The sequence below is a fragment of the Micromonospora sp. NPDC007220 genome (assembly GCF_040634035.1).
GTDB lineage: Bacteria > Actinomycetota > Actinomycetes > Mycobacteriales > Micromonosporaceae > Micromonospora > Micromonospora reichwaldensis.
Genome location: NZ_JBEYEU010000036.1, coordinates 1 through 42,340 on the forward strand (window position 1 = coordinate 1; position 42,340 = coordinate 42,340).

Consider the following 42,340-nt stretch of genomic DNA (forward strand, 5'->3'; position numbering starts at 1 on the left):
AGGTTCATCCACCCCCGCGTCGAACCCGAAGTGGCGTTCCTGCTCGACCGTCTCCCCGAACCGGGCGAGCCGGTCGGGGACTTCACCGACGCCGTACGCGCGGTCGCCCCCGCCATCGAGGTCATCGACTCGCGGTACGCCAACTTCACGTTCTCCCTGCCGGACGTTGTCGCCGACAACACCTCCGCCGCCGCCTTCACCATCGGCGCCTGGTCGCCGGTGCCCGACGGCCTGGACAACCTGGGGGTGTTGCTGGAGATCGACGGACGGGTGGCGCAGGTCGGCTCGACCGCCGCGATCCTCGGCGACCCCCGCCGCGCCCTCGACGAAGGCATCCGCCTCGCCGGACGCCACGGCGTACGGCTGCGCGAGGGCTGGGTGTTCCTCGCCGGCGCCGCCACCGCCGCCGTGCCCCTGAAACCCGGCGCCCACGTCCGCGCCGTCGTCGAACACCTCGGCACCACCTCCCTGAGAGCAGCGGCATGACCCCGAACCAGGGCACGCCCGCAAGCCACAGCATGTCCGCGAACCAGGGCACGGGCGTGCGGGCGCACGTCGTGGCCGGCAAGGCCGTACCCCGTGGCGCGTTCCCGCACGTCAAGGTCGCCGGTGGGTTCGTCTTCGTCTCCGGCACCTCCAGCCGCCGCCCCGACAACACCTTCGCCGGCGTGCAGGTCGACGAGCTGGGCACGACGAACCTGGACATCCGCGCGCAGACCAGGGCCGTCATCGACAACATCCAAGATCTGCTGAAGACGGTCGGCGCCGACCTGACCGACCTCGTGCAGGTCACCACCTACCTCGTCAACATGAACGACTTCGGCGGCTACAACCAGGTCTGGGCCGAGTACTTCGACGCCACCGGCCCCACCCGCACCACCGTCGCCGTCCACCAGCTACCCCACCCGCACCTGCTCATCGAGATTCAGGCCGTGGCCGTACTGCCCTGACGGAGGGTGGACAAGGGGCCTCACGTGCGACCGTCGCGAGCAGCGCTTCAGTGCGATCCGAAGCCTCCGGCGGACGACGTGGCTTCGTAGACCGTCTCCAAACCCCGTTTCACGCGGACCAACGAAGTCAGCCACTCCCGCGTCTCCGGGTCGGTCGAATAGAGCAGCGTGCCACGCATGCCCCGGGTCATCAGCACCTTGTAGGTGTTGCGGATCAGCCGGTCCGCCTCGACATCACTGAGCGTCTTGCGGCTGCGGAACGCCGGGTCCTTCGACTCGGAACGTCGGGTGACCAACTTTCCGTCGCGGGCGACCAAATCCGGGCCGATGATGACGCCCGACCACTCGTACTCGAAGCCCTGGGCGGTGTAGACGCAGCCCACCTGGCCGAATCCATGGGGGTCGGTGGCCCAGAACGCGCTGCCCGGCGCCTCGCCGACGCTGCGGTCGCTCTTGACGTTCCACGGCCGGGCCCAACTGCCCACCTGCACATCAGGAACGAGGGTGTCATCCGGTCGCGGATCGCTCCACGGCCAGCAGTATCCCGCCGACATTCGTGCCGTTTCCCCGGCGGCCTGTTTCCCGGCGAGGAACGCCTCCAACTCCTCCGGCGAGTCAGCGAGCCGAAGGTCGAAGCGGCCGTCGCCGGTCCAGACCGTCGGCTCGCCACCCTCGAGGCCCAGGAGGTCAAGCACCCACTTCTCGTACGCCTCGCTGCCGCCGCAGCGGAACTGGTCGTGAAGCGAGACCACCTCGACCTCCAAGCCAAGTTGCTCGGCATATCGGGAGATGACGTCGACGCTGCCGAGTTCTCCTGGCTTCACGACCTGGTGCTCATCGAGCAGGAACACCGGCACCCGTGCGGCGGCGATCAGTTCGTCGACCTGCGGACGGGCCTTGTCGCGCTTTGCCTTGGGCGTGAACCTGTTGACCGACGTCTCCCGGATCCGGTGCGCCTCGTCGCAGATCAGCACGTCGAACCCATTGCGTTCCGCTGTCATGAAGCTGTTGAAGTAGGCGAACAGATTCTTGATTCGGGTTGATCCCTTGCCGGCGTACCGGCGCAGCGTCTGGGTGAACGACCGTGAGCCGGTGGCGTGCATGACTGATCGGTTCTGTCGGGCCAGTTCGCCGAGCACCGACAGGGCGATCACGCTCTTGCCGCTGCCCGGCCCCCCGGCGACGACCACGACCGACTTGCGCTCCGCCGACCGGGCCCGCTCCACCGCGTGCAGGACCAACTCGTACGCCAAGCGCTGGCGGTCCAACAACGTGAAGTGCGACCGTTCCTTCAGCTCCTGGGCCGCGTACGACAGAAGGTGCCTGCTGGGTCGGACGGAGCTGGTGAGGAAACGGTCCGCTGCGGCCGCGCCCGGAGCGGGTGCGAGGTGCATGCGGAGGTAGTCGAGGAACTGGCCGCGACGTTGTTTGGTGAAGATCCGGCTCTGCTCTGTGGGACGGCGCGCGAACAGATCGTTGACGTCGCGGTCGACGGCGTTGTGCAGGTACGCGGCACCCCGCACAGGATTGCGCCGGTCGGCGAGGACACCGAGAAAGTCCGTGAGGTACTCGCAGTAGTCGCCGACCTGCACGCCCGGGTGTAGGCGCGGGCCTCGGGCGTGCTCGACCAGGACGAGTCGGTCCGAGCCCTCGTAGGACTCGGCCTGGGACCACTGCTTCAGCTCCACCACCACGTAGGAGTCCTCGGCGGTCCCCGGATCGACGCCGGCGAGTACGACGTCCACACGCTTGCTCGTCAGCGGAAGCTGGTACTCGACCAGGACCTCGACCTGCCCCAACCCCGCGTCGGCGAGATCCTGACCGAGCACCAGGAGGCTGCGCGACCAGGAGCGCCGTTCACTCGGGCTCACGTGGTGACGGAGGCTCTCGGCGATCCGGTCGGCCAAAGTGCCGTTGGTGGCCAGTCGGAGCAGACCATCGGCGGAGGTACGGAACGCTGACAACACTTGCCCCCGGGCAGCACGAAATGATCGTGCGCATGGGGGGCGTGTCTGGCCACAGCCGGAAGCCCGTCGTTACGCGCCTGTATGAGGGGACTGTAGCGAAGAGATCAACTCATCGCCACAATCAGGACTGAGGCTTCGCGACCGAGCCCTTCGCCCGCTCCACCGGATAGCGGACAGCCACCTCGTCGAGCTTGGTCATGGCAGCTTCGACGAGGTCGATATCGAGCACGTCGGCCAGTCGTGTCAGATAGACCATGACGTCGCCGATCTCGGCCTTGACCCGGGCACCGGCCTCCGGTTCGGACATGACCTCAGCGGCCTGCTCGGGCGTCAGCCACTGGAACTCGGCGAGCAGTTCACCCACCTCGCCGGCAAGCGCCATGGCCAGGTTCTTGGGCGTGTGGAACTGTTGCCAATCGCGCTCGTCCGCGAACGCACGTAAGCGTGCCGTCAGGAGATCCATTCGCGTGATCCTTCCATGCCAGGCGTGACTCGTCATACGTCGTGGCGCCGGGCAGCCCATGGGAAAGTCGATCAGGTCGGCGGCGACGACGAACGCAGAACGGTCAGGTCCGTAAACCACGGGACCTGACCGATCTGTCACAGGCTGACTACCGCGTCCTCGGCGAGTGTGAAGAGTCCCGCATCGAAGGTGATGGTCTTCAACTTCGTGCCCTTGGGCACGTCGAAGAAGACGTTGGCGCGTACGGAGTTGCCAGGGTTGATCTCGTCGAGAAAACCGCGGGCATCGTCGTTGCCGTACATCCCGGCTGTGCCGTCGGCGTCGTACTCGCGGCCAGCGGCATCTTGAACGGTCACCGTGCCGTCGGCGTGGAAGAGGTGAGCCGACTTGGTGACGTTCTTGACGGAAATGCTCACGCGACAGTACGTGCCCTGGGCCTTACGGTTGAGGAAGGAGTCGCCCACCTGCGAGATGCCGCACTTGACGCTGTTGACGGTGAACTCGAAGTCGCCGCCGCGAACCTTGTCACCAACGCGGTACACCTTCGGGCCGGTCGGCTTCGCCGGGCTCGGCTTCGCCGGAGCCGCGGCCGGCGGGGTCGCGGCGGCCGACGGTGCGGGCGCCGACTTGGCCGGGGAGGCGTCAGCCGCTGCGGCGGTCGGCTCCGCGCTCGACGACACGCTTGCCGGCTCGGAGTCGCCGAGGATCGCTCCGACCATGCCGACGCCGCAGCACAGCGCAACCATGGCGCCGAGGCCGATGAGCGTGGGAATCAGCCAGGACGGCCGCTTCCGTCGAGCCGGCGCGGCCGGATACGCCGCAGTCGGCGGCGGGCCGTAGGGCGGGGGCCCGTTGTCGGGCTGGCCTGCATACGGCTGGTTCTGGCTCGGGTGGCCAGGATCGGTCATGCTTCTGTCCCCACAGGTAGTCCGCGCGGCACCCACCGCGCGAGTCCTGTGAACGGTACTGAGGTAGCCGTGACGAATTCGATCACTGTCGGGTCGACGACAACGCCGTGGGTCCAAAGTGGCTGACTGGCCCACTGGCGACCGATCAGGGTGGACGGGCGGCTACCGAATAGAGGTAGCGACCCTCTGATCGGGGAAGGCCGCCGCGACGAATGCATCGGGCTGCCGCCAAAGTGAGGAGGCGTTGCCCTCCGTCAGATCAGTCTCGTTGCTCCTTGTCGAAGCCGATGCGCGTCACCGTCACGAACCTCGCCCAGGCGGCCGGTGCGAACGTCAGGACAGCACCGCGCTCGTCCTTGGAGTCGCGCACGGCGACGAGGTGGCGGAGGTTGGTCGCCACCTCGACGCAGGCGCCGCAAGCTACTGATCGAGTTGAGCACCCATGACTACCGAGCCGCCGATGCTCCGCCGGAGCACCGCCTCCGACACCAGGTGTATCAAGTCGAGGAGCCGCCGGCAATTGTCGAACGAGTAGGGACTGCCGCTGAAGTCGGACCTGGACTACCTGCTCGTGCTCCTCGTCACTCAGCCTTCCGCCGAGACGGTAGAGAGCGTGGGTGTACTCCTTGGTCTCAAGGATTCCGGAATCAACGACTCGTGCCGGCGGAGGTGGGCGGTGCCGGATCCCAGGCCGGCGTACAGCTCGAACCAGCTCGGCGCCGCGCGCGGAGCTGTCGGCCGCTAGGGCGTTCGCCTTGCTTGATTCCTGCCTCACGGGAGGGTTCACCTCGAGCGGTCAGTCGTCCACATAAAGATGCTGATTGGCGGCTGGCCCGGCCTGTTCGGAGGAGGACCTCATGCAAGATCCTCATCATGGTGGTATCCGGCCGACGCGTGTCGCAATACCGACAGAAAGATCATGAGTCAACGCTTCGGTCCCCGCCTATTGTGGGCTGCTCCGCCCGTTGTGGATTGCACGTGTTGGCGGGTCGGAAACGGTGGAGAGACGAGGAGCCGGTTGCATGGTTGCGGCACACGAGACAACGCTGCGGGAGCTACTCGAGGGCGCGAAGCAGTATCGGGTGCCGCTGTACCAGCGGACATACTCGTGGACAGACTCCCAGCTCAAGCGCCTCTGGGAAGACATCCGCAAGCTGGCCGAGGAGCGGGCCGAGAATCCTAACCTCACGCACTTCATAGGCTCCCTGGTGCTCGCCCCCAGCCCCACGCATGGACCCTCGGTCTCCGAGTTCCTGGTGGTGGACGGCCAGCAGCGGCTGACCACCCTGTCGATCCTACTCTGCGCCATTCGCGACCACCGGGCCAAGCACGAGGACCCGGACCATCGGGACCGGATAGATCAGGAGTACCTGATCAACAAGTACAAGCCGGCTCATCGGTTGAAGCTCGTCCCCACCCAGGCCGATCGCGCCGCCTACGAGGCGTGTCTGGAAGCGACGCCGCAGGCCGGCGGGAGTGACCAAGTGGGCGCGGCGTATCGGTTCTTCGCGGCCCAGCTCGTCGCGGTCGATGACCCGGACGACCCGATGGACATCGAACGCGTCGAGGACGCCGTCATCTCGGGGATGGCGCTGGTCTCGGTGGTGGCACAGGCCGGCGACAACGTCTATCGGATCTTCGAGTCACTCAACAACACGGGCCTCAAGCTCACTCAGGCCGACCTGCTGCGCAACTATCTGTTCATGCGTCTGCCGAACCGCGGCGAGGCGGTCTACGACTCGCTGTGGTTCCCGCTGCAGAAGCAGCTGGACGCCGGGGAACTGGAGCAGTTGTTCTGGCTCGACCTGGTGCACCGCAACCCCGAGGTGAAGCAGACAGACACTTACGTCGGCCAGCAGGCACGGCTCAACGGCCTGCACACTGAAGCGGAAATCGAGGCTGAGGTCCGCCGGTTCTGCCGTCTCGGTGCTCTCCTGCGGATCATCCTGCACCCCGAGGAGGAGCAGGACCCACAGGTGCGGCGACGTCTGGCCCGACTCAACGCGTGGGACACGACTACCGTGTTGCCGCTGCTGCTGCATTTGCTGGACCGCCGCAAGCAGGGGACGGCAACCTCCGACCAGATCGCCTCGGCGATGCTGTGCGTCGAGAGCTACTTCGTCCGGCGCCTGCTGATCGGCCGCGCCACCGCGAGTATCAACCGGGTCCTGCTGCGCATCGTCACCGACATGCGTAAGGACCTGCCGGTTGACGAGGCGGTGCGGGCGTATCTGTCGGTCGGCCGGAAGTATTACGCCACCGACACCAGCCTCCGAGAGTCGGTGCGGTCCATCCGTTCTACCTCAACGGCCGCGCGACCCAGCGCAAGCTCGTCCTTCAGTGGTTGGAGGAGGCGCACGGCAGTAAGGAACCGGTCTCGCCAGCATCGCTGACCATCGAACATGTCATGCCGCAGAGCCCGACTGCGGAATGGCGGCAGATGCTGAGCGAGGACCTGCAGGGGGAGGAGAGCTTCGCCGAGGTACACGAGGCTCTGGTTCACACGTTGGGCAACCTGACCCTGACCGGCTACAACGCGGAACTGAGCAACAGCTCCTTCCTGGTCAAGCGGGCCCAACTGGGCAAGAGCGGGATCGCGCTCAACCGGGAGATCGCCGACCAGAAGCGCTGGGGACGTCCCGAGATCCACGCCCGTGCCGATGCGCTCGCCGAACGGATCATCGCCACCTGGCCCGGGCCTACCGAGGAGGCGGGCAACAAATCCGAGGTGCCCTGGGACGTCATGAACACGGCGCTCGCCGCGCTGCCCGCCGGCTCCTGGACCGCATACGGTGATTTGGCTGCGCTGATCGGCAGTCACCCTGTCTCCGTCGGCTCTCGCCTGGCCAACCACCCGGCGCCGAACGCGCACCGAGTGCTCCAGGCTGAGGGTGCGATAGCGCCGAACTTCCGCTGGCTCGACCCATCCCGCACCGACTCCCCGCACGATTTGCTGCGGGATGAGGGTGTCGAGTTCGACAAGTACGGTCGGGCCAGCCAGGCGCAGCGCATTGGTGTCGAGGAACTGGCGCAACTCGCTGGGATGCCGCAGCAGGACGGGCCCGACCAGCTTCTCCGACCGCGGTCCCGGCGCAACAGTTCGCTGGACGACCGGTTCCTCGAGCAGTTGACGGACCTTCAGGACGCGCAGGTCGCGCACGGCACGGTTGCGGTGCTCGAAGCCTGGGCAGGTATGGGCGGCATGCTGCTCTACGGTTCCGGCGGTGAGACCTCGTGCTTCATGATGGCGCGCGGAAAGGACCACGAGCGCGGCAACCTCTGGCCTGCGACGATCTATCCGAGCGGCAAATGCGAGATCGTGTTCCAGCACCTCAGCACCCGGGCCCCGTTCGACGACATAGCATTGCGGGAGCAGTTCCGTCAGCGGCTGAACGAGCTGCCCGGCGTGAAGATCGCGGCCGCGAAGTTGGCGCTCCGTCCCGGCTTCCTCCTCAGCGTCCTCGTTGACCTCAAGGTGCGCGAGGCACTGATCGAGCATCTCCGCTGGTTTTACGGGCAGGCCACGCAGACCGAGGTCTGACGCCCTGCCCTGCCCTGCCCCTCGCTCTCGCCCCTGCCACCGTTTCACCCGTTGGGCGATCGTCGGGCAGACACCCTGCCCAAGGAAGACTGGAGCATGACGTGACGGCCGACAACACTGTCCCCGACCTACCGGATCGCCTCCGGGAACTGTTCGTCAGCTGGAACGCCGCTGGACGTCCACCGCAAGGCGCAATGAGATGGAACCGGTCCACATGGCAGGCGACCTTGCCGGATCACCACGATCTTCTCGCCGAACTTCCAGACCAGATTGACCGCGCCGGCGTGGCACAGCGAGGGCGCCACGCCGCCGACAGCGATGCCGAGGCGGTCCAGGCGTTCGTCACCGCGATGGTGTGGGGATACGGGCCGATCGGATACGGCGCGTTCCGGGCGGCCCGCGTACTGCGGGAGAACCCCGGTGCGCCAGCCGTGCTCCGTGAGGCGGCTCTGCGAGTACGCGGAGGCGGCGGGGCTGAAGCCTTCGCCTGGCTGAAGGACAACCGGCTGCGCTACCTCGGCGTCGCCTTCGCGACCAAGTATCTCTATTTCTGCAGCCGGGCTGCGGCACCGGCGTTGGTGCTCGATCGTCTGGTGCAGCGCTGGCTGTGGCGGCATGCGGCCTTTGCAGTGAGTCTGAACTGGCAGGTAGAGCACTACCGCCGATATCTGGCGCTGCTGAGCGGATGGGCTGACGAGCTGGGTGTTACGCCGGAACAGGTCGAGCAGCTCATCTTCGCGGACGCCGCCTCCCAGCAGCCGGGCAGTCCGTGGGGATCCCCGCTGGCGACCGCGGACGACAAGGCAGACGCTGCCTGTGCCGAGAGTGCCGTTCTGGACGCACTCGACGAAGCCTTGGCTGCCTATGCCGAACTGAACGAAGGCGTCGGGCCGAGCGACATTGAGGACTTCGAATTCGGCGTACGCCAGTTGCGCCGAATCGTGCTGGCCCGCAGGTTAACGCATCGCGGTTTGTCGAACTGACAATGCTGCGGGTGGACGACGCCTCCAGGGACGGGCAGCGACTCGGCGACCAGCGGACTGATGAACGATAGGGAAGTGCGACGGGTGCAACGCGAGCAAACTTGGTCGGCGCTGTGGCAGCTACTGGCGGAGCGGCCCTCTATGCCAGAGGCACCTCGGAGGATCCCGAGATGGGCGCGCATGTGGACTTCCGCGAGCAGCTCACTGCCGTTGCCCAGGATTTGAAGTACTTCCATTCGCGCACGACCCTCACGGATCTCTTGCAGTGGTACAGCGAGGGCAGGTCCATGAGCTGATGCGGATGGTCGATGCACCACGAGTAACCTATGACGGGCCGAGCGAGAAGCGATCAGAATTGTCGGTCATCAGGCCGCCTCTTGGCGGCGGCCGTGAACGCGGACCACGCTGCCGGTTCGAAGGTCAACTCCGGTCCGGCGGGGTTCTTGGAGTCGCGGACGACAACGACGCCAGGAAGGTTGGTGGCGACCTCGACGCAGTCGCCGCCGTTGTCTCCGCTGCGGGTGCTCTTGCGCCAGACGGCGCCGGTCAGGTCAGTCATGTCGCATCTCCCCGATGAGCCGCTTGATCATGTCTCTCGATTCTGCCTCGCCGAGGGCGAGCGCATCCAGGCCCCTCCAAACGCGGTCGTAGGCGGCCAGCTCTTCTGGCTTGTCGAGGTAGAGCGCTCCGGTCAGGGACTCGCTGTATACGACCGATGGTTCCGGGGCGGCGCGGCCCTGTTTAGTCGGTGGAAAGTCGAGGACGACGAAGGACCCGGCCACCGCGCCAGGCTGAGGGCCCGCTCCCAACGGCAGCACCCTGACTGACACGTTGGGAAGGTCCGAGAGCTTGATGAGCTGGTCGAGTTGGAGGCTCATCACCTCGGGGCCACCGAGGACCCGTCGGAGCACCGCCTCCGACAGCACGGCATCAAGTCGGGGTGCCGCCGGTAGCCGTCGGATAAGAAGTGCCTGTCGCTGAAGTCGAACCTGCACCGCCCGCTCGCGTTCCTCGCCGCTCAACCGCCCGCTAAGACCGTAGAGCGCGTGGGCGTACTCCTTGGTCTGAAGGATTCCGGGGATCAGCGATTCGTCGTAGCGGCGGAGGTGGGCGGCGGCGGATTCCAAGCCCACGTACAGCTCGAACCAGCTCGGGACCGCGTCCCCATACGCGTGCCACCAGCCCTTGGACTTCGTCTCCGTGGCGAGCCCGCGCATCGCCTCGGTCATCTCGGCGGACACCCCGTACAGCTCGCACATGGCCTTGACGTCGAGCACCCGGACCGGGCCCATGCCGCACTCGATCCGCCAGATCTTCTGCCGGCTGTATTCGAGGGCCTCGGCGGCGGCGTCGAGGGTGACCCCCGCCTCGGTGCGGTACTGGCGTAGCAGCCGGCCGAGTTGCCGGCGCGGCACGGTCGATCCGACATCCTCGGTCACCCGGACACTCCCTGATTCCACCGCGCAACGCTGCGTCACCTTGCCATGTAACAGCTATCGGTGGCGGCAAAGAAAGTCAATACTTCTGGGGAGAATTCTGGTGTGGAACGTTGCTTCGATGCTGCGCACCGTCACAGGATGACCACAGGCCCTGGTGTCGTACCGCTGATCGAAGCTGCGGCGGCAGGGCGGGGTGGCCCGTGCGTGCGGGGAGGATGGACGGGCCACCCCTTCCATTCCACGAGGGAGAGGCAGGCAGCAGATGAGCGTCCGCAACCAGCGACCGGGAGCGACCTACCGCTCCTCGGCGTACACCAGTCTGCTGCCGTGGCAGGTGCGCGAGCGCCGCTTCAAGCCGGTCGGGCTCGGACGCCGCGGCCTGGAACCGGCCGACGTCTACGACTTCCTCGACCGCGTCGCCGGCGACATGGCCAACGTCTACGCCGCCCTGGCCGCCAGCCGCCGGGAGACCGCCGTCATCAAGGACGCGCTGCGCCGCTGGCAGTCCGAGCAGGCCCGCGCCCGCACCGACCGGGGACACGAGGCATGACCCAGCGGTACGTCATTCACCTGCCCGTCGCCGCCGCCGACCTGCCGGCCGCGCAGCGGCTGGCTCGGGTGATCAGCCGTTGGCTGCTGGTGCTGCCGCAGGCCGACCCGGGGGAGATCACCGTTTCGGAAGAGGACAACCAGCACGTGCGTCACCGGGTCTTTTGCGACCTGCGGATGCCTGGTGGTCGGCGCTGCCTGCTCCGCGCCGACCACGACGGCCCCTGCTCCCGCCGCCTGCCCCGGTGAGCCAATAGGCCAGTGTCCGGTGAAGTGCCGCCCCCGGTCACTCGCTGACCTGTGTTGTGAGCGTCATCGGAGTTCACCCTGAGTCGAAATCGCTAGCTGACCACGCGGTAGTTGGGGATGGTGGGTCGACGCGTTTCCGGCGCATCAGCGAGGGAGCGCGCGACGACTCCCTCTGGGACCGGCACCCGCGAGAGATGAATTCCTTCCAGGCAGGCGTCGCACCAGAAGGACGCATAGCCGTACCCAGACCCGGGCGGCCCGGTGAAAACAAGCCGAAGAGCCTGCCGGCGGCAGTTCGGGCACGGCTGGTCCGACGCGGCGGGCAGGGCTCGGTAGACGATTTCGTAGGCGTCGAGCCACTGCTCAAAGGTGGCCATCAGTCGGTTCCCTCCGGCCTGACCGGGTGGCTGTTCCACCACTGCTCTTCGTGAGCATAGGCGCGATCCTCGAAAGCCTCGAAGTCGTGCTCCTTCGTGGGATAGGGACGGCCCTCTCGAAGCTCGGAGACGTGGAAGCGCTCGTGGGCAAGCGTGCGCGCGAGGTCCTCTTCGCTGCGGAATGCCTCCCGGCAGAGCATCACCGAGAGATCCGCGCGGGTGACACCGCATAGACCTGAGAGGCGGTTGTTGATCGTCAGCCGTACGCCGGACAGGTCGATGCCGTACTTCGCGGCGATGGCGTGCACTGACTCCATCGTCATGGGCATTCGCGGCCCGGACCCCCTCCGACGTACCCGATTCAGGGCGTCTGGTTCGGCCCCCGACCGTCCAAGTCGGCCCAGCGCCTGTTTCAGCTTCTCGATCAGGTCACCGAGCCGCCGGATCTCCGGCATCAACCGACGCAGGCTCGCCAGCAGCCCTCGCAGCAGCCGCGCGATCCGCGCCGCCCACGACGCCACCAACGTCGTCACCTGCTCCACCACCAGTGGCGCGGCGAACCCGCCGGTGACGACCAGTTCGCCGGCGTACACGATGAGCCGGGAGACGCAGGTGGCGATGGCGTCGCGGACCAGCAGCCGGACGGCGGCGACCAGGCCGGCCGCGCCCTCGGTGATGGCGGCGAGGGTGTCGGCGCCCTGGGCCAGCCCGCCGATGGCCTGCTGCTGCTCGGCGGCCCAGGCCCGGTAGGCGGGGCCGGCGCCGCCACCCCAGCTCGCGACGTCGGTGCGGACGGCGGCGCCCAGGTCGGCGGCTTCCTTGCGCAGCGACGCGGCGACGTTGCGCCAGGTCCGGGCGTGGGCGGTGATCTGCGCCGGGTCGCCGGCGAGCCAGTCCAGTGCCTCGCTGAGCGGCTTGACGTGCTCGATCAGCCAGGCGATGCCGTACTGGAGCAGCGCGCCGACCGGATCGGAGACGAAGGCGAGGGCGTCCAGTCCGGCGCTGACGACGCCGAGGGTGCCGTCGATCCAGCTGCCGTTGCGGACGCCCTGGGCGATGAGCTCGATGTCTTCGCAGATCCAGATGCCGGCCCAGGCGCTGGGTGGGGTCTCGGCGGCCGTGGCGAGGAGCGGGTTGGTGGTCACTCCTTGTACCGTGTCCGCTGTAGCGACCGCTCGGCCCGAGTGTCGGCGGCACGGTAGCGGTCGGCGCCGGTCCGCAGTCTGTCGGCCGTGTCGCGCACCGAGCCGGCCGCGGTGCCGATGCCCTGGACCAGGGTCTGCTGGAGGCCGTCGAGCAGCGCCGGCATGATCGCGCAGAGCCGCCCGTACGCCTCGGCTCCCAACCGGACGTGCTGGCCGGCCTGGCGGGCGGTGTCGAGGCTGTCGGCGCGGCGGTCGAGGCGCGCGGCGTGGCGGGTCAGGTCGTCGGGGTCGACCTGGATGCCCTCAGCGCCGGGCATCCGGTGTGTCCCGGTCGGGAGCCAGCCGGCGGCGGTACGACTCGACAAGCGCCACCGCTGTCGGATCCTCGGCACCGAGGACGCCCGTGGTCGCCTCAGTGATTCTGCTCAGGAGGTCGGCGTGAGCGGCTCGGGTGGTCGCCAGGATCTGCCGGGCGGTGTGCGCCGCGGAGTGCTGTCGGGTGCGTTCGTCCAGCCGCAGGTCGACCAGCAGGCCCGACGAGTCGACGGTGACCTCGATCGTCCGATCGGGGCTGGTCGCCGTGCCCCTCATCGCCTGCACCCGCGGAGCCAACTCCTTGGCCCGGGCCGCCCGGTCCGCGATGGACGCTTCCCAGTCGTCGAGCCGGCGCGTTGCCGCGTCCAGCGCGGCTTCGTCCGCCCACATGCCTGACCCTCCCCAGGGCATCGACGCCGACCGGTCGGTGTCGCCGTCACGCTACCAATCGGTGGCGCTGCGTGGTGTTCCGCTGAGGTTGTCCTGCTGCGGCATCTGCCGTGGTGCTCGACGGTCCTGCAATGGCGGGGCATCTTCCGACTCATGGCGGATCCGGCCGTGCCCCTTTCGGTGACCGCCGCCTTGCTTTCCTTTCGGGAATTGGCTGAATTGCAATCCTGGTCAGCGTAGCGAGCAATCCACTGTAGACAGACGGCTGAGGCCTGAAGTGTGGACGATCGATAGGTTGGGGGCATGGCATACGGGAGCTACACCGCCGACGGCAGCTACTGGACGGTGCGCAAGCACGGCTCGACCTTCTGGGTCGTACGTATCAGGAATGAGAACGGGACCTATCGGCGGTTGGAGTGGTGGGGTGGCTACCGGCATGCAGGTCACGCGGCGCGTGCAGCTGCGCAGCTGGCCTATCGGCAGGCCCGGGAGGACGTGGTGAAGGAACTGCGCGGCAGCCTGCACAAGGAGTTGGAACGTGTCGGCCTCGGTGCCCTGCCCACGCCCGCCCCGCTGCGCCCGGATGTGTCGGTGCTGCCGCCCGACGAGGAATCGTCCGACGCCGAGGAGTGACGGCTGGCTGCGTGCGCGGGCTCCGCGTACATCTCGGGGTGTTGCCGGCGGCGTGCTCAGCGCCGCCGTTCGGCGGCGCGGACGACGAGGATGGTGCCGTCGCGGCCCACGGTCGACGGGCGTACGGCTGTGGGCTTCTTCGCGAATCCGTCGGCCAGCCAGGACGCGGCCTACCGGGACGGCAGCGGTGCGGCCGGGCGGACCGCGGTGAACTGGGAGTGCTCGTACCGGGTGGCAGAGAGCAGCAGTAGCCACTCGTCGCAGCCCTGCCACGGGTGGAGGTCGGCGGCGCCGCCGCGTACGACGCGGGGCCCGTCGCCGGTGCGTGGCCGGGTATCCGCCGGCGCGTCCACGAAGCCAGGGATCCACACGTCGGCGCAGATCTCGCCAGCCGAGCCCATCGCCGCCAGACCGAAGGCGTTCTCCCCGCCGGCCGTGCGCTCCTCGTCGCTGAAGTCGTCGAGGATCTGGTCCTCGTCGGGCTTGTCGTCGCCGCGGAACGTCAGCGTGGTGGTGCCGGCGCGGGCCGCGTACTCCCACTCGGCCTCGCTGGGCAGCCGGAACGGCAGGGCCTCAAGCAGGTCGTCGAGGTCGCCCTCGAGGCGGGCTGTCGTGGTGTCCTCGTCGGCGTAGTCGTCCTCGTAGTCGGGCAGCCAGTGCCGGACCTGCGTGACCGTCAGCGGGTGCCGGGCGATCAGGAACGGTGCGACCCGCACCTCCCGCACGGGCTGGGCGTCCGTGGCTGCGGCGAAGAAGGGCTCGACCGTGTCTTCGACTTCACCGCTGCGCTCGATGGCGCGTACGGCCTCCAGTTCCGCGTCGGACAGACCCATGCGGAACGTGCCGCCGGGCACCTCACGGAACACCACGCCCGACGCGGTGTGCCGCCAGGCCGGACGCCCGGCCACGATCTCCTCCGTCCACATGGCGCCGAACGCTAGCAGCCGAGGCGTTGTGCCGGGGCAGGGTTGAGGAGTCAGGCAAGGCGATCTGAACCACGAGTAGGACGTTTCGCAACATGGTGCGAGCCGGTCCTGCAATTCGTGAGTGGTTCGCAAGAACATCGATTGCACCGGTTGCTGGGCAGCTACCTCTCTGGGCGCTGTCCGAGGTTCGACACCACCGCTCGCTGCAGCACCGCAGTCGTGCCCAGCACCGTCCCCGCCGGCCCGTCGGCGGTGTCCGCCACGAGGTAACTGCGCTCACCGAGGTACTCGTACGTCTGTTCATCGAAAATCCACTCCTTGCGCTGGCTCCGCTCGGTGTACGCGACAGCCACCCCCCGCCGTCCGGCCGCGTCCGTGACCCCGCGGACCACCTCGATCCCCGGAATCTTCGCCGCGGCCTGGTAGAGCGCGGCAGTCGTCTGTGGCGGTACCAGCGACTCGCGCAGGATGTCGCCGATCGCGGTAAACGCCGCGCCGTCGCGGCTGTTGCCTCTGCCACGCTCGTCGCGCTCCCGGTAGAGCTTTTCCAGCAGGGCGTCCGGATTGCTGGGCAGATCGACGAGTGCCGCGTTCGGCGTCACGTCCGTGAGCGTCTCCCGCTCCGGGATCACACCGATGATCGGCACGTTGAGGAACGGCTGGCGGAGCAAGCCGTCACCGCGTTCGTTCCGCGGGATCCAGATCTCCCGCTCGTGCACCGGCTGCAACCGCGCCGGGCCGTCACCGAACTCGGCGAACGCAGCTCGGCTCCTGATGTAGACGTACTCTCCCTCGCCCGTCGATGGGTCCGGCGTGTCGGCGGCCGCTGCGGCCATCCGGTTGAGCAACAACGTCGCGCCGCTGCGTTCGCCCTGCTCGACCGTCACGATCAGCGGCGCGCTGTCCGGCGCCCACGGCTGGGCGATCGCCCCGGCCGCAACCGCGACCGCCAGCACGCCGGCCGCGGGCGCGAGCACCAGCATCCGCCGTGGCCGGCGGGCCGGCCGCTCGATCTCGTTCATCAGATGATGCCGCAGCGCCTGCCGGCGCAACGCCGACATGGCCGGCACCTGGGGGGCGGTGGGCTCGCTCATCGGTACTCTCCCTGCTCGACGGGGATCATTCGGGTACGCGTCATCTCCTGCTGTGCCAGCACCCGCAGCCGGGTCCGGGCCCGCGACAGCCGCGAACGCACCGTTCCGACGGGTATGCCCAGCGCCTCGGCCGCCGCCGCGTAGTCCAGTTGCGACCACACGCAGAGCAGGAACACCTCCCGGTCCGCCCGGCGCAGCGACTGCAGTCCCGCCATGACCGCAGCCACCTGGTCGGCATCGTGCATCCGGGCGACCACCTCGTCAGCGAAGTCCGGGACGGTGTCGCGTACGGGCAATCGCCGCAATGCCTCCCGGTGCCGGCGCGCCGCCCGCCTGCGATTGCGCAGCACATTGGTGGCGATCCCGAGCAGCCACGGCCGCAGGCTGTCTCCATCCGGATGCAAGGATTCGCGAATTCGCCACGCCTCAAGGAAGGTCAGCGACACCACATCCTCGGCCTGAACCGGATCATCCCCACTCCACACCGCATGCCGATAGACCGCATCGGCATGCTCATCGAAGAGCTCACCGAACGCATCGGTGTCTCCGGCCCGGACCCGGACCCGCATCTCAGCTGTCACACCTCTACCTGTCCGCAGCCGCCCCCGAGTTCCACCATCGGGGACATTCCCCAGGCGGTGAAATCGTGCGTCGAGCCCGGCAGTGCCGGGCTCGGTACGCGCCGAGCAGCGGCGCGTGCACCGCCGCGGCGAGTGACGCGATCACCAGCGCGTAGCCGCTCCGGTGGCTGATGTGTGGGGCCGCGGCGCGCAGGGTGTAGTAGGTGCCGAGGACGTTGACGGGGTTCGTCCGCTCGAACACGTCCGGGTCGCCGCCGACCAGCGGCAGTTGGGCGGCGACCCCCGCGTTGGCCACGACGACGTCGAGCCCGCCGAGCCGGTCCACCGCCATCTCGACCGCGGCGTCGACCTGGGCCCGGGAGCGGACGTCGCAGCTGCTCCACGGGGCGTCGCCGCACGCCGCCGGCACGTCGGCCAGCAGCTCGGGCTCCGACCCGACGACGGCGACGCTGGCGCCCCGCTGGTGCAACCGACGGGCCAGCGCGGCACCGATCCCGCGGGCGCCGCCGGTGACGAGGACGCGCCTGCCGGCCAGCGACCGGGAACCACCACTCATGGCGGAATTATAGATAGCTACCGATGAATGAGAGCGCGAGGCTCGGAACCGCCCGCGCAGTGGCGTCGGCGTCGGTACTCGCCACTGGAGGTTCCGTGTCGCTCACCGCTCCGGCTCCGGGCCCTGCCGTACGGGCTCGTCCGCACTGCGCCCGTGGCTGAGGAAGTACGCCCCGAGGGCGCCGGCGAGGGTGCCGAAGACCACCACGGAATAGACGGCCAGCACCAGTTCGAGGATCTGCGCGAACGTGTCGGTGGCGCCGAGCGGCACACCGGTGATGGTGGTGAGCGCGGCGTCGTGCAGGGCCTGCCCGTGGTTCCGGTAGGCGCCGGTCACTGTCAGCAACTGCCCTGCGGTCACGATGACCGTCACCGTCACGACGGCGAGCCAGGCCAGCCGGTCGGTGAGCAGTCGGCCCGCCGAGCGGGAGCCGCGGACGGCGGCGGCGACCACTCCGGCTCCCCGGGCCGCCCGAAGCGCGATGGCCGCGCGGGCGAACCGCAGGAAGGGTACGGCGAGGAAGATCACCTGCCACCAGTTCTGCCTCCAGAACTGCCGGGCACGGTGCCGGGCCAGCCAGGCACGCAGGACGAACTCCGCCACGAACACGGCCCACAGGATCCAGCTGGCGACCGTGAGGACGCTGCTGAGTGCCTCGTCGTGGGTGAACGACTGTACGAGCACCAGCAGCAGGAACAGCACGCCGAGGATCCCCATCGGCTTGTCGAGCCGGTGAGTGAGGTCGTCGAGGCGGGAATCCTTCTCTCGCCGGTTCCGCGCGGACGCACGTCCGTCCTCGGGCCGGCGGTGGCGGTCGCCGTGATCGTCGGAGTGGCCTGCCGGCACGGTCACGTACCGCAGGGGTGCTCGGCATCGGTGGGACCGGGCCGGACCCCCCGCGGCGCGTCCAATCCGCAACGGGCACGTTGCGGGCCACCGGCCGCGATCGTCTGCATGGTCTGGCTCCTCGGGCCGGTGGTGTCGGGACGCGGTGTCGACAACCGACCGTAGGGGCTCGACCACGCCCGGGCTGCCCGTTTGCGTCAAGAGCCGAGATATTCGCGGCTCCTGCCCCCGCGCTGACGGCACATCCCGCCCGAATGATGTCTATCCCTCAATGTCGTTGGTAGGGTGCTGCGGTGCCTCCCCCTGCCACCGTCGGCGCGCCACCGGGCGACCGCTCCCTGACCTCAGAATCCACGCCCTCCACCGCCCGACAGGTGCGGCGCGCACGCTTCAGCGAGTCCGGTCTCGCGTGGCTGATGCTGCTGCCCTCGGTGGGGGTCTTCGCCCTGTTCGTGTTCTGGCCGCTCGGGCGGACCCTCTACCTCTCCGTGCACGGCAACGACATCTTCGGCGCCGCGTCGGAGTACGTCGGCGCGGCGCACTACCGGGACATGCTGTCCGGGGAGTTCGGCAAGGTGCTGGCCACGACGGCGCTGTTCACGCTCTTCTCGGTGGTGCCGGCCGTGCTGGGCGCGCTCTTCGTGGTGCTGCTGCTGGAGGCACGCATCCGCGGCGTACGGGCGCTGCGCACCGCGTTCGCCCTGCCGTTCGCGTTCTCGGTGGCGACCGCGTCGGTCATCTTCGCCGTCATCTACAACCCGGCGATCGGGGTGGCGAACGGTTTGCTCGGCTCTCTCGGCTTCGACCGGGTCAACTGGCTCACCGACCCGTCGATCGCGTTGCCCGCCGTCTGTGCCGCGACGGTGTGGATGAACTTCGGCTACAACATCCTCGTGCTCTCCGCCGGGGTCTCGGCGATCTCGCCGGAGGTGGTCGAGGCGGCGCGGCTGGACGGCGCGACCGGGTGGCGGCTGGCGACGCGGATCACCGTGCCGCTGCTCTCCCCGCAGCTGTTCTTCCTCGTCGTGGTGTCCACGATCCACGCCCTGCAGAGCTTCGGGCAGATCCACATCCTGACCAAGGGCGGGCCGGACCAGGCCACCACGACGCTGGTCTACTCGATCTACGAGAAGGCGTTCGCCTTCGGCTCCTCCGACTTCGGCGCGGCCAGCGCGCAGGCCGTCGTGCTGCTGGTCATCATGCTCGGCTGCACGGCCGTCCAATTCGGCGTCCTCGAACGGCGGGTCCACTACCGATGAAAAAGCTCAACCTCGGCCGGGTCGCCGTCTACGTCGTGCTCGGCCTGGCCGCGATCCCCGTGCTGTTCCCGGTCTACTACGGGTTCGTCGGCGCCGTGATGGGCCCCGGCGACCTGGCGACCTATCCGCCCGCGCTGGTGCCGAGCGCGCTGCACTGGCAGAACATCACCGACGTGTTCCGCTCGGTGCCGCTCGGCCGCTTCTACGCGAACTCCGCCGTGCAGGCCGGGATCATCACCGTGGCGCAGGTCGTCACCAGCATCTTCGCCGCGTACGCCTTCGCGTTCCTGCGCCTGCCAGCGAAGGCGGCGACGTTCAGCCTCTTCCTCGCCACCCTCATGGTGCCGTGGGAAGCGATCATCATCCCCAACTACCTGGCCATCTCCGACTGGGGCCTGACGCGCGGCGGGCTGACGTACCTCGGCCTGGTGCTGCCCTTCCTCGCCTCGGCGTTCGGCACGTTCCTGCTGCGGCAGGCGTTCCTGCAGTTCCCGACCGAGCTGCGCGACGCCGCGGTGATCGACGGGTGCGGCCACTGGCGGCTGCTGTGGCGGGTCATCGTGCCGCTGTCCAAGCCCTCCATCGCGGCGGTCGGGGTCTACGTCTTCCTCTCGGCGTGGAACCAGTACTTCTGGCCGCTGATCCTGATCCGCGACACCGAGTTCCAGACGCTGCAGATCGGCATCTCCCAGCTCAACGACGCCGAGGCGGCGCAGCCGGGCCTCGTCCTCGCCGGCGTCGCATTGTCGCTGCTTCCCACGCTGGCCGTCGTGATCTTCGGCCAGCGCTACATCGTCCGCGGGCTGACCGCCGGGGCGCTGCGTTGAACCATCGAGAAGGAGAAGCAATGAGAAGACCTCGGCTCCGTCGGACCGCGGCGGCGTTCGTCGCCGTCGTGGCCGCCGCCGCGCTCACGGCCTGCGGCGACTCCGGGTCCGGCACCGACGGCGGCAGCGGCGCGCTCGACGCGCCCGGCGCCGAGGTGCTGGAGAAGGCCACGGACAAGACCACGATCGAGTTCTGGCACGCGATGAAGGGGGCCAACGCCACCGCCGTCGATCAGCTCGTGGCCGACTTCAACGCCCAGAGCGGCGGCAAGGTCGAGGTCAAGGCGGTCTTCCAGGGAAGCTACGACGAGACGATCGCGAAGTACAAGGCGTCGGTGCAGCAGAAGAGCACGCCGGCCCTGGTGCAGATCTACGACATCGGCAGCCGCTTCATGGTCGACTCGAAGCAGGTCGTGCCGATGCACAAGTTCATCGAGAAGGACGGCTTCAACGCCGGCGACATCGAGCCGAACATCGCCAGCTACTACTCGGTCGACGGCAAGCTCTGGTCGATGCCGTTCAACTCCTCGACGCCCCTGCTGTACCTCAACAAGGAGGCGTTCGAGCGGGCCAAGCTCGACCCGACGAAGCCGCCGAAGAACCTCGACGAGATCGGCGAGCTGGCGAAGAAGCTCACGGTCAAGGACGCCAGCGGCAAGACCGTCCAGTACGGCTTCAACGCCGCCATCTACGGCTGGCTGGTGGAGCAGCTGCTCGCCACCGACGGCAAGGAGTACTGCGACAAGGGCAACGGGCGCAGCGGCCTGGCCACGAAGGTGCAGTTCGACCAGGAGACGGCCGTGCGCGTCGCGCAGTGGTGGACGGACCTGGTGAAGGGCGGCTACGCGACGAACACCGGCCGAAAGACCGACGACGCCCAGGCCGCCTTCAAGTCGGGCACGGTCGCCATGCACCTGGAGTCCACCAGCGTGCTGCGCGGCTACGTCGACGCCGCGAAGGGCAAGTTCACCGTGCTCACCGCCCCGTACCCGAAGGTGAGCGCCTCGTCCACGGGCGGACCGATCATCGGTGGCGCGTCGCTGTGGATCAACGGCGTCGGCCACAACGACAAGGAGAAGCGGGCCGCCTGGGAGTTCGTGAAGTTCGCCTCCGGCCCGGTCGAGCAGGCCAAGTGGCACACCAGCACCGGGTACGTGCCGATCAACGCCAAGGCGCTCGACGAGCAGATCGACAAGGACTGGATGGCGAAGTTCCCCCAGTTCCGCACCGCCGTCGACCAGCTGCACGCGCTGCCGCCGTCGGTCGCGTCGGCCGGCTGCCTGCTGGGCGTGATGCCGCAGGCCCGCAAGGCCTCCGAGGACGGCCTGGAGGCGGCCATCGTGGGCAGCAAGCCGGCGGAGCAGGCCATGAAGGACGCGGCGGCGAGCGTGCAGGGCGCCATCGACAGCTACAACAAGTCGGTCAGCTGAGCACCGCACCGCGCTGATCGTCGAGAAGGGCCAGTCCCGCCGGGACTGGCCCTTCTCCGCTGCCACCCCCAGGTCGTGGGGTGCGGGCGGATCCTATGGTGGGCTCTGCCACCGATCGAGGGAGAGACCGTTGTCACCGTCGCACCGCCCGCCCCGTTCGTGCGTCGCAGGGGCGGCCCTGAGCGTGCTCGTCGGGCTCGCCGCCTGCACCGCGCCACGGGCGGAGCCGCCCGAGCGGCCGGCGCCGGGGATCGCGGTGACCCAGGAGAGCCTGCGCGGCGGCGGGACCGGAGCGGAGGGGGAGGGCCCGGAGCCCACCTGGTCGGTGACGGCCAGGCGGCTCGACCAGCCGTTGACGCAGCTCGGCCAGGTCGTCGTCGTGCCGGACGGGCGGGAACTGCGGGCGGTGGACCGCGCGACGGGGCAGGACCGCTGGCGTCGCCCGTTCCCGATGGCCTACCAGTACGCGGTCGCCGGCGACCTGATCGTGCTCAGCGCCAGCAACGGAGGGTTGCTGGAGGTGCTCGACGCGGCCACCGGCGCCACCCGCTGGCGGACCGAGGACACCCAGGACGTCGTCGTCCAGCAGCAGGTCGTGTACGACCGCGAGTGCGTCGGCACCGGACAGTCCGCGAAGTGCGTCGTCATCGCCCGGGACGTCCGCGATGGTCGCCAACTGTGGAAACTGCCCGCCGACCGGTTCGCCCGGGTGAGCGACGAGGCGCTCGGCGTCCGCGCGCCGTACGCCGCGCCCACCCAGCGGTACGTGTCGGTGCGGCTGAACGGGCGTACCTACACGAGCGTCGCACCCACCACCGGCAAGGCCGGCGCCGGACGCCTGCCGAGCCGGGCCTGGCACGGCTTCGTGGCCGGCAACCTGCTGGTGACCACCGACCACGATCCGCCCCGGGACGACCGGCGGTGCACCGTCAGCATCGCCACCGTCGACGCGGCCACCGGCGCCGGAGGCTGGTTCGGCGAGGTCTTCAGCGGGCGTCGCGAGGACGGCGAGTGTGCCAAGCGACTGGCGCACGACCGCAGCGGGCTGACCCTGATCGGGGCCGGCACCCGGCTCGTCGCGGTCACGGACGCCGGCCGGCCGCAGATGATCGACCTGCGGACCGGTAAAACGCGGTGGGAGGGCGTCGCCCCCGGCGTACCGATCGACGGGGACGACCGGTCCGTGCTGGTGCGGCGCACCGCCGACGAGGGCGAGCTGGCCCTGCTCGACATGGCCACCGGCGCGACGCGGTGGAGCGCGCCGGATCCGGGACTGTCCGGCACCTCGGCGAGCTGGCGGTCGAGCGTGACCGGACGCCTCGTGGCGGTCAGCGGCGCGGTGCAGGAACGACCGGTCGTGCTCGTCCACGACGTGTCGACCGGTCGCCAGCTCGGCCGGTACGCCGGTTGGCTCGCCGGCGCCGGGGACGACTGGGTCGCGGTCAGCCACTCCGGAGGCTCGGACGGGATCGCACTGGACCTGTACGCCTTCTGAACCGGCGCGGCGGGCCGGTCCCGGGCCGCCCGCCGCGCCCACGCACTAGTTCCAGCGGAACAGGAGCGCGGCGACGGTCGCACCGACGACTGCGGTGATCGCCAGACCCGCCAGGTTCGACGCGTCGACCGAGGCCCCCGCCCAGGCGCTGGAGAGCGCCTCGACGGTGGCGCCGAACGGCAGCCACGAGGCGGCCCGGGCCACCGGTTCCGGCAGGGAGGCGGCGCCGCCGAACAACCCGCCGACGGCCCCGAGGGCGAAGAAGGCGATCAGGCCGATGGCGACCGCCGAGTTCGGGGTGGGCGCCACCGAGGCGACGATCAGGCCCAGCCCGTACATCGCGGCCACCGAGAGCCCGACCACGGCGAGCGCCATGCCGACGTCGGCCGGCGGGCGTGCGCCGAAGCCGACGACGGCGACGGCGTACGCCAGCCCGATCCCCACCAGCACCTGCGCCAGGCTCACCACCAGTTGGGCGACGAGCACCATCGCCGGCGACGCCGGGGTGACCGCGAGCCGGCGCAGCACCCCGCTGCGGCGGTAGTAGGCCAGGAAACTCGGCATGTTCACGATGCCGATCGTGGCGAGGACGATGGTGAAGACCAGCGGAAGGACGAAGAGGTCCAGCGCCGAGCGCCCGCCGGCAACCTCCTGGTCACCGGCGGCAGCGGCGTTCATGACCAGGATCAACAGCGGCAACCCGATCGGTACGACCAGCCCGGCCGTGTCCCGGACGACCATCTTCGCCTCGCACCCGATCAGAGTCAGCCACGAGCCCGGCCCGGGTCGTCGTACGGTCACCTCGTTCATGCGTCCTCCTCCGTGACGAGTTCCTTGCCGGTGAGGCGGACGAACGCCTCCTCCAGGTTCGCGGCGCCGGCCCGGGCCACCAGCCCGGCCGGGGTGTCCAGGGCGACGATCCGGCCGGCGTCGAGCAGCACGACCCGGTCGCAGAGCCGTTGGACCTCGTCCATGGCGTGGCTGACCAGCAGCACGGTCTCGTCGCGCAGCCCCTCCACACCCGCCCAGATGCGCCGGCGGGCACGGGGATCCAGCCCGGTGGTGAGTTCGTCGAGGATCACCACCCGCGGTCGGCCGACCAGGGCGAGGGCTATGGAGAGGCGCTGCTGCTGTCCGCCGGAGAGCTTCTCGAACCGCGTCCGGGCCTGCCCCCGCAGCTCGACCAGGTCGAGCAGTTCGTCGGCGGGGCGCGGATCGGGGTAGAAGCTGCGGTAGAGGCCGAGCAGCTCACCGACGGTCAGGGCCGCGTGCAGCTCGGCCTGCTGCAACTGCACGCCGAGCACCTGACGTACGGCGGCGCGGTCCCGGCGCGGGTCCCGCCCGAGCACCCGGACGCGTCCCCGGTCGGGGACCCGCAGGCCGGCGATCAGCTCGATCATCGTGGTCTTGCCGGCCCCGTTGACGCCCAGGACGCCCAGCACCTCACCGGGGGCCACCGTTAGGCTGACGTCGTCGACGGCGACGACGTCGCCGTACCGTTTGTGCAGGTTCTCGACCTCGATGGCGGGTTGGCTCATGCCCTCCATGCTGGTCGGGGCCACCGCCCGCCGCCTGTGCCGGAGGTCAGCCCCGCCGCCCATGACTTTCGGCACCCGTGGCTCGCCGGCCGCGGCGGCTAGGGTTGCCGCATGCGGCGGCTCGGGCTCGATGAGTGGTCCGGCCTGGTGATGCTCGTCGTGTGCGTGGGCGTCGGGTCGCCGGTGATGCTCGGCCTGGTCGAGCCGGACATCCCGGCACCGGTGTGGGTGGGGCTCTTCGTCGTCACCCTGGGCGCGTCGCTCGGCGCCGTGGCCGAGTGGGGAGCACCCCGGACGAGGTGGGCGGCCTACGGCGCGGCGGTGGTCGCCGGCTGGGGCGTGGTCGCGACGGCCCCCCGCGCCGGCATGCTGCCGATCCTGCTGGTGGTGATCGCCGCGCTCGGACCGGAGACCCTCCGGCTGCCGGTCAACCTGCTGGTGGTGGCGCTGAACACGGCCGTGATCGCCCTGACCGTCGGCCGGGTCCACGACGACCCGGTCGCGCCGCTCGTGTCCGGGGTGTTCTACGGGCTGATCCAGATCGCCACGACGTTCAGCGTGACCGCGGTCCGCCGGGAGCAGCAGCACCGCCGGGAGCTGGCCCGGGCACACGTGGAGCTGCGGGCGGCCAGCCTGCTGCTGGCCGGGTCCGCCCGCACGGCGGAACGCCTGCGCATCTCCCGTGAGCTGCACGACCTGCTCGGTCACCAGCTCACCGTCCTCACCCTGGAGCTGGAGGCGGCCCGGCACCGTGCGGGCGACCCGGCGCGGGAGCACGTCGAACGGGCCGGCCGGGTGGCCAGGGAGGTGCTCGCCGACGTGCGCGACACCGTCAGCGCGCTGCGCGCCGGGTCTGCCGCCGACCTGGCCGAGGCGCTGCGCGACGTCGGCCGCGACATCCCCGGGCTCGACGTGACGGTCGAGGTGGGCGAGGACGTCGAGCCGAACGAGGAACAGACCGCGGCGCTCGTGCGGGCCGTACAGGAGATCATCACCAACACCCTGCGGCACGCCTGCGCGGGCGAGCTGCGAGTCACGATCGTCCGCCACGGTGCGGCGATCCGACTGACGGCGGTCGACGACGGGCAGGGCGCGCGGGGCGTGGTCCCCGGCAACGGCCTGCGGGGCCTCGCGGAGCGGTTCGCGGCACTCGGCGGGGAGATCGCGTACGACGGCAGCGCGGGCTTCCGGGTGACCGCCCGGATGCCGGCCCGGTGACCGGCATGCTCGATCCGGCCGGCCCGCGCGGCCGAGGCGACATGACCAGGGTGGTCGTGGTCGACGACCAGACGTTGGTCCGGCAGGGCATCCGCACCCTGCTCGACATTGCGGGCATCGAGGTGGTCGGCGAGGCCGACGACGGCGAGGCCGCCCTGGCCGCGATCGACGCGACCCGGCCCGACGTCGTCCTGCTCGACCTGCGCATGCCGCGCCGGGACGGCATCTGGGTCCTCCGACGGCTCCGCGAGCGCGGGGCGGACGTGCCGGTGCTGGTGCTCACCACCTTCGACGACGACACCCTCGTCCTCGACGCGCTGCGCGCCGGGGCGCGGGGCTACCTGCTCAAGGACGTCACGCTGGAGCAGCTGACCCGGGCGGTCGAGACCCTCGCCGCGGGCGGAACGCTCATCGCCGTGTCGATCACCGATCGGCTCCTGCGCGCCATCCGCTCGGCGCCGTCCCCGGTCGGGGTGAGCGCCCCGCCGTCGCAGGAGCTCACCGAGCGGGAGCTGGACGTGCTGCGGCTGGTCGCCGAGGGCTACACCAACCGGGAGGTCGCCGGCCTGCTCTTCCTCGCGGAGGGCACGGTCAAGAACCACGTGTCGGCGATCCTGCTGAAGCTCGGCGCCCGGGACCGCACCAACGCGGTGCTGCGGGCGCTGCACGAGGGCGTCCTGCGGTAGAGCTGACGGGGGACCCGTCCGCCGGTGCGTCCGGTCGTCACGCGGTGGGGGATCCGACGCTGTGGTCCCCGGCCTGCACTGGCCGGGGACCACACCGGAACTACCTGCTACTTGGCGGCGGCGGACGGCCGCGGCTTGACGCGGAACGAACCCAGGATGATGTGACGCATCTGTGCACCTCCTCTCAACTGGTGGTGGTCAGAGACCGGGCGTGTTCGAGGGCGTCCGTCAGCTCGTCCTCGTTCACGACCAGCCGTTCTGTCAGCAGGCAGGTGCCGACCGGCGTCGTCACCAGGCTGCTGCCGGCCCTGCGGTGGACGTCCACACGGGAGGCGGCGCCGGGCCGCTCGTCGAGCGGAAATCCGAAACTGAGCCGGTGTACGCCCTGCCGGCCGGGGCGGCGCATGTCCTTCTCCCGGCGCGCCAGCGGCCGGAGCGCGTCGGCGGTGCGCCGCCAGCGCTCGGACACGCTCACCCACTCATCCGTACGGACGACGAGCTGACGCAGCTCGGGGGCGAGTGCCAGGCGCACTGCGTGTTCGCAGATCACCTCGGTCAGGTCGTCGCCCAGCCGCTGCTCCAGGGCTTCGGCCAGGACCAGCAGGTCCAGCAGGTCCTTGATCCGGAACTTGCGCTGGAACCGCTCCTCGGCCACGGCGAAGAGCCCGCACAGGTCGTCCTGTTCCACCGGCGCGACGCGCACCGGGACGCCACGAAGGTCGCCGGCGAAGGTGAACGTGGTGACGTCGGCGCCCATCGGCTTGTCGAGGTGCGGCTCGGTCGCGGGCCACTTCATCGCCACGCCGACGTGCGGCTCGTCGAGCCCCTCCAGGATGCTGACCGCCTGAGGTACGGCCCCCCAACGGTCGACCAGATCCCGTACGCAGGACCACAGGACGTCCTGGTTGGGGGCGAAGAGGTCGACGTCTCCCGACTGCCGCAGTAGCCCACGGGGATAGTGCCGGGCGATGCACGGGCCCTTGAGGACCGTCGCCCCGTACCGGCCGGCCAGCTCGGCGCCGGTCGCGTGGAGGGTCTCGACGCGCCGCTCCCACCGGCGCAGGTACGCGCCCTCCGCCTCGTTGAGCTCGAGACCCCGGGCCACCGCGGAGGAGAGCCAGGTGGCGAGGATCCCCTTGCGGTTGGCCATGTCGGCGACCCGCCAGGTGGGCAGGTCCGGCGGTGCTCCGAGCAGGCGGTCCACGACATCAAGATCGACCATGAAGAACATCAGCCTCACCGCGAGATCGGTCCATCGCGGTGAGGCTGACGTCGTCGGCCATATTTTCTCGATATCCGCTGCCGGTCGACGGTCGGCAGGGCCCGGAGGGACGGACGGCGTGACGCGCCACGGCGAGGACCTCGCCGTGGCGCGTCGCCGCGTCAGCGCAGGCGGCCCTCGATGGCGTCGATGATGCGCGGGCGCAGTTCCGCCGCGCGGATGACGGCGTCGACGGAGCCGACCTCGACCGCGCGCCGGATGTTGTGCACCCGGTCGAACTCGGCGGCCACCTCGCCCAGCTTCTCCACGCGCACCGACGAGCGCAGCTCGTCGAGCTCCGCGGTCAACGCCGCGCGTTCGGTGCCGGAGGCCGCCGCGACGCGGGCCTCCAACTCCCGAACGCGCGGGTCGGCCGCGGTGCGGGCGTTGACGTCGCCGGAGAACACCACCGCGGCGGCGGGGGCGCCGCCGAGGACCGAGGCGAACGAGCCCTCCAGCGCGAGCACGGTCATGTTCGGGTTCAGCGCCTTCGAGAACACCACGAACGCGCCACCGTGGTACCGCGAGATCACGCAGAACACGATGGGCCCGCGGAAGTTCACGATCGCGCGGCCGATCTCGGCGCCGTACTCCAGTTGGAGATTGCGCATCGACTCGGGCGAGCCGTCGAAGCCCGACAGGTTCGCCAGCACCACCAGCGGCCGGTTGCCGCTGGCCGCGTTGATCGCCCGCGCGGCCTTCTTCGACGACCGGGGGAACAACGTGCCCGCGGTGTAGGTGTCCGGGCCGTCGGTGGGCGGGAAGCCGCGCCGCGGCACCGACCGTGACTCGATGCCGATCAGGCACACCGGCATGCCACCGAGGTGTACGTCCTGCACCGCCACGGTCTCCGCGTCGGCCATGCCCGCCCACCGTTCCAGCACCGGGTGGTCCTGGTCGGAGAGCGCCCGCATCACCGTCCGGATGTCGAACGGCTTCTTGCGGTCCGGGTTGGCCTCGGCGGAGAAGATCTCGCCGACGGTGGTGAAGTCGCTGCCCGCCACGACGTGCGGGAAGGCGGAGACGTCGCGGTCGACCGGGTCGGTCGTCCGCGCCCGCCGCGGCCCCTGCTCGCCGGGCGCGACGTACGTGTGCTCGTAGTGCGCCATCAGCACGTCCCGCGCCGCGGCCAGGTTCGGCGCCCAGTACTGCGCCTGCCCGTTCGGGCCCATCACCCGGTCGTAGCCGCCGATGCCGAAGTTGTCCTCGGCCGAGACCCCGCCGGAGAAGTCGAGCGACTGCTTGCCGGTGAGCACCATCGCCGAGTCCGGCGTCATCACCAGAATGCCCTTGGTGTGCATCAGCATCGTCGCCTCGGCGTTCCAGTACGGCTGCGCCCCGACGGTGATGCCCGCGACCACGATGTTGATCTCGCCGCCGTCCTGGGTGAACTCGACGATCCGCTTGAGCGCCGCGGCCACCCAGTCCATGTTCTCCGTGCCCGACTGCATGGAGATCCGGGCGCCTGCGGACAGCGCGTACCACTCCAGCGGCACCTGCATCCGCTCGGCCAGGTCCAGCGCGGCGATCACGCGGCGGCACTCCGGCTCCGACAGCGCGCCGAGCGCCTTCGTTGGGTCGCCTAGCAGCACGACCCGGGTGACGCCCTGCGGGTGCCGCCGGGTCGGCGTGGTCACCACGCCCGCCACGATCGCCGCGCTGTTACGCCCCTTCGGCCGCTCGACCGGGACCAGCGCGTGGTCGTCGTCGAGGTCGTGCTCGACGAAGGTGCCGAGCAGGGCGGTCAGCTCGTACGGGTAGACCGCGTTGCGGCTGCTCGCGCGCAGCACCTTCTGCCGGTAGTCGTCAAGCGGCTCGACCGGCTCGTCCGACGGCTCGCCGACGGTCAGCGCGGTGCCGCCCGTGGCGTCGAACGAGACGCGTACGGCGATCTTGGTCAGCTCGCCGGTCCGGCGGTCGCGCTGCCGCGCGATGAACAGGATCTCCTCCAGCCCGGCGCCCGCGGTCGTGGGCAGCACCCGCCGGGCGATCATCTCCAGCTCCGCGCGCGTGAGGTCGCTCGGCGGCCAGACGTAGACCACGATCCGGTTGGTGCTGAAGCGCTTCCTCGACGGCCGCCGCGACTGCGCGCGACGGATCGAGTCGAGACACGTGGCGAGGACGTCCTCGGCGGTGGGCAGCGCCACCAGCCGCCCGTCGTGCTCGCGCAGCTCGGTCAGGTCGCGCACCTGCGCGAACGCGACGAGGCGGTCGTCCGACGGGTTCTCCCGCGCCACGCACTGGAAGAGGTAGACCTCTTCGTCCGACGACGGCAGCCGGGTGAGGTCGAACTTGCTCAGCCGCTCCATCTGCATCCGCTGCGCGATGTACGGGTGCAGGCCGCGGATCAGCCGCTCCTCCATCATCCCGATGGTCGACGGGCGGAACGTGAAGTGGTGGTGCATCACCGCGCCGCTGCGGCCCGCGACGGTGGTGGTGAGCCTGCGGACCTGGTGCGGCAGCGGGTGCGCGCTGACGACCTCGTGCAGCGCCGCCGCCATCGCGTCGAAGTCCGCCGGCTGGTTCTCCCACGCCAGATAGATGTCGACGTCGATGGCGTCGTGGCCGCTCGCCAGCTCCGCGAGGCCGCGCAGCGCGCTGCCCAGCGCGTCGAAGCCCACGGCGGCGGAGACCACGCACGAGCCCGTCCGCTCGGCGACCACGAACGTGCAGCCCTCGACCTCGCTGGTGCGTACGCGGTTGAGGTCCTTGTTGCCGTAGTAGCGCCGGGTCAGCACCTCCAGCATGACCGCGTTGTCCACGTCGTCGCGGACCAGCCGCTGGCCGAGCAGCCGCACCAGCGGCTCGGTGGAGCGCACCATCTCGGCGACGCGCTCGGCGCGGTCCGGCGCGTCCGGGTGCGCGTCGAGGTGGCGCAGGTGCCGGCGCACGTCGGCGTAGACGCGGGCGCGGTTGCGGCGCAGCAGCGGCTGGGCGAACCAGGCGAACACCACGCCGCGCGCGAGGTCGCAGACCACCGGGAAGCGGACCTGCGTCGCGGCCACCAGCCGCTCCAGCGCGAGACCGGCGGGCTCGCGCAGCGACTCGTCCGGCGGCGGCTCCCGCAGCCAGGCGCGCAGCAGCGTCGCGACGACCGTGGCGTCGGCGGACGCGCGTTGCAGGGCGAGGAAGATCCGGAACACGGCGGCTTCGAGCTCGGGGCAGCGCTCCAGCTCGGTGACGCCGTAGTGCCCGAGCGCCTTGGCGAGCTTGGCCTGGAACGTCGCCGGCAGCCCGGCCCGGTCCACGTCGAGGTACTGCAGGTAGGTGTGGAAGTACTCGCGGGCGCTCGGCACGTGGCCGGCGCCGCCGCCGTCCTCGCCCGTCGGCCGGTTGCGGCTGAGCTCGGTGAGGTCGGCGAACACGTCGATGAGGCCGAGTTCCTCGGCCAGCGGCCGGTGACCGTCCTCGGTGGCGGCCCGGCGCGCGGCGAGGTAGTCGTCGAGCAGCCGGCGCTCGTCGTGCGGGTCGACGTCGAAGCCGAGCAGCAGGCTGCGCAGGTCCTCCTGGCCGCGCGTGGCGCGCTCCCGCGCCGGGATCCTGGCGGGCGCTTCGGGCAGGTCCAGCTCGACGGACTCGGTCGCCGCGGTCTCCCCGGCCTCGGCGTCGTCGGCGAGCGGCTCCAGCCGCAGCAGCGGCGCGCCGGTCTCCACCTGGGTGCCCACGGAGACGACGCATTCCTTCAGCCGCGCCTTGAACGGCGCCCGCAGCACCGTCTCCATCTTCATGCTCTCCAGCACCAGCACCGGCGCGCCCGCCTCGACCTCGGCGCCGACCTTCAACGGCGTGGCGACGACCAGCGCGGGGCTGGGCGAACGCAGGACACCGCCCTCGTCGCGGGTGACCCGGTGCGCCACGCCGTCCACCTCGACCAGGTGGATCGGCCCGTGCGTGCCGATGAGCAGGCGGTAGCGGGTGCCGTTGACGACGACCTGCCCGGTGTGCCGGTCGAAGCGGTCCAGCTCGACGTCGGCGGTGCGTACGGTGCCGCCCGCTTCGACGCCGACGCGGAACCGGTGTGCGCCGACCCGCGCGACGCGCACGCGGTAGTCGACGCCGCGCAGCTTGAGGTCCAGCGGCCGGCCGCTCTCGTGTTGCACCTGCGGGCGGCCGCCGAACGCCGTCGACAGCAGCCGCTGCCGCTCGACGCGCTCCTCCTCCTCGTACGCCTCGATGGCGGCGGCCGCCAGCGCGACGGCGGAGTGCCGGTGCGTGACCAGCCTGCCCTCGCCCCGGACGCGGTCGATCCAGCCGGTGTCCGCGCTGGCGTCGATCACCTCGGGCTGGTCGAGCAGGTCGAGCACGAAGCTCTTGTTCGTCGCGCCGCCCTCGATGATCACCGTGGTCTGCGCCATCGCCCGGCGCAGCCTGCCGAGCGCCTCGTCGCGGTCGCGGCCGTACGCGATGATCTTCGCGATCATCGAGTCGAAGTCGGCGGGGATGGTGTCGCCCTCGCTGACGCCGGTGTCCACGCGGATGCCCGGCCCGGCGGGCAGGTCCAGCCGCGCGATGCGGCCGGGGGAGGGCGCGAAGTCGCGGTCGGGGTCCTCGGCGTTCAGCCGGGCCTCGATGGCGTGCCCGCGCTCCACCGGCGGCTCGCCCTCGAGCCGCCCGCCCGACGCCACGTGCAGCTGCGCCCTGACCAGGTCGAAGCCGGTGGTGGACTCGGTGATCGGGTGCTCGACCTGGAGGCGGGTGTTGACCTCCAGGAACGCGAACAGCCGGTCGCCGGGGTGGTAGAGGAACTCGACGGTCGCCGCGCCGCGGTAGCCGACCGCGACGGCGAGCCGCTCGGCCGACGTCTTGAGCTCGGCCGTCTGCTCAGGACCGAGCACCGGCGACGCCGACTCCTCGATGACCTTCTGGTTGCGCCGCTGCACCGAGCAGTCGCGGACACCGAGCGCCCACGCGGTGCCCTGGCCGTCGGCGATCACCTGGACCTCGACGTGCCGGGCGCCGGTGACCAGACGTTCCAGGAACACGACGCCGCTGCCGAACGCCCGCGCGGCCTCCTGGCTGGTGCGCTCGTAGGCGTCGGCGAGCTCGGCCTCGTTGGTGATCACGCGGATGCCGCGCCCGCCGCCGCCCGCGGTCGCCTTGAGCATCAGCGGGTAGCCGATCCCGGCCGCCGCCGCCAGGGCGGCGTCCAGGGTCTCGACCGCGCCACGGCTCCACGGCGCGACCGGTACGCCGACCTCCTCGGCGATCAGCTTCGCACCGATCTTGTCGCCCAGCTTGCGCATGGCGTCCGGGCTCGGTCCGACGAAGGTGACGCCGATCCTCTCGCACAGCTCCGCGAACGCCGGGTCCTCGGCGACGAAGCCCCAGCCGACCCACGCGGCGTCGGCCCCGCTCTCCACCAGCGCGCGCTCCAGCACCTTCAGGTCGAGGTACGGGCGCGCGGACGCGGGACCGAGGTCGTAGGACAGGTCCGCCTCGCGGACGAAGGTGGCCGTACGGTCGACGTCGGTGTGCAGGGCGACGGTCTCGATCCGTGTCCCGGTCTCCGCGGCGATGTCCCGTACGGCGTGGATGAGCCGCATGGCGGCCTCACCACGGTTGACGATGGCGACACGACTGAACACCGATCGAGCCCTCCTTTTAGACCAATGATGCGCGGGCCGCGACGCGGCGGCACCTTCGGCAGTGTCCACCCTCGTGCCTGTGGATCAAAAGGTCAGGGGTCCGAATCCGTTCGGCGAACGGACGATGTTGCGGCGTTGACCAGCCAAAACGCCTGACACAACCGTGATCGTTTCCCGGCATGTGTTGCGGCCGTCCACTTCGTGGGAGGGTGATGCGCCCGGGGCGCGCTTATGTTACTGGCGGGTTCGTGTCGAACGGTGTCGCGACGGAGCCTCAGCCGGGACCGGTGCCACCGTCGACGTCGCTGAGTAGCGGGCCCGGGACACGCATCCGCCACGCGTCGGTGACGAGCTCCGTCAGGCGGTCGACGTCCACCTGCGCCAGCCGCAACATGACCAGGGGCAGCCCCTCGTACGAGGGCGTGGTGAAGAAGACCTCGGGCTCGCCGAGGAGCAACGCCTGCTTCTCCGCCTCGTCGCCGACGTAGAGCACCGCGACGTCCGTCCGGATCAGGCGCGACGTGCCGGGTCTGCGCTCGGGGTAGGACCAGACGAACCCCTTGTCGGCGACCCGGAAGTCGAAGCCCTCGCTGTCGATCTCGACCACGTGCGGCAGCGCCAGCGCCAGGTGCCGGACGTCGTCGGCGTCAGCCATCGGGGTCGCTCCGCACCATCGTTTCCCACACCCGCGCAGATTAGCTGCCACGGGTGACAACATTGTGCTGGCGCGAGGGCCCGACCGGCGGGACCCGGCCGCGCGCAGCGGCTCCGATCGCCGTTCGGCCGCCGCCGCCCGACTGTGAACTCCGTTACCTCGCCGCCCGGCGGGAATGAGATCACCGGATCCGGATTTGGAGCCAGATGTGACTCCTGCACTCTTCCCAGCCCGGCTGCCCACCGACCGGCCGGCGGCGAGCCGATGACGGCCGCCGTCGACGCCCCGCAGGGGCCGGCAGCCCCGCTGACGCCCGGTGACCTGATGAGCCCCCGGCAACGCCTGCGGCTCGTCCTCGTCCTCGGGTCGCTGATCGCGGTGGGTCCGCTGACCATCGACATGTACCTGCCCGCGCTTCCCACGATCGTCGACGAATTCCAGACCACGTCGGCGGCGGTCCAGTTGACCCTCACCGGCACGCTGGCGGGCCTCGCCCTCGGCCAGCTGCTGATCGGCCCGCTGTCCGACGCCGTCGGCCGGCGCGCGCCGCTGATCGCCGGCATCGCGCTGCACGTCGTGGCGTCGCTGCTCTGCGTCGTCGCGCCGAGCATCGCGGTTCTCGGCGCGTTGCGGGTGGTGCAGGGCCTCGGCGTCGCCGCGGCCTCGGTGGTCGCGATGGCCGTCGTCCGCGACCTGTTCGACGGTGCGGCCTTCGCGAAGCTGCTCTCCCGGCTGCTGCTGGTCATGGGGGCGGCGCCGATCCTCGCGCCGACCCTCGGCGGCGGGCTGCTGCGCTGGACGGACTGGCGCGGCGTCTTCGTGGCGCTGGCCGCCTTCGGCGTGCTGCTCGTGGTGGTCGCCGCGTTCGGCCTGCGCGAGACGCTGCCCGCCGAGCGGCGCCGGCGCGGCGGCGTGGTCGCGACCATCGGCGTGTACGGCGCGCTGCTGCGCGACCGCACGTTCGTGGGCCTGGTCCTGGTCGCCGGGCTGGCCATGGCCGCTCTGTTCGCGTATGTCGCCGGGTCGTCGTTCGTCTTCCAGGACCAGTACGGCCTGGACGAGCAGCAGTTCGGGTTGGCCTTCGGGGCGGGCGCGGTCGGGCTGATCGCGGCGACCCAGTTCAACGTACGGCTGCTGCGCCGCCACCCGCCGCAGCGGATCCTCGTGGTCGCCCTGGCCGCGGGGAGCGTGGCCGGACTGGCACTGCTCGCCTTCGCCGTGACCGGGTTCGGCGGGCTGCCGGCCCTGCTGGTGTCGTTGTGGGTGGTGCTCGCGGCGGCGGGCCTCGCGATGCCGAACGCGCCGGCCCTGGCCCTGTCCCGCCACGGCGAGGCGGCCGGCACGGCCTCCGCCCTGCTCGGCGCCGTGCAGTTCGGCGTCGGGGCGCTGGCCGCACCCCTGGTGGGCGTCCTGGGCACCGGCGCGGTCGCCATGTCCGTCGTCGTCGCGGGGGGCATGCTGGCCGCGACGGCGGTCCTGTTCGTCGTCGTGCGACCGTCCCGGCTCGCCGGCCTGGAGCCGGACGGGGTGGTCGTGGCAGCGCACTGAGCGGGCTCGGAAAGCAGTTGTCGGCGGAACGGGTGGCGGCCTAGCCTGCTGGCTGTGCACGCCCCCTGCCGGCGGATGCGCCGGGTGCGCCGGTGAGCAGCCGCCTTCGTGAGATCGCCCGACAGACGGTGGCTATCGCCGAGTCGGGCCGGTACCGCAATGGCGCCGGCGACGAGGTCGTCATCGGTGCGCAGGTGCGGGCCGCGGTCGCCGGCACCCGCCACCACCTTCCCGACGGGACGCTCACGATCGGCGACACGCGGGTCGGGGCCGGCGACGTCGAGGTGACGTACCAGTCGACGTTGCAGGCGGCCCGCCGGCTCGGTCCGGATGCGGCGTGTCTGGTGTTCGCGTCGGCCAAGAACCCGGGCGGCGGGTTCCTCGGCGGGGCGAAGGCGCAGGAGGAGAGCGTCGCACGATCGTCGGCGCTCTACCCGTGCCTGCTCGCCGCGCCCGACTTCTACGCGTTCCACCGCGGCCAACGCGACCTGCGGTACAGCGACCGGGTCATCTACTCCCCGGGCGTGCCGGTGTTCCGCGACGACAAGGGCGGGCTGCTCGACGTGGCGTACCAGACGTCCTTCCTCACCGCCGCGGCGCCGAACCTCGGCGCGATCGTGCGCAACCAGCCCGCGCACGCCCCCGACGTGCCGGCGGTGCTGCGCCGGCGTGCGCGGCGGGTGCTCGAGGTGGCCGCCGCGCACGGGCATCGGACGATCGTGCTGGGCGCGTGGGGGTGCGGGGTGTTCCGCAACGACCCCGCCACGGTGGCGGACGCCTTCGCCGACGCGCTGCGGATGGTGGACCGGTTCGACCGGGTGGTGTTCGCCATCCGCGACAACCTGTCGGGCACACCCGTGTACGGCGCGTTCGCGGAACGCTTCAGCACCTTCCCGCCGGGGCCGGCAGGCGACGCCCGTCGGGGTTGAGTGGCTCACCCGCCGGCGCCGTCCAGCCCGCCGACGCCGTGGTCAGCGTGGCTGCTCGGCGAGGTCCCGGATGCCCTGCAACGTGCCGGTCATGGCGTCCCGCAGGGCGTCCAGCCGGCGTGCGATGACCTGCTCCTCGTTCTCCGGGGCCCGGTCGATGACCAGGCTGAGCCCGGTGCGGCCGGGGCCGATCCGCACGGAGTGGGACAGCCGGCACCCGCCGCCCTCGGCGGTGAGGCGGTACTGCCAGGTGGCACCCGGTTGGTCGAGGTCGGTGGGGCCGCCGCCGAAGCGGTCGTCCGGGTCGAGCACCACCCAGCCGAAGACCCGTGGCGCGTCGAACCGCACGACGTGCGAGATGGTGCGCCACTCGCCCAGCGCCGGATGGTGGTTGTGCCCCTCGAACCGGGCGCCGAGCGTCGGCCCTTGGCTGCCGTCCAGCCAGCGCACCCGGCGCAGCTCCGGACTGAACCGCGCGGGCAGCTCGATGTCCGTGACCAGCTCCCACACCCGGGCGGGATCGGCTGCCACGTGCAGGTCGCACTCGACCGCCGGGCCGTCGACGTAGCGCACGGCATCCTCCTTCGTGTCCTTCACTGACTTCCGGTCCGCGCGCCGCACCCACCGTCGTAGGACGGGCGACACCGCACCGGACAAGGATGGCCCGTCCGGGGCCGACCGCGCAGCCCCGCACGCTCACGTGTCTCGATGCCGACGATCGACGCGCATCGCGACGGCCGGCGGTCGACCCGCCCGATCGCCGGGGCTGCACGCCGCTCCGCCGGCTGCCGCGATCCGGCGTCGCGGTCATGGCGGCGGCGTAAACGGGTATGCCGCCGCATGGGTACCGAGGTCGTCGTGGTCGGCGCCGGCTTCTCCGGGCTGGCCGCCGCGCTCGCGCTGGCCCGCGCCGGGGTGCGGACGCGGGTGCTGGAGGCGCGCGACCGGGTGGGCGGGCGGGTGCTCACCCGGTGGCTGGCCGACGGCACCCAGCTCGACCTGGGCGCCCAGTGGGTCGGCCCCACTCAGGACCGGGTCAACGGGCTCCTCGCCCGCTACGGGATCGCCACCTTCCCGTCCGCCGCGCACGGTGCGTCGCCGGTGATCTTCCCCGACGGCCGGCACGCCGGTGCCCCCGAGGCCGCCGCGCGGGTCCTCGATCTGCTCGACGCGTACGCCGAACGGGTCGACCCGGTCGCGCCGTGGGCGGGGGCCGAGGCCACCGAGTGGGACCGTACGACGCTGGCCGGCTGGCTGCGCACGGCCGCGCCGGACCCGGCCACCGCCCGGTACCTCGGGCGGCTGCTCGCGGGCGGGCTGCTGGCCGCCGGCCCGGACGAGATCTCCGTGCTCCAACTGGCGTTCTACCTGCGCTCCGGCGGCGGCAGCCGGGCGCTGCTCGCGATGGTCGGCGGCGCGCAGCAGGACCGGATCGTCGGCGGACCGCCGGTGCTGGCCGAGGCGCTGGCCGCCGCCCTCGGCCCGGACGCGGTGCGGCTGTCCGCGCCCGTGCGGGCCATCGCGCAGGACCGTGCCGGGGTGGTCGTGCACACCGACACCGACCGCGTCGAGGCGGACGCGGTGGTGGTCGCCGTGCCGCCGACGCTGGCCGGGCGCATCCGGTACGACCCACCGCTACCGCCCCTGCGCGACGCGCTCACCCAGCGGATGCCGATGGGCTCGGCGATCAAGGTGCACGCGGTCTACCCGGAACCGTTCTGGCGCGCCGACGGCCGTTCCGGCGTCGCGTTCTGCCTCGCCGGGCCGGTGACCGAGACGGTGGACAACAGCACCCCGGCCTCCCCGCGCGGGGTGCTCACCGCGTTCAGCTACGGCCCGGAGGCGAACGCGCTGCGCCGGATGCCGCCGCGGGACCGCAGGGCGCGCCTGCTCGACGCCCTCGCCGCCGTCGCCGGCCCGGCCGCCCGGCGGCCCGAGGAGTTCGTCGAGTACGACTGGTCGGCGGACGAGTGGACGCGCGGTTGCTTCTGCGGGGCGCCGACCCCCGGCTCCTGGTGCGGCTACGGCCCGGAGCTGCGCCAGCCGATGGGACGGGTGCACTGGGCCGGCACGGAGACCGCCACCCGGTGGGCGGGTTACCTGGACGGGGCGATCGAGGCCGGCGAGCGGGCGGCTGCGGAGATCCTGGCGCGGACGGGCGGCTGACCCGCCCGGACACCCCGCGAACCTGCTCGAAGGTGGCCGATGTCTGTGCGACGATCGTCGGACGTCGTGCCGTCCGGTCCGCCCCGCCGGTCCACCCACACACCGATCTCTGGCAGGCATGCGGGAAGGCCCCCACCTCGTACCCCTTGGAGAGCACGATGTCCTTGTCCCCGGCCCGGGTCCTCGCCGCGCTGAACGCGGTGCGGCCACCCGACCAGCCGTCGCCGGTCATCGGCAGGGCCGTCGTGGTCGGCGGCAGCGTCGCCGGGTTGCTGGCGGCCCGCGTGTTGTCCGACTACGCGGAGAGCGTCGTCATCGTCGACCGCGACGATCCACACGTGACCGGCGGCCGGCCGGGCGTGCCACAGGGATCGCAGCTGCACGCGCTGCTGCCCGGCGGCTTCCTCCAGCTCGAACGCCTGTTTCCGGGATTCCGCGAACGGGCCGTGGCCCAGGGGGCGATCGAGGCGCCACCGGCGGCCAGGCGGAACTACCTCGACGGCCGGCTGAAGGTCGTCGTACCCGACGACGCCGACAGCCTGGCGGGTACCCGGCCCCTCCTGGAGGGGCTGATCCGCGAGCAGGTGCTGCGGCTGCCCAACGTCAAGACGGTCACCGCCCGCGCCACGGGTCTGGTGTGCGACGGCGGCGTGGTCACCGGCGTCCACTGCGAGACCGGCGGGGCGACGGGCGTCGAGTCGGGTGACCTCGTGGTGGACGCGATGGGACGTTCGAGCAGGCTCTCCGAGTGGTTGGAGCAGGCCGGCTGGGACCGGCCCGCGCTGCGGCGGATGACCGTGGACCTCAACTACGCGACCGCGCTGTTCCGGCGTCCGGAGGCGGAACCGGAGGCCACGGTCGTCCTGGCACTGCACACCGCGAGGATGTCGTCGGACGTGGCCGGCGCCGCGTTCTTCGCCGTGGAGGACGGCCGGTGGATGGCCATGATGGCCGGCTACGGCGCCAACCGCCCGGGGCGCACGGCGGACGACTTCGTCCGCCGGCTGCGGGAAGAGTTCCCGCCGGAGTTCGGCGAGGTCGCCGCGAACGAGATGCTCGGCGAGGTGCAGACCTACCGCCACGCCGACAGCCGGCGACGCGACTTCCACGGGCTGAGGCGCCTGCCGGCCGGGCTCGTCAGCGTCGGCGACGCGGTTGCGTCGTTCAATCCGGTGTACGGGCAGGGGATGACGGCGGCGGCGCTGCACGCGGCCTGCCTGTCGGCGTACCTGCGGTCGGGCCCGGACCTGGGCGCGCCCGCGCGCCGGTTCTTCGCCCTGCAGAAGGTCGTGGTCGACGTCGCCTGGTCGATGTCGACCTCCGCCGACCTGGCGCTGCCGCACGTCGACGGGCCCTACCCGCGCGGCTACCGGCTCTCCAGTTGGGCCAGCAGGCAGATCGTCACGGCGACCGTCACCGACGTGCCGACCGCCCGGCGCTTCAACGAGGTCGTCTCCATGCTTGCGCACCCGAGCTCGCTGGCCACCCCCGGCGTGCTCCTGGGCGCGCTGCGCGCCAACCGACGGGCCCGCTGACCGCGCCGTCCGCCGCCCCGACCGCCCGCGTCCGGGGCGGGGCTGCGCGTCCGGCCGGGGTTCCTTCGGCGAGTACGGGGTGGCCGCTGGGCGGTTCATCGGATGGGCTCGGCCGTGTCGGTCACTATGGTTGGTCGATGGACGTTGTCAGCACTGCCGACGTCTCGCCGGGTGACCGGTTCGCCTTCTGGCGCGAGGTCAGCGCGAAGCTCTGGGTGCCGTACGAGCTGGCCCGGCAACGGCAGGCGGAGACCGGCTTCGAGGCGCGGGTCGGCATCAGTGAGTTCGGCCCGGTGCAGGCGACCCTGATGACGACGATGGCGCACTCGGTGCGCCGCACGCCCCGGCTGATCCGGCAGGCCGACCCGGAAGTGTTCAAGGTGAGCTGCATGGTCAGTGGCAGCGGCACGCTGACGCAGGACGGCAGACGCGCCGATTTCGGCGCCGGAGATCTCGTGCTCTACGACACCTCGCGTCCGTACGTGGCCGAACTCCGGCCGGACGATTCGACGAGCCGGATGCTGCTCCTGCGTTTCCCACGGGCGCTGCTGCCGTTTCCTCCCCGGGAACTGCGTGAACTGAGCGCCGTCCGCATTCCCGGCGCCCGTGGCGTCGGCGCGCTGTCGTCGCGTTTCCTGCTACAGCTCGCCGACCAGATGGACGAGCTGACCCCGGCCGAGACCGCGCGGCTGGCCACCCTGACGCTCGACGTGCTGATCGCGGCGTTGGCCGACGCGCTGGACACCCGGAGGATCGTCCCCGCGGACACGTGCCGGCGGGCGCTGACCGCCCGCATCCGCGCCTTCATCCAGGACCATCTCGGCGACCCGGACCTGACCCCGGACATGATCGCCGCAGCGCACCACATCTCCGTGCGCTACCTGCACAAGCTGTTCCAGCGGGAGGAGCACACCGTCGCCGGCTGGATCCGCGAACAGCGCCTCGAACGGTGCCGACGCGACCTCGCCGAACCCCGGCTCGCCGCCCGTACGATCAACGCGATCGCCGCCCGGTGGGGTTTCACCAGCGCCGCGCACTTCAGTCAGGCGTTCCGCGCCCGTTACGGCCAATCGCCCACCGAGTTCCGCCAGCGGTTCCGCACCGTGCACGGAGACTAAACACCTGTGCGCCCAGCCACAGCGACATGAGTGGATGCGGCGGGCAGTCTCGTCTCAGGTAGTCGGCTCATCCGAAGCGACAGCACTGAGAAGGGAAATTATGCGCTTGTGGGCAAGGAAACTTTGCCGGGTCACCGCCGTGGTCCTGGCCCTCGCCATGCTGCCGGTCGTGTCCGGCACGGCGCAGGCCGCCGACGTGGCCTACAACCAGAAGAACCAACGCCTGGAAGCCAGGCCGAACAGCGGGATGCCGATCGCATCGGTCAGCCGCGAGATCACGTTGCGGGACGGCACCTACGGCTGGTGGACGTTCCCCACATCGGCACCGTGCCAGACCTACACCGGCCGCATCCTGCCCGGCACGTACACCTGGACGGACCAGCTCTGGCCCGGCGTTCCCAGCGTCGGAACCTACCGGCACCACAGCTATCTCACGGAGGAGGACGGCGGCTGGTCGTACCACATCCAATGTGACTTCCAGCTGTCCGCCACCGGTTCGTACACCTGGGGTAGCGGTCTCGATCCCCACTTCTGATCCCGCATCCACCGGCGGAGCTGACAGTTCCGTCACGTCGTCAAGGGAGATCCGCATGAGACTCGTACGCATCTCGATCGCCGCCGTCATGCTGGGCAGCGCCGCCGTGCTGGCGGTGGCCGCTCCGGCCCAAGCGTCCTGCCCGCAGGGGATCGCCAGCTTCGAGCCGCAGGTCAACGGCACGTTCGCCGGGACCGGCATCAACATCCGCACCGGGCCCGGCTCCGACTGCACCTCGCGCGGCCAGGGTCAGCCCGGCCAGACCGCGACGTTCCGCTGCTGGCGGACCGGGCACGACGGCGCCCGCTGGACCTACCTGCACAACCGCGCGACCGGCGTGTCGGGCTGGTCCCGAAGCGATCTGCTCTCCGGTGGGGGTGCCAGGGTCTCGTGCGGCATCTGATCCGCAGCGCGGGGCCTCCCGAGGTGACATCGTCTCGGGAGGCCCTCGCCTCGTTCAGTCCGCGCACCACCGCCGATTCACGGTCGTCCGAGACTCGGCGCCTCCTGCCCCGGACCCGCTACGTAGGAATTCGAGCCACCCTCACAGGGTGGTTTCGCCGTTGAGGCCGAAGAAGTCGTGCCATTTGGTGCTGGGGTTGAAGGTGGTGCCGGTGGAGAGTCCTACGTAGACGTCGTTGGT

The 42,340-nt window shown here is 70.8% G+C and carries 42 protein-coding genes and 2 pseudogenes; 22 read left to right on the top strand and 22 right to left on the bottom strand.

The genetic code is table 11. The annotated features are described in order from the left end of the window. Positions 1 to 486, top strand: a pseudogene (locus tag ABZ573_RS30250) (4-oxalocrotonate decarboxylase); the annotation flags it as partial. A 32-nt stretch (positions 487 to 518) separates the two neighbouring features. Continuing rightward, on the top strand, positions 519 to 950 hold the full coding sequence (locus ABZ573_RS30255; RefSeq protein WP_358122490.1) for a RidA family protein: 432 nt from the start codon (positions 519 to 521) through the stop codon (positions 948 to 950). 47 nt (positions 951 to 997) lie between these two features. Here the strand turns inward: ABZ573_RS30255 and ABZ573_RS30260 are convergent, their stop codons facing one another. The 5 genes and pseudogenes from ABZ573_RS30260 to ABZ573_RS30280 form a co-directional block, all read right to left on the bottom strand. Then, positions 998 to 2,821 carry a DUF2075 domain-containing protein gene (locus tag ABZ573_RS30260; RefSeq protein WP_358122434.1) on the bottom strand — a complete coding sequence of 608 codons (1,824 nt, stop codon included), beginning with the start codon at positions 2,819 to 2,821 and terminating at the stop codon, positions 998 to 1,000. Between the two features lie 217 nt (positions 2,822 to 3,038). After that, complete coding sequence (locus ABZ573_RS30265) at positions 3,039 to 3,380, bottom strand: nucleotide pyrophosphohydrolase (RefSeq protein WP_151456629.1); 342 nt, start codon at positions 3,378 to 3,380, stop codon at positions 3,039 to 3,041. 137 nt (positions 3,381 to 3,517) lie between these two features. Next, a complete protein-coding gene (locus ABZ573_RS30270; RefSeq protein WP_358122436.1) occupies positions 3,518 to 4,288 on the bottom strand; it encodes a DUF4352 domain-containing protein in 771 nt (256 codons plus the stop codon). Positions 4,289 to 4,547: 259 nt separating this feature from the next. After that, positions 4,548 to 4,688 (bottom strand): DUF397 domain-containing protein, encoded by a 141-nt coding sequence (locus ABZ573_RS30275; RefSeq protein ID WP_358122492.1) that lies wholly within the window; start codon positions 4,686 to 4,688, stop codon positions 4,548 to 4,550. A gap of 174 nt (positions 4,689 to 4,862) precedes the next feature. Next, a pseudogene (locus ABZ573_RS30280) lies at positions 4,863 to 5,075 on the bottom strand (hypothetical protein); the annotation flags it as partial. A gap of 235 nt (positions 5,076 to 5,310) precedes the next feature. On the opposite strand from ABZ573_RS30280, the gene ABZ573_RS30285 reads away from it, so the two are divergent. The 4 genes from ABZ573_RS30285 (at position 5,311) to ABZ573_RS30300 (ending at position 9,108) form a co-directional block, all read left to right on the top strand. Further along, on the top strand, positions 5,311 to 6,681 hold the full coding sequence (locus ABZ573_RS30285; RefSeq protein WP_358122438.1) for a DUF262 domain-containing protein: 1,371 nt from the start codon (positions 5,311 to 5,313) through the stop codon (positions 6,679 to 6,681). Beyond that, entirely contained in the window at positions 6,633 to 7,829 is a 1,197-nt protein-coding gene (locus ABZ573_RS30290) for a DUF1524 domain-containing protein (protein ID WP_358122440.1), read from the top strand. The genes ABZ573_RS30285 and ABZ573_RS30290 overlap by 49 nt, the downstream gene beginning before the upstream one ends. A 101-nt stretch (positions 7,830 to 7,930) precedes the next feature. Continuing rightward, complete coding sequence (locus ABZ573_RS30295) at positions 7,931 to 8,812, top strand: hypothetical protein (protein ID WP_358122442.1); 882 nt, start codon at positions 7,931 to 7,933, stop codon at positions 8,810 to 8,812. A gap of 170 nt (positions 8,813 to 8,982) precedes the next feature. Then, positions 8,983 to 9,108, top strand: a complete 126-nt coding sequence (locus ABZ573_RS30300; RefSeq protein ID WP_358122444.1) for a hypothetical protein — start codon at positions 8,983 to 8,985, stop codon at positions 9,106 to 9,108. Between the two features lie 53 nt (positions 9,109 to 9,161). On the opposite strand, the gene ABZ573_RS30305 is transcribed toward ABZ573_RS30300, so the two are convergent. Then, positions 9,162 to 9,371 (bottom strand): DUF397 domain-containing protein, encoded by a 210-nt coding sequence (locus ABZ573_RS30305; RefSeq protein WP_358122446.1) that lies wholly within the window; start codon positions 9,369 to 9,371, stop codon positions 9,162 to 9,164. Next, positions 9,364 to 10,251: a helix-turn-helix transcriptional regulator gene (locus ABZ573_RS30310; protein ID WP_358122448.1), complete on the bottom strand. Its 888-nt coding sequence runs from the start codon at positions 10,249 to 10,251 to the stop codon at positions 9,364 to 9,366. Before ABZ573_RS30310 ends, ABZ573_RS30305 begins: the two co-directional genes overlap by 8 nt. A 262-nt stretch (positions 10,252 to 10,513) precedes the next feature. Here ABZ573_RS30310 and ABZ573_RS30315 point away from each other — a divergent pair, with 262 nt between their 5' ends. Next, positions 10,514 to 10,801, top strand: coding sequence for a DivIVA domain-containing protein (locus ABZ573_RS30315; protein ID WP_327028231.1), 288 nt, complete (start codon positions 10,514 to 10,516; stop codon positions 10,799 to 10,801). Next, positions 10,798 to 11,049 carry a hypothetical protein gene (locus ABZ573_RS30320; protein ID WP_358122450.1) on the top strand — a complete coding sequence of 84 codons (252 nt, stop codon included), beginning with the start codon at positions 10,798 to 10,800 and terminating at the stop codon, positions 11,047 to 11,049. Before ABZ573_RS30315 ends, ABZ573_RS30320 begins: the two co-directional genes overlap by 4 nt. Before the next feature lie 92 nt (positions 11,050 to 11,141). Here the strand turns inward: ABZ573_RS30320 and ABZ573_RS30325 are convergent, their stop codons facing one another. The 4 genes from ABZ573_RS30325 to ABZ573_RS30340 are packed head-to-tail and all read right to left on the bottom strand — an operon-like array spanning position 11,142 to position 13,276. Beyond that, complete coding sequence (locus ABZ573_RS30325) at positions 11,142 to 11,426, bottom strand: hypothetical protein (protein WP_358122452.1); 285 nt, start codon at positions 11,424 to 11,426, stop codon at positions 11,142 to 11,144. Further along, positions 11,426 to 12,571: a WXG100 family type VII secretion target gene (locus tag ABZ573_RS30330; RefSeq protein ID WP_358122454.1), complete on the bottom strand. Its 1,146-nt coding sequence runs from the start codon at positions 12,569 to 12,571 to the stop codon at positions 11,426 to 11,428. Before ABZ573_RS30330 ends, ABZ573_RS30325 begins: the two co-directional genes overlap by 1 nt. Further along, a complete protein-coding gene (locus ABZ573_RS30335; RefSeq protein WP_358122456.1) occupies positions 12,568 to 12,888 on the bottom strand; it encodes a type VII secretion target in 321 nt (106 codons plus the stop codon). The genes ABZ573_RS30330 and ABZ573_RS30335 overlap by 4 nt, the downstream gene beginning before the upstream one ends. Further along, positions 12,875 to 13,276, bottom strand: coding sequence for a YbaB/EbfC family DNA-binding protein (locus tag ABZ573_RS30340; RefSeq protein WP_358122458.1), 402 nt, complete (start codon positions 13,274 to 13,276; stop codon positions 12,875 to 12,877). Before ABZ573_RS30340 ends, ABZ573_RS30335 begins: the two co-directional genes overlap by 14 nt. 303 nt (positions 13,277 to 13,579) lie before the next feature. On the opposite strand from ABZ573_RS30340, the gene ABZ573_RS30345 reads away from it, so the two are divergent. Further along, positions 13,580 to 13,909: a hypothetical protein gene (locus tag ABZ573_RS30345; protein WP_327028236.1), complete on the top strand. Its 330-nt coding sequence runs from the start codon at positions 13,580 to 13,582 to the stop codon at positions 13,907 to 13,909. Positions 13,910 to 14,079: 170 nt separating this feature from the next. On the opposite strand, the gene ABZ573_RS30350 is transcribed toward ABZ573_RS30345, so the two are convergent. The 5 genes from ABZ573_RS30350 to ABZ573_RS30370 all read right to left on the bottom strand — a co-directional run bounded on the left by ABZ573_RS30350 (position 14,080) and on the right by ABZ573_RS30370 (position 17,783). Then, positions 14,080 to 14,835: an SUMF1/EgtB/PvdO family nonheme iron enzyme gene (locus ABZ573_RS30350; RefSeq protein WP_358122460.1), complete on the bottom strand. Its 756-nt coding sequence runs from the start codon at positions 14,833 to 14,835 to the stop codon at positions 14,080 to 14,082. A gap of 161 nt (positions 14,836 to 14,996) precedes the next feature. Beyond that, positions 14,997 to 15,929: a CU044_5270 family protein gene (locus ABZ573_RS30355; RefSeq protein ID WP_358122462.1), complete on the bottom strand. Its 933-nt coding sequence runs from the start codon at positions 15,927 to 15,929 to the stop codon at positions 14,997 to 14,999. After that, positions 15,926 to 16,510, bottom strand: coding sequence for an RNA polymerase sigma factor (locus ABZ573_RS30360; RefSeq protein ID WP_358122464.1), 585 nt, complete (start codon positions 16,508 to 16,510; stop codon positions 15,926 to 15,928). The genes ABZ573_RS30355 and ABZ573_RS30360 overlap by 4 nt, the downstream gene beginning before the upstream one ends. A gap of 4 nt (positions 16,511 to 16,514) precedes the next feature. Further along, a complete protein-coding gene (locus ABZ573_RS30365; protein WP_358122466.1) occupies positions 16,515 to 17,066 on the bottom strand; it encodes an SDR family NAD(P)-dependent oxidoreductase in 552 nt (183 codons plus the stop codon). A 102-nt stretch (positions 17,067 to 17,168) separates the two neighbouring features. Continuing rightward, complete coding sequence (locus tag ABZ573_RS30370) at positions 17,169 to 17,783, bottom strand: hypothetical protein (RefSeq protein WP_358122468.1); 615 nt, start codon at positions 17,781 to 17,783, stop codon at positions 17,169 to 17,171. A gap of 422 nt (positions 17,784 to 18,205) precedes the next feature. On the opposite strand from ABZ573_RS30370, the gene ABZ573_RS30375 reads away from it, so the two are divergent. The 4 genes from ABZ573_RS30375 to ABZ573_RS30390 all read left to right on the top strand — a co-directional run bounded on the left by ABZ573_RS30375 (position 18,206) and on the right by ABZ573_RS30390 (position 22,923). Further along, positions 18,206 to 19,171, top strand: a complete 966-nt coding sequence (locus tag ABZ573_RS30375) for a sugar ABC transporter permease (protein WP_207914510.1) — start codon at positions 18,206 to 18,208, stop codon at positions 19,169 to 19,171. Next, complete coding sequence (locus tag ABZ573_RS30380) at positions 19,168 to 19,998, top strand: carbohydrate ABC transporter permease (protein WP_151454906.1); 831 nt, start codon at positions 19,168 to 19,170, stop codon at positions 19,996 to 19,998. Before ABZ573_RS30375 ends, ABZ573_RS30380 begins: the two co-directional genes overlap by 4 nt. A 20-nt stretch (positions 19,999 to 20,018) precedes the next feature. After that, positions 20,019 to 21,428: an ABC transporter substrate-binding protein gene (locus tag ABZ573_RS30385; protein ID WP_327028239.1), complete on the top strand. Its 1,410-nt coding sequence runs from the start codon at positions 20,019 to 20,021 to the stop codon at positions 21,426 to 21,428. A 130-nt stretch (positions 21,429 to 21,558) separates the two neighbouring features. Then, a complete protein-coding gene (locus ABZ573_RS30390) occupies positions 21,559 to 22,923 on the top strand; it encodes a PQQ-binding-like beta-propeller repeat protein (RefSeq protein ID WP_358122471.1) in 1,365 nt (454 codons plus the stop codon). Positions 22,924 to 22,968: 45 nt separating this feature from the next. Here the strand turns inward: ABZ573_RS30390 and ABZ573_RS30395 are convergent, their stop codons facing one another. Both ABZ573_RS30395 and ABZ573_RS30400 read right to left on the bottom strand, forming a co-directional pair. Then, positions 22,969 to 23,733, bottom strand: coding sequence for an ABC transporter permease (locus tag ABZ573_RS30395; RefSeq protein WP_358122473.1), 765 nt, complete (start codon positions 23,731 to 23,733; stop codon positions 22,969 to 22,971). Continuing rightward, on the bottom strand, positions 23,730 to 24,461 hold the full coding sequence (locus tag ABZ573_RS30400; RefSeq protein WP_358122475.1) for an ABC transporter ATP-binding protein: 732 nt from the start codon (positions 24,459 to 24,461) through the stop codon (positions 23,730 to 23,732). The genes ABZ573_RS30395 and ABZ573_RS30400 overlap by 4 nt, the downstream gene beginning before the upstream one ends. Positions 24,462 to 24,572: 111 nt before the next feature. Here ABZ573_RS30400 and ABZ573_RS30405 point away from each other — a divergent pair, with 111 nt between their 5' ends. Then, positions 24,573 to 25,679, top strand: coding sequence for a histidine kinase (locus ABZ573_RS30405; protein ID WP_327028243.1), 1,107 nt, complete (start codon positions 24,573 to 24,575; stop codon positions 25,677 to 25,679). Between the two features lie 41 nt (positions 25,680 to 25,720). Beyond that, entirely contained in the window at positions 25,721 to 26,365 is a 645-nt protein-coding gene (locus ABZ573_RS30410; protein ID WP_151454911.1) for a response regulator transcription factor, read from the top strand. Between the two features lie 184 nt (positions 26,366 to 26,549). Here ABZ573_RS30410 and ABZ573_RS30415 read toward each other — a convergent pair whose 3' ends face one another. The 3 genes from ABZ573_RS30415 to ABZ573_RS30425 form a co-directional block, all read right to left on the bottom strand. Continuing rightward, complete coding sequence (locus tag ABZ573_RS30415) at positions 26,550 to 27,596, bottom strand: hypothetical protein (RefSeq protein ID WP_358122478.1); 1,047 nt, start codon at positions 27,594 to 27,596, stop codon at positions 26,550 to 26,552. A gap of 152 nt (positions 27,597 to 27,748) precedes the next feature. After that, positions 27,749 to 33,211 carry a carboxyl transferase domain-containing protein gene (locus ABZ573_RS30420; RefSeq protein ID WP_358122480.1) on the bottom strand — a complete coding sequence of 1,821 codons (5,463 nt, stop codon included), beginning with the start codon at positions 33,209 to 33,211 and terminating at the stop codon, positions 27,749 to 27,751. A 274-nt stretch (positions 33,212 to 33,485) separates the two neighbouring features. Beyond that, the gene (locus ABZ573_RS30425) at positions 33,486 to 33,866 is read right to left on the bottom strand and encodes an MmcQ/YjbR family DNA-binding protein (RefSeq protein ID WP_151454914.1); all 381 of its coding nucleotides are present in this window, start codon (positions 33,864 to 33,866) and stop codon (positions 33,486 to 33,488) included. 324 nt (positions 33,867 to 34,190) lie between these two features. Here ABZ573_RS30425 and ABZ573_RS30430 point away from each other — a divergent pair, with 324 nt between their 5' ends. Beyond that, on the top strand, positions 34,191 to 35,414 hold the full coding sequence (locus ABZ573_RS30430) for a multidrug effflux MFS transporter (protein WP_151454919.1): 1,224 nt from the start codon (positions 34,191 to 34,193) through the stop codon (positions 35,412 to 35,414). A 92-nt stretch (positions 35,415 to 35,506) separates the two neighbouring features. Beyond that, positions 35,507 to 36,343, top strand: a complete 837-nt coding sequence (locus ABZ573_RS30435; RefSeq protein ID WP_358122482.1) for a TIGR02452 family protein — start codon at positions 35,507 to 35,509, stop codon at positions 36,341 to 36,343. A gap of 42 nt (positions 36,344 to 36,385) precedes the next feature. Here ABZ573_RS30435 and ABZ573_RS30440 read toward each other — a convergent pair whose 3' ends face one another. After that, the gene (locus ABZ573_RS30440) at positions 36,386 to 36,916 is read right to left on the bottom strand and encodes an SRPBCC family protein (RefSeq protein ID WP_151454916.1); all 531 of its coding nucleotides are present in this window, start codon (positions 36,914 to 36,916) and stop codon (positions 36,386 to 36,388) included. 267 nt (positions 36,917 to 37,183) lie between these two features. Between ABZ573_RS30440 and ABZ573_RS30445 the strand changes: the two genes are divergently transcribed. From ABZ573_RS30445 to ABZ573_RS30465, 5 genes are all read left to right on the top strand, one after another. After that, positions 37,184 to 38,509: an FAD-dependent oxidoreductase gene (locus ABZ573_RS30445; protein ID WP_358122484.1), complete on the top strand. Its 1,326-nt coding sequence runs from the start codon at positions 37,184 to 37,186 to the stop codon at positions 38,507 to 38,509. 158 nt (positions 38,510 to 38,667) lie between these two features. After that, on the top strand, positions 38,668 to 40,044 hold the full coding sequence (locus ABZ573_RS30450; RefSeq protein ID WP_358122486.1) for an FAD-dependent oxidoreductase: 1,377 nt from the start codon (positions 38,668 to 38,670) through the stop codon (positions 40,042 to 40,044). Between the two features lie 137 nt (positions 40,045 to 40,181). Continuing rightward, complete coding sequence (locus tag ABZ573_RS30455; protein ID WP_358122488.1) at positions 40,182 to 41,162, top strand: helix-turn-helix domain-containing protein; 981 nt, start codon at positions 40,182 to 40,184, stop codon at positions 41,160 to 41,162. 100 nt (positions 41,163 to 41,262) lie between these two features. Next, a complete protein-coding gene (locus ABZ573_RS30460) occupies positions 41,263 to 41,697 on the top strand; it encodes a hypothetical protein (RefSeq protein WP_151455688.1) in 435 nt (144 codons plus the stop codon). Positions 41,698 to 41,752: 55 nt separating this feature from the next. After that, positions 41,753 to 42,100 (top strand): hypothetical protein, encoded by a 348-nt coding sequence (locus ABZ573_RS30465; RefSeq protein WP_327028251.1) that lies wholly within the window; start codon positions 41,753 to 41,755, stop codon positions 42,098 to 42,100. Positions 42,101 to 42,340: the final 240 nt, after the last annotated feature.

Coding starts and splice junctions, on each gene's coding strand:
- ABZ573_RS30255 (WP_358122490.1), top strand. CDS start 519: ATGTCCGCGAACCAGGGCACGGGCGTGCGGGCGCACGTCGTGGCCGGC.
- ABZ573_RS30265 (WP_151456629.1), bottom strand. CDS start 3,380: ATGGATCTCCTGACGGCACGCTTACGTGCGTTCGCGGACGAGCGCGAT.
- ABZ573_RS30270 (WP_358122436.1), bottom strand. CDS start 4,288: ATGACCGATCCTGGCCACCCGAGCCAGAACCAGCCGTATGCAGGCCAG.
- ABZ573_RS30285 (WP_358122438.1), top strand. CDS start 5,311: ATGGTTGCGGCACACGAGACAACGCTGCGGGAGCTACTCGAGGGCGCG.
- ABZ573_RS30300 (WP_358122444.1), top strand. CDS start 8,983: ATGGGCGCGCATGTGGACTTCCGCGAGCAGCTCACTGCCGTTGCCCAG.
- ABZ573_RS30305 (WP_358122446.1), bottom strand. CDS start 9,371: ATGACTGACCTGACCGGCGCCGTCTGGCGCAAGAGCACCCGCAGCGGA.
- ABZ573_RS30315 (WP_327028231.1), top strand. CDS start 10,514: ATGAGCGTCCGCAACCAGCGACCGGGAGCGACCTACCGCTCCTCGGCG.
- ABZ573_RS30320 (WP_358122450.1), top strand. CDS start 10,798: ATGACCCAGCGGTACGTCATTCACCTGCCCGTCGCCGCCGCCGACCTG.
- ABZ573_RS30325 (WP_358122452.1), bottom strand. CDS start 11,426: ATGGCCACCTTTGAGCAGTGGCTCGACGCCTACGAAATCGTCTACCGA.
- ABZ573_RS30335 (WP_358122456.1), bottom strand. CDS start 12,888: ATGCCCGGCGCTGAGGGCATCCAGGTCGACCCCGACGACCTGACCCGC.
- ABZ573_RS30340 (WP_358122458.1), bottom strand. CDS start 13,276: ATGTGGGCGGACGAAGCCGCGCTGGACGCGGCAACGCGCCGGCTCGAC.
- ABZ573_RS30345 (WP_327028236.1), top strand. CDS start 13,580: ATGGCATACGGGAGCTACACCGCCGACGGCAGCTACTGGACGGTGCGC.
- ABZ573_RS30350 (WP_358122460.1), bottom strand. CDS start 14,835: ATGTGGACGGAGGAGATCGTGGCCGGGCGTCCGGCCTGGCGGCACACC.
- ABZ573_RS30355 (WP_358122462.1), bottom strand. CDS start 15,929: ATGAGCGAGCCCACCGCCCCCCAGGTGCCGGCCATGTCGGCGTTGCGC.
- ABZ573_RS30365 (WP_358122466.1), bottom strand. CDS start 17,066: ATGAGTGGTGGTTCCCGGTCGCTGGCCGGCAGGCGCGTCCTCGTCACC.
- ABZ573_RS30370 (WP_358122468.1), bottom strand. CDS start 17,783: ATGGGGATCCTCGGCGTGCTGTTCCTGCTGCTGGTGCTCGTACAGTCG.
- ABZ573_RS30380 (WP_151454906.1), top strand. CDS start 19,168: ATGAAAAAGCTCAACCTCGGCCGGGTCGCCGTCTACGTCGTGCTCGGC.
- ABZ573_RS30385 (WP_327028239.1), top strand. CDS start 20,019: ATGAGAAGACCTCGGCTCCGTCGGACCGCGGCGGCGTTCGTCGCCGTC.
- ABZ573_RS30395 (WP_358122473.1), bottom strand. CDS start 23,733: ATGAACGAGGTGACCGTACGACGACCCGGGCCGGGCTCGTGGCTGACT.
- ABZ573_RS30400 (WP_358122475.1), bottom strand. CDS start 24,461: ATGAGCCAACCCGCCATCGAGGTCGAGAACCTGCACAAACGGTACGGC.
- ABZ573_RS30405 (WP_327028243.1), top strand. CDS start 24,573: ATGCGGCGGCTCGGGCTCGATGAGTGGTCCGGCCTGGTGATGCTCGTC.
- ABZ573_RS30410 (WP_151454911.1), top strand. CDS start 25,721: ATGACCAGGGTGGTCGTGGTCGACGACCAGACGTTGGTCCGGCAGGGC.
- ABZ573_RS30415 (WP_358122478.1), bottom strand. CDS start 27,596: ATGTTCTTCATGGTCGATCTTGATGTCGTGGACCGCCTGCTCGGAGCA.
- ABZ573_RS30425 (WP_151454914.1), bottom strand. CDS start 33,866: ATGGCTGACGCCGACGACGTCCGGCACCTGGCGCTGGCGCTGCCGCAC.
- ABZ573_RS30430 (WP_151454919.1), top strand. CDS start 34,191: ATGAGCCCCCGGCAACGCCTGCGGCTCGTCCTCGTCCTCGGGTCGCTG.
- ABZ573_RS30445 (WP_358122484.1), top strand. CDS start 37,184: ATGGGTACCGAGGTCGTCGTGGTCGGCGCCGGCTTCTCCGGGCTGGCC.
- ABZ573_RS30450 (WP_358122486.1), top strand. CDS start 38,668: ATGTCCTTGTCCCCGGCCCGGGTCCTCGCCGCGCTGAACGCGGTGCGG.
- ABZ573_RS30455 (WP_358122488.1), top strand. CDS start 40,182: ATGGACGTTGTCAGCACTGCCGACGTCTCGCCGGGTGACCGGTTCGCC.
- ABZ573_RS30460 (WP_151455688.1), top strand. CDS start 41,263: ATGCGCTTGTGGGCAAGGAAACTTTGCCGGGTCACCGCCGTGGTCCTG.
- ABZ573_RS30465 (WP_327028251.1), top strand. CDS start 41,753: ATGAGACTCGTACGCATCTCGATCGCCGCCGTCATGCTGGGCAGCGCC.